Origin of the sequence: Mycobacterium sp. (assembly GCF_965229105.1) — a bacterium.
Classification (GTDB): Bacteria; Actinomycetota; Actinomycetes; order Mycobacteriales; family Mycobacteriaceae; genus Mycobacterium.
In genome coordinates, this window is the sequence record NZ_OZ245858.1 from 4,220,398 (window position 1) to 4,277,637 (window position 57,240).

The 57,240-nt window shown below is 64.7% G+C and carries 51 protein-coding genes and 1 tRNA gene (2 of these 52 cut by a window edge); 17 read left to right on the forward strand and 35 right to left on the reverse strand.

What is annotated here, in order from left to right; translation table 11 throughout:
• On the forward strand, positions 1-98 hold the final stretch of the coding sequence (locus tag ADBZ9O_RS19665) for a DUF167 domain-containing protein (RefSeq protein WP_526524618.1). Its footprint begins 130 nt before the window's first position; only the last 98 of its 228 coding nucleotides appear in the window; its start codon lies off the left edge, out of view; its stop codon occupies positions 96-98.
• Positions 99-178: 80 nt separating this feature from the next.
• Here the strand turns inward: ADBZ9O_RS19665 and ADBZ9O_RS19670 are convergent, their stop codons facing one another.
• From ADBZ9O_RS19670 to ADBZ9O_RS19695, 6 genes are all read right to left on the reverse strand, one after another.
• Positions 179-952 (reverse strand): ABC transporter ATP-binding protein, encoded by a 774-nt coding sequence (locus ADBZ9O_RS19670; protein WP_526524619.1) that lies wholly within the window; start codon positions 950-952, stop codon positions 179-181.
• Positions 936-1,808 carry an ABC transporter ATP-binding protein gene (locus ADBZ9O_RS19675; RefSeq protein WP_526524620.1) on the reverse strand — a complete coding sequence of 291 codons (873 nt, stop codon included), beginning with the start codon at positions 1,806-1,808 and terminating at the stop codon, positions 936-938. Before ADBZ9O_RS19675 ends, ADBZ9O_RS19670 begins: the two co-directional genes overlap by 17 nt.
• The gene (locus tag ADBZ9O_RS19680; RefSeq protein ID WP_526524621.1) at positions 1,805-3,001 is read right to left on the reverse strand and encodes a branched-chain amino acid ABC transporter permease; all 1,197 of its coding nucleotides are present in this window, start codon (positions 2,999-3,001) and stop codon (positions 1,805-1,807) included. The genes ADBZ9O_RS19675 and ADBZ9O_RS19680 overlap by 4 nt, the downstream gene beginning before the upstream one ends.
• Entirely contained in the window at positions 2,998-4,035 is a 1,038-nt protein-coding gene (locus ADBZ9O_RS19685) for a branched-chain amino acid ABC transporter permease (protein ID WP_526524622.1), read from the reverse strand. The genes ADBZ9O_RS19680 and ADBZ9O_RS19685 overlap by 4 nt, the downstream gene beginning before the upstream one ends.
• An 84-nt stretch (positions 4,036-4,119) precedes the next feature.
• On the reverse strand, positions 4,120-5,331 hold the full coding sequence (locus ADBZ9O_RS19690) for a branched-chain amino acid ABC transporter substrate-binding protein (protein ID WP_526524623.1): 1,212 nt from the start codon (positions 5,329-5,331) through the stop codon (positions 4,120-4,122).
• Positions 5,332-5,560: 229 nt separating this feature from the next.
• Positions 5,561-6,190 carry a two-component system response regulator PdtaR gene (locus ADBZ9O_RS19695; RefSeq protein ID WP_526524624.1) on the reverse strand — a complete coding sequence of 210 codons (630 nt, stop codon included), beginning with the start codon at positions 6,188-6,190 and terminating at the stop codon, positions 5,561-5,563.
• A gap of 111 nt (positions 6,191-6,301) precedes the next feature.
• Between ADBZ9O_RS19695 and ADBZ9O_RS19700 the strand changes: the two genes are divergently transcribed.
• Positions 6,302-6,378, forward strand: a tRNA-Leu gene (locus ADBZ9O_RS19700).
• Positions 6,379-6,389: 11 nt separating this feature from the next.
• Here the strand turns inward: ADBZ9O_RS19700 and ADBZ9O_RS19705 are convergent.
• Positions 6,390-7,598: a cytochrome P450 gene (locus tag ADBZ9O_RS19705; protein WP_526533302.1), complete on the reverse strand. Its 1,209-nt coding sequence runs from the start codon at positions 7,596-7,598 to the stop codon at positions 6,390-6,392.
• Between the two features lie 127 nt (positions 7,599-7,725).
• On the opposite strand from ADBZ9O_RS19705, the gene ADBZ9O_RS19710 reads away from it, so the two are divergent.
• A complete protein-coding gene (locus ADBZ9O_RS19710; protein ID WP_526524625.1) occupies positions 7,726-11,004 on the forward strand; it encodes a helix-turn-helix transcriptional regulator in 3,279 nt (1,092 codons plus the stop codon).
• A 14-nt stretch (positions 11,005-11,018) separates the two neighbouring features.
• Here the strand turns inward: ADBZ9O_RS19710 and ADBZ9O_RS19715 are convergent, their stop codons facing one another.
• The 5 genes from ADBZ9O_RS19715 to ADBZ9O_RS19735 all read right to left on the reverse strand — a co-directional run bounded on the left by ADBZ9O_RS19715 (position 11,019) and on the right by ADBZ9O_RS19735 (position 15,426).
• The gene (locus ADBZ9O_RS19715; RefSeq protein ID WP_526524626.1) at positions 11,019-11,378 is read right to left on the reverse strand and encodes a hemophore-related protein; all 360 of its coding nucleotides are present in this window, start codon (positions 11,376-11,378) and stop codon (positions 11,019-11,021) included.
• Between the two features lie 59 nt (positions 11,379-11,437).
• Positions 11,438-11,743 carry a hypothetical protein gene (locus ADBZ9O_RS19720; protein ID WP_526524627.1) on the reverse strand — a complete coding sequence of 102 codons (306 nt, stop codon included), beginning with the start codon at positions 11,741-11,743 and terminating at the stop codon, positions 11,438-11,440.
• A gap of 244 nt (positions 11,744-11,987) precedes the next feature.
• Positions 11,988-12,314, reverse strand: a complete 327-nt coding sequence (locus ADBZ9O_RS19725; RefSeq protein WP_526524628.1) for a DUF732 domain-containing protein — start codon at positions 12,312-12,314, stop codon at positions 11,988-11,990.
• A 167-nt stretch (positions 12,315-12,481) separates the two neighbouring features.
• A complete protein-coding gene (gene stpK7 / locus ADBZ9O_RS19730; protein WP_526524629.1) occupies positions 12,482-14,284 on the reverse strand; it encodes a serine/threonine protein kinase StpK7 in 1,803 nt (600 codons plus the stop codon).
• A 137-nt stretch (positions 14,285-14,421) separates the two neighbouring features.
• On the reverse strand, positions 14,422-15,426 hold the full coding sequence (locus ADBZ9O_RS19735) for an oxygenase MpaB family protein (protein ID WP_526524630.1): 1,005 nt from the start codon (positions 15,424-15,426) through the stop codon (positions 14,422-14,424).
• Positions 15,427-15,520: 94 nt separating this feature from the next.
• On the opposite strand from ADBZ9O_RS19735, the gene ADBZ9O_RS19740 reads away from it, so the two are divergent.
• Positions 15,521-16,123: a TetR/AcrR family transcriptional regulator gene (locus ADBZ9O_RS19740; protein ID WP_526524631.1), complete on the forward strand. Its 603-nt coding sequence runs from the start codon at positions 15,521-15,523 to the stop codon at positions 16,121-16,123.
• A 49-nt stretch (positions 16,124-16,172) separates the two neighbouring features.
• Entirely contained in the window at positions 16,173-17,498 is a 1,326-nt protein-coding gene (locus ADBZ9O_RS19745; protein ID WP_526524632.1) for an adenylate/guanylate cyclase domain-containing protein, read from the forward strand.
• On the opposite strand, the gene ADBZ9O_RS19750 is transcribed toward ADBZ9O_RS19745, so the two are convergent.
• Positions 17,445-18,242 carry a nitrilase-related carbon-nitrogen hydrolase gene (locus ADBZ9O_RS19750; protein ID WP_526524633.1) on the reverse strand — a complete coding sequence of 266 codons (798 nt, stop codon included), beginning with the start codon at positions 18,240-18,242 and terminating at the stop codon, positions 17,445-17,447. The two genes, ADBZ9O_RS19745 and ADBZ9O_RS19750, sit on opposite strands and share 54 nt — an antisense overlap.
• A 107-nt stretch (positions 18,243-18,349) precedes the next feature.
• On the opposite strand from ADBZ9O_RS19750, the gene speB reads away from it, so the two are divergent.
• Complete coding sequence (gene speB / locus ADBZ9O_RS19755) at positions 18,350-19,297, forward strand: agmatinase (RefSeq protein ID WP_526524634.1); 948 nt, start codon at positions 18,350-18,352, stop codon at positions 19,295-19,297.
• Positions 19,298-19,303: 6 nt separating this feature from the next.
• Here the strand turns inward: speB and ADBZ9O_RS19760 are convergent, their stop codons facing one another.
• The 5 genes from ADBZ9O_RS19760 to macS all read right to left on the reverse strand — a co-directional run bounded on the left by ADBZ9O_RS19760 (position 19,304) and on the right by macS (position 24,068).
• Positions 19,304-19,753, reverse strand: coding sequence for an RDD family protein (locus ADBZ9O_RS19760; RefSeq protein ID WP_526524635.1), 450 nt, complete (start codon positions 19,751-19,753; stop codon positions 19,304-19,306).
• Entirely contained in the window at positions 19,750-20,235 is a 486-nt protein-coding gene (locus tag ADBZ9O_RS19765; protein ID WP_526524636.1) for a hypothetical protein, read from the reverse strand. Before ADBZ9O_RS19765 ends, ADBZ9O_RS19760 begins: the two co-directional genes overlap by 4 nt.
• 69 nt (positions 20,236-20,304) lie before the next feature.
• Positions 20,305-22,101 (reverse strand): DUF2339 domain-containing protein, encoded by a 1,797-nt coding sequence (locus ADBZ9O_RS19770; RefSeq protein WP_526524637.1) that lies wholly within the window; start codon positions 22,099-22,101, stop codon positions 20,305-20,307.
• Positions 22,102-22,231: 130 nt separating this feature from the next.
• Complete coding sequence (locus tag ADBZ9O_RS19775) at positions 22,232-22,873, reverse strand: response regulator (protein WP_526533304.1); 642 nt, start codon at positions 22,871-22,873, stop codon at positions 22,232-22,234.
• Between the two features lie 37 nt (positions 22,874-22,910).
• Positions 22,911-24,068, reverse strand: a complete 1,158-nt coding sequence (macS, locus tag ADBZ9O_RS19780) for a MacS family sensor histidine kinase (protein ID WP_526524638.1) — start codon at positions 24,066-24,068, stop codon at positions 22,911-22,913.
• Between macS and ADBZ9O_RS19785 the strand changes: the two genes are divergently transcribed.
• Positions 24,056-25,351 (forward strand): alpha/beta hydrolase, encoded by a 1,296-nt coding sequence (locus tag ADBZ9O_RS19785; RefSeq protein ID WP_526524639.1) that lies wholly within the window; start codon positions 24,056-24,058, stop codon positions 25,349-25,351. The genes macS and ADBZ9O_RS19785 overlap by 13 nt on opposite strands.
• On the opposite strand, the gene ADBZ9O_RS19790 is transcribed toward ADBZ9O_RS19785, so the two are convergent.
• From ADBZ9O_RS19790 to ADBZ9O_RS19800, 3 genes are read right to left on the reverse strand one after another with little or no spacing between them, the layout of a single operon-like run.
• A complete protein-coding gene (locus ADBZ9O_RS19790) occupies positions 25,334-26,086 on the reverse strand; it encodes an amino acid ABC transporter ATP-binding protein (RefSeq protein WP_526533306.1) in 753 nt (250 codons plus the stop codon). The two genes, ADBZ9O_RS19785 and ADBZ9O_RS19790, sit on opposite strands and share 18 nt — an antisense overlap.
• A 29-nt stretch (positions 26,087-26,115) precedes the next feature.
• The gene (locus tag ADBZ9O_RS19795; RefSeq protein ID WP_526524640.1) at positions 26,116-27,051 is read right to left on the reverse strand and encodes an amino acid ABC transporter permease; all 936 of its coding nucleotides are present in this window, start codon (positions 27,049-27,051) and stop codon (positions 26,116-26,118) included.
• 15 nt (positions 27,052-27,066) lie between these two features.
• The gene (locus ADBZ9O_RS19800) at positions 27,067-27,990 is read right to left on the reverse strand and encodes an ABC transporter substrate-binding protein (protein WP_526524641.1); all 924 of its coding nucleotides are present in this window, start codon (positions 27,988-27,990) and stop codon (positions 27,067-27,069) included.
• Positions 27,991-28,202: 212 nt separating this feature from the next.
• Here ADBZ9O_RS19800 and ADBZ9O_RS19805 point away from each other — a divergent pair, with 212 nt between their 5' ends.
• From ADBZ9O_RS19805 to ADBZ9O_RS19835, 7 genes are all read left to right on the forward strand, one after another.
• Complete coding sequence (locus ADBZ9O_RS19805) at positions 28,203-28,820, forward strand: HdeD family acid-resistance protein (RefSeq protein ID WP_526524642.1); 618 nt, start codon at positions 28,203-28,205, stop codon at positions 28,818-28,820.
• A gap of 121 nt (positions 28,821-28,941) precedes the next feature.
• Complete coding sequence (locus tag ADBZ9O_RS19810; RefSeq protein ID WP_526524643.1) at positions 28,942-30,408, forward strand: cytochrome ubiquinol oxidase subunit I; 1,467 nt, start codon at positions 28,942-28,944, stop codon at positions 30,406-30,408.
• Positions 30,409-30,442: 34 nt separating this feature from the next.
• Positions 30,443-31,513: a cytochrome d ubiquinol oxidase subunit II gene (gene cydB / locus ADBZ9O_RS19815; RefSeq protein ID WP_526524644.1), complete on the forward strand. Its 1,071-nt coding sequence runs from the start codon at positions 30,443-30,445 to the stop codon at positions 31,511-31,513.
• A 66-nt stretch (positions 31,514-31,579) separates the two neighbouring features.
• Positions 31,580-33,199: a thiol reductant ABC exporter subunit CydD gene (gene cydD, locus ADBZ9O_RS19820; RefSeq protein WP_526533308.1), complete on the forward strand. Its 1,620-nt coding sequence runs from the start codon at positions 31,580-31,582 to the stop codon at positions 33,197-33,199.
• Positions 33,186-34,889 carry a thiol reductant ABC exporter subunit CydC gene (gene cydC / locus ADBZ9O_RS19825; protein WP_526524645.1) on the forward strand — a complete coding sequence of 568 codons (1,704 nt, stop codon included), beginning with the start codon at positions 33,186-33,188 and terminating at the stop codon, positions 34,887-34,889. Before cydD ends, cydC begins: the two co-directional genes overlap by 14 nt.
• The gene (locus tag ADBZ9O_RS19830) at positions 34,886-35,467 is read left to right on the forward strand and encodes a DUF4190 domain-containing protein (RefSeq protein WP_526524646.1); all 582 of its coding nucleotides are present in this window, start codon (positions 34,886-34,888) and stop codon (positions 35,465-35,467) included. The genes cydC and ADBZ9O_RS19830 overlap by 4 nt, the downstream gene beginning before the upstream one ends.
• 114 nt (positions 35,468-35,581) lie before the next feature.
• Complete coding sequence (locus tag ADBZ9O_RS19835; RefSeq protein ID WP_526524647.1) at positions 35,582-36,028, forward strand: DUF4190 domain-containing protein; 447 nt, start codon at positions 35,582-35,584, stop codon at positions 36,026-36,028.
• Here ADBZ9O_RS19835 and ADBZ9O_RS19840 read toward each other — a convergent pair.
• From ADBZ9O_RS19840 to ADBZ9O_RS19865, 6 genes are all read right to left on the reverse strand, one after another.
• Positions 36,025-36,897, reverse strand: a complete 873-nt coding sequence (locus ADBZ9O_RS19840; RefSeq protein ID WP_526524648.1) for an acyl-CoA thioesterase II — start codon at positions 36,895-36,897, stop codon at positions 36,025-36,027. The genes ADBZ9O_RS19835 and ADBZ9O_RS19840 overlap by 4 nt on opposite strands.
• A gap of 14 nt (positions 36,898-36,911) precedes the next feature.
• Positions 36,912-38,330 carry a pyruvate kinase gene (gene pyk / locus ADBZ9O_RS19845; protein ID WP_526524649.1) on the reverse strand — a complete coding sequence of 473 codons (1,419 nt, stop codon included), beginning with the start codon at positions 38,328-38,330 and terminating at the stop codon, positions 36,912-36,914.
• A gap of 67 nt (positions 38,331-38,397) precedes the next feature.
• A complete protein-coding gene (gene gltD / locus ADBZ9O_RS19850) occupies positions 38,398-39,900 on the reverse strand; it encodes a glutamate synthase small subunit (protein WP_526524650.1) in 1,503 nt (500 codons plus the stop codon).
• Positions 39,893-44,476, reverse strand: coding sequence for a glutamate synthase large subunit (gene gltB / locus ADBZ9O_RS19855; RefSeq protein WP_526524651.1), 4,584 nt, complete (start codon positions 44,474-44,476; stop codon positions 39,893-39,895). Before gltB ends, gltD begins: the two co-directional genes overlap by 8 nt.
• 186 nt (positions 44,477-44,662) lie before the next feature.
• The gene (locus ADBZ9O_RS19860; RefSeq protein ID WP_526533310.1) at positions 44,663-45,079 is read right to left on the reverse strand and encodes a DUF2752 domain-containing protein; all 417 of its coding nucleotides are present in this window, start codon (positions 45,077-45,079) and stop codon (positions 44,663-44,665) included.
• Entirely contained in the window at positions 45,069-45,509 is a 441-nt protein-coding gene (locus tag ADBZ9O_RS19865; protein ID WP_526524652.1) for a TM2 domain-containing protein, read from the reverse strand. The genes ADBZ9O_RS19860 and ADBZ9O_RS19865 overlap by 11 nt, the downstream gene beginning before the upstream one ends.
• An 85-nt stretch (positions 45,510-45,594) precedes the next feature.
• Between ADBZ9O_RS19865 and ADBZ9O_RS19870 the strand changes: the two genes are divergently transcribed.
• Positions 45,595-46,068 (forward strand): DUF427 domain-containing protein, encoded by a 474-nt coding sequence (locus ADBZ9O_RS19870; protein ID WP_526524653.1) that lies wholly within the window; start codon positions 45,595-45,597, stop codon positions 46,066-46,068.
• Between the two features lie 6 nt (positions 46,069-46,074).
• Here the strand turns inward: ADBZ9O_RS19870 and lgt are convergent, their stop codons facing one another.
• From lgt to ADBZ9O_RS19900, 6 genes are all read right to left on the reverse strand, one after another.
• Entirely contained in the window at positions 46,075-48,144 is a 2,070-nt protein-coding gene (gene lgt / locus ADBZ9O_RS19875; protein ID WP_526524654.1) for a prolipoprotein diacylglyceryl transferase, read from the reverse strand.
• Positions 48,141-48,959 carry a tryptophan synthase subunit alpha gene (gene trpA / locus ADBZ9O_RS19880; protein WP_526524655.1) on the reverse strand — a complete coding sequence of 273 codons (819 nt, stop codon included), beginning with the start codon at positions 48,957-48,959 and terminating at the stop codon, positions 48,141-48,143. The genes lgt and trpA overlap by 4 nt, the downstream gene beginning before the upstream one ends.
• On the reverse strand, positions 48,956-50,224 hold the full coding sequence (gene trpB / locus ADBZ9O_RS19885) for a tryptophan synthase subunit beta (protein ID WP_526524656.1): 1,269 nt from the start codon (positions 50,222-50,224) through the stop codon (positions 48,956-48,958). Before trpB ends, trpA begins: the two co-directional genes overlap by 4 nt.
• A gap of 27 nt (positions 50,225-50,251) precedes the next feature.
• Positions 50,252-51,070 carry an indole-3-glycerol phosphate synthase TrpC gene (gene trpC / locus ADBZ9O_RS19890; RefSeq protein WP_526524657.1) on the reverse strand — a complete coding sequence of 273 codons (819 nt, stop codon included), beginning with the start codon at positions 51,068-51,070 and terminating at the stop codon, positions 50,252-50,254.
• An 82-nt stretch (positions 51,071-51,152) separates the two neighbouring features.
• Entirely contained in the window at positions 51,153-51,830 is a 678-nt protein-coding gene (locus tag ADBZ9O_RS19895) for a TIGR02234 family membrane protein (protein ID WP_526524658.1), read from the reverse strand.
• Complete coding sequence (locus ADBZ9O_RS19900) at positions 51,823-53,379, reverse strand: anthranilate synthase component I (protein ID WP_526524659.1); 1,557 nt, start codon at positions 53,377-53,379, stop codon at positions 51,823-51,825. Before ADBZ9O_RS19900 ends, ADBZ9O_RS19895 begins: the two co-directional genes overlap by 8 nt.
• A 51-nt stretch (positions 53,380-53,430) precedes the next feature.
• Between ADBZ9O_RS19900 and ADBZ9O_RS19905 the strand changes: the two genes are divergently transcribed.
• Complete coding sequence (locus ADBZ9O_RS19905; RefSeq protein ID WP_526524660.1) at positions 53,431-53,886, forward strand: peroxiredoxin; 456 nt, start codon at positions 53,431-53,433, stop codon at positions 53,884-53,886.
• On the opposite strand, the gene ADBZ9O_RS19910 is transcribed toward ADBZ9O_RS19905, so the two are convergent.
• Entirely contained in the window at positions 53,834-55,552 is a 1,719-nt protein-coding gene (locus ADBZ9O_RS19910; RefSeq protein WP_526524661.1) for a 2-isopropylmalate synthase, read from the reverse strand. The two genes, ADBZ9O_RS19905 and ADBZ9O_RS19910, sit on opposite strands and share 53 nt — an antisense overlap.
• Before the next feature lie 159 nt (positions 55,553-55,711).
• On the opposite strand from ADBZ9O_RS19910, the gene ADBZ9O_RS19915 reads away from it, so the two are divergent.
• Positions 55,712-56,383: a FadR/GntR family transcriptional regulator gene (locus ADBZ9O_RS19915; protein WP_526524662.1), complete on the forward strand. Its 672-nt coding sequence runs from the start codon at positions 55,712-55,714 to the stop codon at positions 56,381-56,383.
• 11 nt (positions 56,384-56,394) lie between these two features.
• Here the strand turns inward: ADBZ9O_RS19915 and ADBZ9O_RS19920 are convergent, their stop codons facing one another.
• Positions 56,395-57,240 carry the 3' portion of a hypothetical protein gene (locus tag ADBZ9O_RS19920; protein WP_526524663.1) on the reverse strand. The gene runs 216 nt beyond the window's last position, so the window shows 846 of its 1,062 coding nt (coding positions 217-1,062); the start codon falls outside the window, past its right edge; it ends in the stop codon at positions 56,395-56,397.

Here is a 57,240-nt window from a genome sequence, read left to right on the forward strand (position 1 = left end):
TCATCCGGTTGTTGGCCGAGCACCTGAACGTACCGCGCAGCCGTGTGCAGCTGATCTCCGGAATGACGTCGCGGCACAAGCGCTTTCGCATCGACTGAAAAACGTTAACGAGCGCACGTCGTTGTCCAGGAAATGCGGCGTGTCGCCGGACAAACACGCTCGCTCGCGGGGATGGAAGCTACGCGACGCCGAGGTAGGCGGCGCGAATGCTGTCGTCTGCCAACAACTCCCGGGCCACACCCGTGCGGGTGACCGTGCCCGTTTCCAGAATGTAGGCCCGGTCAGACCGACTCAGTGCCTGTTGGGCGTTCTGCTCGACCAGCAGCACGGTGGTGCCCTGCTTGTTGATCTCGGAGATGATCTTGAAGATCTGGGAAATCACCATGGGCGCCAAACCCATCGACGGCTCGTCGAGCAGGAGCACGTCCGGTCGGGCCATCAACGCCCGCCCGATGGCCAGCATCTGCTGTTCGCCACCGGAGAGCGTGCCGCCCACCTGACTGCGCCGCTCGGCCAGGCGCGGGAACGTCTCGAAAACCCAGTCCAGCTTCTCGCGGTGCTCAGCTTTGGACGGGAACTTCCGTCCGTAGCAGCCCATCTCCAGGTTCTCGGTCACCGTCATACCGGGGAAAACTCCCCGCCCTTCCGGTGCCTGGATCAGCCCTTCCCCCACGCGCTTATGCGCCTTGACCCGGGTGATGTCTTGCCCCTGGAACCACACCGAACCCGATGTTGGCGGGCGCAGACCGGAGATGGCACGCATCAAGGTGGTCTTGCCTGCCCCGTTGGCACCCAGCAGGGTGACCAGCTCCCCCTGTCGCACAGTCAGCGAAACGCCGTGCAGTGCTTCGATTCTGCCGTAGTGCACGACCAGGTCACGCACCTCGAGCAGGACCGGCCTTTCGTCGGCTACGGCGGTTTCAGGTACAGCCTCGTCACTCGAGTTCGTCATCGGGCACTCCCAGGTAGGCGGCGATGACCTTCGGATCTTCGCGAATGTCTGCGGGCAGGCCGTCGGCGATCTTGCGACCGAACTCCAGCACGACGATGCGGTCGGTCACCCCCATCACCAGGCGCATATCGTGCTCAATCAGCAATACCGTGTAGCCGTCGTCGCGGATGGCTTTGATCAAGTCGATCAGCGCAGCCTTCTCGCTGGGGTTGAAGCCGGCGGCGGGTTCGTCCAGGCACAACAACTTCGGCTCGGTGGCCAGCGCGCGGGCGATCTCGAGGCGACGCTGATCCCCGTACGGCAGATTCTTGGCCTTCTCTTCACCACGATGGGCGATACCGACGAACTGCAGCAGCGCCGCAGCCTTTTCCACGGCGGACTGTTCCTCACGTCGGTGCCGTGGCGTTCGGAACACCGCACCCGGTACCGACGTCTTGTGCCGGGCATCAGTGCCGACCACGACGTTTTCCAGGGCGGTCATCTCACCCCAGAGTCGGATGTTCTGGAACGTGCGGGCAATACCGCGGCGAGTGATCTCGTGGCGTTTGATTCGACCCAACGGCGCATCGTCGAATGTGACCGACCCCGAACTCGGCCGGTACACACCGGTGATCGCGTTGAAGCAGGTGGTCTTCCCCGCGCCGTTGGGTCCGATCAGGCCGAGGATCTCGCCTCGCTTGATGTTGAAGCTGACCCCATCGAGCGCGGTCAAGCCACCGAACTTGACGGTGAGATCCTTGGTCTCCAACAGGATTTCGCCTTCGGCGGCGTGCACGTCACGCTGCAGTGCGGCCAGGCTCTCGTCGATCGGGGTGCTCGGGTCGTCCGGGGTGGGTCCGGCTGCGGGTTCGGTCATGCCGCCGCCTTCGAATCATCAGCGCTACGCAGCAGATAGCGGGCTTTCTTGCCGTAGGTCAGTAGCGCTTGACGTACCGGGAACAGGCCCTGTGGTCGGAAGATCATCAGCAGGACCAGCGCCAGACCGAAGAAGAGGTACTTCAGGTCACCGAGGTTGACACCGAACAGGTGCACGCCGAGCAGGCGGTTGGGCAGGTAGACGATGATGAACGCCCCGAAGATGACGCCGAGTTTGTTGCCTTGGCCGCCCAGCACCACCGCCGACAGGAACAGCATCGAGTTGATGATGTTGAAGTTGGTCGGCGCAACGAATTGCACCTGTCCCGCGTACAGCGCACCGGACAGTCCACCGATACCGGCGCCGATGGTGAACGCCCATAGCTTGAACCGGAAGGTGTTGACGCCCATCACTTCCGCGGCGTCCTCATCCTCCCGGATCGCCACCCACGCGCGGCCGACCCGGCTGCGTTCCAGGTTGCCGACCATCAGCAAGATGATGGCGACCAGGATCAACCCCAGCCAGTACCACCAGGTCCCGTTGTTGGCGTTGCCCATCGCGTTGGCGCCGGAGAAATAGCCGCCGGGGACCTTGTCCTCGCCCAGCCGCGGGAACGCGATCGAACCGAGTCCGCGTGAGCCGTTGGTGACGTCGTTGAGGTTGTCGGCCAGCAGTCGGATGATCTCGCCGAAGCCCAGGGTGACGATCGCCAGATAGTCACCGCGAAGCCGCAGCGTCGGGAATCCGAGGATGAGACCGGCCAGTGCGGTGAAGGCGATCGCCAGGGGTACGCACGACAGCCACGCCCAGTCACTGCTGAAAAAGCCCGTCGGGCCCATCATGTTCCACGGGCTCTGCGGGCTGGTGATCAGCGCAACGGTGTAGGCGCCGACGGCATAGAAGCCGACATATCCCAGATCGAGCAGACCGGCCTGGCCGACCACGACGTTGAGTCCGATCGCGACGATGGCGATCATCGCGAACTGCGCCATCACCCCGTCGAAGCTCACCCCAGGGGTGTCCAGGAATGACGGTGTGTAGATCGGCAGCAGCGCCATCAACGCGAACCCGATGACACCGAATCCCCACTTGGGCACGCGACCGAGGTTCGACCACCAATCGCGAACGATGTCTCCCGGCGCCCCAGCTGAGCGCTTCTTGGCGTGCCTGTGTGTGGTCTCCGGGGTCGTCATGCTCGTGCCTTCCCGAGGCTCTCACCGAGGATGCCGGTCGGCCGGATCAGCAACACCAGCACGAGCAACACGAACGCCACCACGTCGCGCCACTGGGTACCGAAGAGGACCTGGCCGTACATCTCCATCACCCCGAGGATCAGGCCACCGAGCAGAGCACCGCGCAGGTTGCCGATACCACCGAGGACCGCTGCGGAGAATGCTTTGATGCCCAGCAGGAAACCACCGGAGTAGATGATGCCCTGGGGCACTTTGAGGGTGTACAGCAGTGCCGCCGCACCGGCGAGCAGACCGCCGATCAGGAAGGTGGTCATGATGATTCGCTCCCGCGAGACGCCCATCAACGTCGCAGTGGTGGGGTCCTGGGCCACTGCCCGGATCCCACGACCGAACTTCGTCCGGTTGATCACCACATCGGTGGCCAGCGCGAGAACCAGCGCCGAGAGGATGATCACCACGGTGACGTTGCTGATGTTTGCACCGAAGATGGTGAACTGAGTCTTGGGCTGCACCAGCGTGATCGGCTGCTGGGCGTTGTTTCCGCCGTAGCCTTTGATGATCTGCGGCAGGATGAAGTGCACGAACTCCTGGATCACGAACGACATACCGATCGCGGTGATCAGGAAGGTCAGTGGCCTGGCGTTGCGTCTTCGCAGCGGCCGGTAGGCGATGAATTCCAGTCCTACCGCGGCTGATCCGGACACCAGCATCGCGAACAGCATGGCGATGCCCAGATACAACACGGTCAGCAGCACACCTTTGTTGTAGGCGTTACCGCTGGGCGTGAACCCCAGGATCATGTCGAGGCAGAAGTAGGCGCCGAACATGCCGAGCATGAAAATTTCGGAGTGGGCGAAGTTGATCAGCCGCAACACACCGAAGACCAGGGTGTAGCCGACGGCCACCAGCGCATAAATGGCGCCCCAGGAAAGGCCGTCGATTGTCAACTGCCAGAAGCTGTTTAACAGGCCATCGACGTTGAAACTGATATTGGCTGCGAGGCAGGTGTACTGGTCGAGGCAATCATGGATCATCCGGGGGCAGGCTCCTCGCGCAAACGATCTTCAGCGAGAACGCGTCCGGGCCGAGCGGGCCCGGACGCGTCTCACGGACGGTGCTTACTGAACCTTGTAGATCCAGATCAGGGTGCTGGTGAGCTCACCCGTATCGGTCCACTGGTACTTACGGGCCACACCCGGGCCCTGGTAGGTCTTCACCCACTCCAGCAGATCGGGGCGGGTGATCTTGCCGGCATCGATGCCCTTGAGCATGATCGTGCCGAGGTCGTAACCCTCTGTGCTGTAGGTACCGGGAGCCTGACCGAACTTCTCGGTGTACTGCTTGGCGAATTCACCGGTGGCCGGGCCGCAGGGGCACGCCAGGATGGCGTCCTTCGAGGATTCGCCTGCCTGCTTGACGAATTCGTTGTCCTTGGTGCCGTCGGCACTGGCGAAGATGCCGGTGTAACCACCGTCGCGCAGCTGCTGCACGAAAGGTGCGGCCTCTGCGTAGTACCCGCTGTAGAACACCGAATCCGGTGACGCGCCCTTGACCTGGTTGACCGCGGCGGAGAAGTCCTTGTCGCCCTTCTTCACCGAGATGTTGCAGGACGAATCGGCGACGGATCCAAGCGTTTCGCGGACCGCCGTTGCCAATCCCAGGCCGTAGTCGGTGCTGTCGTCGACGACGCAGACCTTCTTGTTGCCCAGATTGTTCTTCAGGTAGTTCGCCACGGACGGACCCTGCACACCGTCGTTGGCGAGACCGCGGAAGAAGGTCTTCCAGCCGTTCTCCGACAACGTCACGTTGGTGGCCGAGGCAGTGGCGGCGACGAGGCCGGCCTGGTCGAACACCTGGCCGGTGGCCTTGGTCTCGCCGGAGAAGGCGGGTCCGATGAGGCCGATGGTGAACGCGTCGTCAACGATCTGCGGGGCGACCTGCGTCGCCTTCTGCGGATCGCCCTCGGTGTCGAAGGTCTTCAACTGCACCTGGCACCCGGCGTTCGCCGCGTTGTGCTGGTCGATGGCCAACTGCACGCCATTTTTGATGTTGATGCCCAGTGCGGCGTCGGGGCCGGTCAGCGCACCTGCCATCGCCAAGGACAGCGGCGGGCAGTTGGCCTTGCCGTCACCGGCGGGATCCGCGGGCTTGACGTCCGCTTCGGGCTTGACCTCGGCGCCGTTCTGGTCGATCTGGACCTGCTCCACGATCTTCAGATCGCTGGAAGCGGCTCCCTCTTCGGGCTTGGACTGGTTGCAGCCGGCAATGCCCATGACTATCAGGGCTGCCGAACTCAGAGCGAATGCACTCCGTGTCGCGCGACCGCGCACGTTTCACCTCCGGGTCAAGTGATCATCTCGGCATCTTCTGGACGGGCCTGTCGGCTGGACCGTGGACGCTTCGGAAGAAACATAGCCAACGCATGGCCGAATCGCGTGGTGTTGACGAACGCTGGTCGCGCCGTTCACGGGGCGTTCCGGTAAACAACGCGGTCAGCGCAGTCGTCCCACAGAAAACAGCCAGCTGGGAAACGCAGTATTAACGCGCGTGGCGCGGGCGCTACTCCGGTGGGGTGGCGTCTTTGGGCGTGTCGAGGGTCTCCAGGACCACCTCGGCAACCCGTTTCATGGTGGTGCGCCGGTCCATCGCAGCACGCTGGATCCACTTGAATGCCTCGGGTTCGGTCATGCCCTGCTTGGCCTGCAGCAAACCCTTTGCGCGCTCGACGAGCTTGCGGGTCTCCAAACGCTCAGAGAGCGTGGCGACTTCGTGCTCCAACGCCGAGATCTCGCTGAATCGGCTGACCGCCAGCTCGATGGCCGGGATCAGATCGGTGATGGAGAAGGGTTTGACCAGGTAGGCCATGGCGCCGGCGTCGCGGGCCCGCTCGACGAGATCGCGCTGGCTGAAGGCGGTGAGCACGAGCACGGGCGCGATCCGTTTGGCGGCGATCTCCGAGGCGGCGTCGATCCCGTCGCGGCGCGGCATCTTGACGTCCATGATCACCAGATCAGGGAGCAGCTTCTCGGCGAGCTCGACAGCCTCCTGCCCGTCGCCGGCCTCGCCGACCACGTCATAGCCCTCTTCGCGAAGCATCTCGGCAAGGTCGAGCCGGATGAGTGCTTCATCCTCAGCGATCAATACGCGGTGCGCTTTGGTCGCTTCAGGGTCTGTCGTTGGCCCAGTCATGACGCCATTGTGTCGTGGCGAGCGGCAAAGAGCGACCTCGGGAGTCGGTGAGCCAGGGTGTGCGGGGCACCGCGACCGATCATCTAAGGTGGTTACTCGCGTCACCCGCCAGCCCTCGTATCCCAATTGGCAGAGGAAACGGATTCAAAACCCGTGCAGTGTGAGTTCGAGTCTCACCGAGGGCACCAGAAAGACCAGATCAGCCAAATTCGACCGGCAACCTGACCGGACCGGTGATGCCGGTCATCGGCTTCCACGGAGCAGGCCCGGCACGACGGACGTTCGGCATGCGGCGCGCCATGATCGTTAATGCCTCGGCAAGTTCGATTCTGGCTAGGTGCGCGCCCAGGCAGTAGTGGATGCCACCGCCGAAGGTCAGCATGGCTGGAGGGCTTTCGCGCGTGATGTCGAAGCGGTCAGGGTTGTCGTAGACGGCTGGATCACGGTTGGCCGAGGCGGTGTTGGCGATGACCAGCGTCCCCGCCGGAATGGTGACTCCGGACAGTTCGACGTCTTCTCGGGCGACACGCATCGTCGTGAGGATGACCGGTAAATAGCGCATCACCTCCTCGACCGCGTGCGGGGCAAGCTCGGGATGATCTGCCAGAAGCGCCCATTGGTCGGGGTGGTCGCAGAACACTTGCACCGCTGCGGCCAGCTGGTTGCGCGTGGTGTCGGTGCCCGCCATCAGGAGAGTGGCGGTCAACGTCAGCAGTTCGTCGTGCGTCAATCGATCACCATCGACCTCGGCGCGCATCATGTCGGAGAGGAGGTCATCGGTGGGCTCGCGACGGCGGAGGTCGACCATCTCATCGAGGTAGGTCTGGAGTTCGTTCCAGGCACGCAGGATGTCGGGGGCGTCGTTGGCGAGGTTCCAGTCGAAGAGCTTGAAGATGTCATCGGCCCAGTCGGAGAACAAGTGCCAGTCTTCGCGAGGCGTGCCGACCAGAGCGCAGATGATCGCAATCGGATATTGCCTGGCGATATCGGCGACCACGTCACACCGGCCGACGCCGGCATCGTGATTGGTGAGCTCAGTGATGACATCGGCACATGTAACCCGTAACCGCTCAGCCGCCTTGGGTGTGAAAGCCCTTGACACCAAACGTCTTTGCCGATGGTGTTCAGCACCGTCGAGACTCAGCAGACCTTTGACAGCAATGTCCCACAACTCGCCCGAAGAAATGCCCTGCGCGGTCAGAGCAAGTCCTTTTGGCATGACGAACCTGTCGTCGCGCAGAACGATGCGGACGACGTCATACGTCAAGACTTCCGGCCCGTGAGGCCCGATCGCGATTGGACCGTGCTGTCGTGCCTGCCGGATCAGTTCGTGTGCCACGTCTGGGGTCTGGGCCTGCTCGAAGGCAATGGTGGGAAGGTCTGCCGCCATAACTGCGTCTGTGCTCATCCATCGACTATCTGGTTTCGCCGTCCGGACAAGATCGGCCGAATATCGTATTTCTGCAGTGGGGGGTCGTACATTTACGCGCTTACGCTGATGTTTTGCGTTACGCCGTTGCTGCACCCTGACTAGCATGAGCGCAACCAAGTGGAGCGAGCTGGGCGTGAGCGGACTGCCGACGGGAACGGTGACGTTGCTGCTTGCCGACGTCGAGGGATCCACCCGCCTGTGGGAGACCCAGCCGGACGAGATGACGATCGCTGTTGCGCGACTCGACCTCACGCTGGGCGATGTCGTCGCTGCACATGACGGCGTGCGACCCGTTGAGCAAGGTGAGGGCGACAGCTTCGTCGTCGCATTCGCCCGCGTCAGTGATGCCGTGGCGTGCGCCTTGGACTTGCAGCGCGCCCCGCTGACGCCAATCCGCCTGCGCATTAGCGTGCATACCGGCGAGATCCAGCTGCGAGACGAAGGTAATTACATCGGCGCAACGATCAGCCGGGCGGCGCGACTGCGCGATCTCGCGCACGGCGGCCAGACGATCATGTCGGGGACGGCGCACGATCTTGTCGTCGACCGACTCCCTGCCGACGCATGGCTCAGCGAGCTCGGCACGCATCTGCTCCGGGACCTGCCGCGTCCGGAACGCGTTGTGCAACTGTGTCATCCGGACATTCACAACGATTTTCCGCCGCTGCGCACGGTGAGCAGCACTCCGATACATCATCTTCCAGCCCAGTTGACGAGTTTCATCGGGCGCGACGCGGAGATGACGCAGGTGCGACTTCTTCTGCAGGAGAACCGACTTGTCACTCTGACTGGCGCGGGTGGCTCAGGAAAAACGCGACTAGCGGCACAGGTCGCGGCTGGCGCAGCCCGCGAATTCAGCGACGGGATCGCCTACGTCGACCTGGCCCCGATTACCCATCCCGACCTCGTGCCGGTTGCCGCGGCACGTGCGCTCGGCCTACCCGATCAGCCGGGCCGCTCTGCAACCGAGTCGCTGGTTCGATACGTCGGCGACCGCCATCTGCTCGTGCTGTTGGACAACTGCGAACACCTGCTGGACGCCTGCGCCACACTCATCGACACGCTGCTGGCCGAATGCCCCGCGCTGGTTCTGTTGACCACCAGCCGTGAGTCGATCGGAGTGGCCGGCGAGTTGACCTGGCGGGTCCCGTCTCTGTCGCTGGACTGCGAGGCGATCGATCTGTTCACCGACCGCGCCCGTAAGGTTCGGCCCGACTTCAGGGTCACCGACTGCAATGCGTCCGCAGTGACTGAGATTTGTCGTCGGCTCGACGGCATGCCGCTCGCGATCGAACTTGCCGCAGCACGGATGCGGGCGCTGGCCGTGGAGGAGATTGTCGGCAGCTTGCATGATCGGTTCCGACTGCTCACCGGCGGGGCGCGCACCGCGGTGCGTCGTCAACAGACACTGCGGGCATCCGTGGATTGGTCGCATGCGCTGCTGACCGAGCCTGAACGCGTCCTGTTCCGTCGGCTCGCCACGTTCACCGGTGGCTTCGACCTCAGCGCAGCGCAAGCTGTCGGCGGTGGTGGTGGAAACGTCGAGCGGTACCAGGTTCTCGACGAACTGACACTGCTTGTCGACAAGTCGCTTGTCACCGCCGAAAATGCTTCGGGGTCAACGCGATATCGATTGTTAGAGACCGTGCGTCAGTACGCCCTGGAAAAGCTCGGAGAATCCGGTGAAGCGGACGCTGTCCGAACGCGGCACCGTGACTACTTCATGTCACTGGCGGTCGCGTTGGACAAGCCGGACCGCGCCAATCATGAACCGTGTCTGGATCGCGCCGAGCTGGAGATCGACAATCTCCGTGCCGCGTTCGCATGGAGTCGTGAGAACGCCGGCGCAGCCGAAGTGTTGACATTGGCGTCGTCGCTGCATCCGCTGTGGTTGGCCCGTGGCCACATCCGAGAAGGCCTGGCGTGGCTGGAGACAGCGCTTGTCGATGCCGACTGCGATGCCCCGCAGGCAATGCGAGCACGTGCGCTGGCCGACAAGGCCATGCTGGAGTCCTGGATGGCCACCGCAAACGCAGATCAGGCGGAAGAGGCGCTCACCGTTGCCCGCGAGGTCGGTGATCCAGCGCTACTGGCGCGAGCGCTTAGCGCCAACGGTTGTGCCCGCGGGCACAACGCCGAGGAGGCGCGTCCGTATTTTGCGGAGGCACTAGGGCTTGCGCGGTCGGTCGACGACGCGTGGTTGGTCAGCCAAATTCTTGGCTGGCAGGCCTACGGGGCAATGATGATGAGCGACCCCCGTGCGGCACTCGCGGCCGCCGAAGAAGGACGCGCCTTTGCCGACGCGATAGGCGACCGGTTTGTGTCCCGGCAGTGTCGTTGGTGTCTCGGACTGGCTCAGTTGTGGCGCGGCGACTTGGCCGCGTCTGTTGCTCTATTCGACGAAACGGCCGTCGAGGCCGAAGCCGCGCACGACCTGCTATGGGGTGGGTTGGTCCGGGCCAGCCAGGGCTGGCCGCTGGCATACCAGGGTCAGACATCTGCAGCGCAGACCGTCGTCACGATGGCGATCGAAGCCTCTGCCGAGATTCGCGGCATGCAATTGGGCTATGCCTACTGGGTCCTTGCGCTGGCCGCGCTAGCCGGAGGTGATGTTCAGGGGGCCAAACACGCAGGCGAACTGGCCTCACCGCTGATGAACCTCCAGCCTGACGCTGCGAAAACAGGTTGGTACTTGACCGCGGAAACGGCACTCGCCCGAGGAGATATCGACGAGGCAACACGATGGGCCGAGAAGGCGGTCGCAGCGACTACCGACCGGCCGGCCTATGCGGTGATGGCACTGACAGCACGCACACGCATCGCGATCGCAGACGGGCGGCCTGAACTGGCTGAAGATTTTGCCCATCGGGCGTTGAGCCAATGTGTCGCCGTGGAGTCGTACCTGGGCGTTCCCGACATTCTGGAGTGCCTGGCAGGCCTGGCCGGAACGGCTGGTAGTCACACGGAGGCGGTGCGATTGTTCGGGGCCGCCGATGCCGTGCGGCAGCGGTTCGGCATCATCAGGTTCAAGATCTACGACTCCGAGTGCAACGCCGCTATCTCAATGCTGCGTGAAGCTTTGGGCGAGAAGGCTTTTGAGACCGCCTGGACCGAGGGCGCCTCGTTGTCGAGGGACGAAGCGATCGCGTATGCCCAGCGTGGCCGCGGTCAGCGCAAGCGTCCATCGAGCGGATGGGCGTCGCTCACGCCAACCGAACTCGATGTGGTCCGGCTGCTCAGCGAAGGTCTGGCCAACAAGGAGATTGCTGATCGGCTGTTCATCTCAGCCCGGACCGTGCAGACGCACCTGACGCACGTATACGCCAAGCTCGGTCTGACATCTCGGGTCCAACTCGCGCAGCAAGCGACGCGACACGACTGAGTCGGCGGAGCCGCCTACTGGCAGCGAGCTTTCATATCGTGCAGCGGCGCACGGATCCCGGCCAGGTCAGACTTGGCTTGCGGATTGCCGGCCAGATAGGTGTCGATCTCACCTTTGACCACGTCCTTGGGCTGACCCTTGAGCGTGGAGAAGAACGCGTTCACGTCGGGGTGGGTATAGAAGTAGACCGACGTCGCCGCCGCCACCTGAGCGGTGACCTGCTCGAAATCACCCGCGGAACACCCGGGCACCGGATCTGGGTACGGATCGGCCAGTGCCGACGGTGCGGCGCCGACAAGTACTGCACCGGCTAACGCGCCGGCACCGATGACGCCGACGACCCCGCGGCGCGCGTTACGGAAGGACAGCAACATGGATCTATCTCCTAAAGTTTCTGGCACTCAACGAAAAAGCGTGGGAGGGGTTCGGACCGCTAACGATGTCCGCCACCGCCGCCACCGCCGCCTCCGCCACCGCCTGATGGATGCACCGGCTGCAGCGCGGTGCCGCCACCGGCAGAGTTGAAGAACCAGTCGCCGTCGAACGGATAATCTTCTTCAGGAGCCACCACGGGTGGCGCGTAATCCGGTGAGCCGGTTGCGGTTTGAACGTCACCGCCCTGGCAGACGGTGACTGCGGGGTCACAGGTGTCCGCAGCGGCGGTCGGCGCAGCCAACAATCCTGCCGCCATCGCCGCTCCCGCGGCGAGCGCCGCCAACCCGGGTTTACTTCCTCGCATAACAATCCCCTTCCGCGGCGCAGTCTCGGCCCGTGCTCCGACAGGAACCTATTCTCTCCGACCCGCGGCAATTGGGCGCGGTTTACCAGAAGTCACAGCTACTGCGCAGCTAACGATCGGGCGCGGTCACGCGACGTACCACCGCGGTCGGCTGCCCAGAAACAGATGAACCGCCGATTCGGACAGCACAAGCGTTAACTGTCCGTGATCGGCGGTGGCACCCGCGATACATTGTTGCGGAGAGTTAGCCCCCGGACTCATCGTATTCGGGACAGAAGGCGGCAGTCGCAGCGCCGACGACGAATCCGGCGTCATCCTGGCTGAGGTGATCGGACGAGGCGACAGCCCCGACCATGTCCATCTGACTGATTCCCTTCGCCATGGTGCCGCAGATGGCGTGGCCGTTGATGAGCGCCTGATCAGCGGAGAGGGCGGTGGGGACGATCCCTTTGGTGGTGAGGACCTGGACAAAATTGGCGTCAGCGTCGGGGTCAGCGACGGCGGGAGCTGCCAATGCCAGCGAGGCGGATAGCGCGACGGGCAGCACTATCAAAAACTTAATGTTTTTCATATCGGTAAATTAATGCACCGGGGGCACTTCGGCGGCTGGTCCCATGCGCCACTTCACCCACTCTTTGACACCGCAAAGAGGCCAAACCGTTATTGGTGTTAGCGCAGGCCGATAAACAGCCAGTATTGCCCGTGGCAACAAGAAAAGCGGCGACGACACGCGCAAAATCAGTCGTAGGCGCCGTTGATCACGGGGGCGGTGATCATGCCGGCTTCGACGCCCCACTTGTCCATGATGGTGCGGTACTCCCCGGTCGTGATGAGGTACATGACGGCTTGCCGTAGGGATTCCGCCAACGGAGACCCCTTCTCCACCGGCAGTCCGTAGGGTGCCGCATCGAAGATCTCCCCCGCCGCTTCCAATGCGCCGTTGCTTTGGTTGATGGCGTAACCGGTGACAGGCGAATCGGACGAGATGGCATCAACCTCCCCGGCGACCAGCGCGTTGACCACATCGTCCTGGCTGAAATAGTCGATGGTGTCGATCGGCTGGGCGCCGATAGCCAGGCACGCCTTGTTTTTGGTCGGCAGTTCCTCGGTGTCCTGAATCGTCCGGGACTTGACCCCGACCTTGCGCCCGCAGGCATTGTTCGGGTTGATCGGCACCCCCGGTCGCTGGGCCCATTGGGTGCCGGCCTGGAAGTAGGTCACGAAGTCGACCATCGCTTCCCGCTCCTTGGTGTCGGTGAACGAGGAGAGCCCGACGTCATAGGCCTTGGCCTGGACCGACGGCAGGATGCTCTCGAAAGCTGTCTCCCGATACTCGATCTGGAGATCCAGGACTTTGGCGATCGCGTTCATCAGATCGATGTCGAACCCGACCAAGGTTCCGCTGGAATCCATGAACTCGGCGGGCGCATAAGGCTGGTTGACACCGACCACGAGTTTCCCCGCCGAGCGGATCGCCGCGGGGACGGTGGCTGCGATTGCCGCAGGATCGCTGAGGAACGGCGGTGGCGTGGACGTCGGTACCGCCGTGGTGGACGAACCAGCCGTCGGCCCAGCAGCTGTCGGCTCCCCCGTGTTGTCACGCACAGCCACGACCACGAATCCCGCGACGAGCACCAGCGCGATCCCGGCGCCCGCGATCGCCAGGGTGCGCAGCCGCCGAGGTTGGCGGGCATGGCGCGGCCGCCGCTTCGCCACCGAGCTGCTACCCCCCAGCACAGCCCTAGCTGCTTCGGCGAGCTCGAGCGCCGACTGGTACCGGTCGCCGGGCTTCTTCGACATGCCCTTGGCGATAACGGCATCGAAACCCCTTGGCAGGGCCGGGTTTATCGCAGAAGGCAGGGGTGGGGGTGTCATCAGATGCCCAGCGAGCTGCTGTTCGAGGCTCTCACCTTGATACGGCCGCCGGCCCGTCAGGCACTCGTGCAAAACGCATGTCAATGCGTAGATATCGGAGCGAGGGTCGCTTTTTCCGGTCTTGAAACGCTCCGGCGCCATGTAGGCCATGGTGCCCAACGTGCTACCCGCACTGGTCAATCCGGTCTGACTGGTGGTTCTGGCGATACCGAAGTCAATCAGGTAAACGAAATCCCTGGCGGCCAGGAAGATATTGGACGGTTTCACATCCCGGTGCACCAGCCCGACCGAGTGCGCCGACTCAAGAGCGGACGCCACCTGCTCGATGATCCTCACCGCACGCTCAGGAGTGAACGGTCCTCCCGTTTCGGTGAGCACCGAACCGAGGTCTTCACCGTCGATGAGACGCATATCGAGGTACAGCTGGCCGTCGATCTCGCCATAGCCGTGGATCGGCACCACATGCGGGTCACTCAGACCCGCCGCCGCGTGCGCTTCCCGACGGAAGCGTTCCTGGAACACTGGGTCACCCGCAACGTGGGCAGGCAGAACCTTCAGCGCGACGACCCTGTCGGTGACAGTGTCATGCGCCCGGAATACCTGACCCATTCCGCCCCGACCCAGCAGCTCCAGCAATTCGTAGTGCCCGAACCGCGTGACTTCCAACGGCTACTCCTCGGCGCCATCGAACCTGTTATTGACGTCGAATGCTAAAGCAGCATGAGCATAAGTGCGCCGATACTGCGCGTGGACCTTTGCCGAAATTGTCTGACGGTGATCAGCCGACAGACCGTAATTGCAGCTCAAGCCATCTGTTCGGCGCTATCTCGGCTGCGCACCGGATCGCTGCCCAATGTGTATTCCGGTGCGCTCGGGGTCCCGATTATCCGACCGGAAACTCGTTTCTGGGCCTGTCGGAACTCTGGCAGCGGTCCCATTGCCGTGTGGATTCCGTTGATCACCGCCCATACCGATGCCTGGCGAATTGTCCGTTCGATCGGATTGGGCGGGCGGTGCATCACCATCGCCGCGGCCCAGCTTGGTAGCAGATCCCGGATGGCCCAGTCGATGAAGTCTCCGCCGGGCAGACCGGACTCGGCAGCGCTCAAGTTGGACCCGGTCATCATCGCGGCACCGTGAGTGAGCGCGAGTCGGGGCAGATAGGAATGCAGACACTCCATCGTCTCGGCTTTCGTCTGCGGCAGGTCGGTACCTCCGAGGGCATGGCCGACTTTCACGAACTCGCCGTAATACCGGTCGATCTTCTTACCGCGCAGTGGATTTGGATGGTAGTACTCGTGTGCGGTGGCAATACCCCAGACCACTGTCGCGTAGTTCCAGCGCAGCCAGTCGGCGTCGTCTGCGTCGTAACCGAGCCCGTCGGGCCGCACCCCTTTGATGGTGTGGTGCATCGCGCGCACGGTTGCGGCGACCCGCTCGGCATCGGCTGTGGACCCGTACGCGGTTGCGGTGAAGAAGGACACCGAATGCCCGAGCCGGACCGCCAAGCCCTTCATGTCCATCGCTCCGGTCGGCACATTTTCCTCGGAGCGGGCGACCAATCGGGAGTGGTCGACGCCCATCCAGAAGATGCTGGGGTCGAATCGCTCGATATAGGCCGCGGCCTGCAGGCCGAAGATCAGCGCAGGGGTATGCGAGTGGACGTGCCACACCGCACTACCGGGACCGAACCAGCCTGGGTCGCCTTCTGGTCCGGCGAAATCCAGCCCACGGAAATAGCGTCTCCGCACCTCTTTGTCATAAAACCGGGTCAGTCGCTGGTGGAGAAGCTGGTGCGGCAATTGCATGGGAACTCTCCTGGGGACGATTGCGGCGAGCTCCCGTCAGCATACATTTGTGGCTACACCTGTTACCAGAACGGCGCGAAGATAGGCTGTACCGATGTCGAGTCCGACCAGGTGGGCGGGAGTACCGCTGACAGACCGCAGGATCGAACGCCGCGGACTGCTCATCGACGCCGCTTTTGCCCTGTTCGGCGACGGCGGAGAGAGCGCAGTATCGGTCCGATCGGCGTGTCGGGAATGTGCCCTGAACACGCGCTACTTCTACGAGAGCTTCGCCGATACCGGCGAACTACTCGGCGCCGTCTACGACATGGTGGCTGCTCGACTGTCCGCCGACGTGGAGACCGCGATCAACGCCGCTGACGATACCGACCTGGATCGGGCTCGCTCCGGGATCAGGGCCGTGCTCGCATTCTGTTCCGATGATCCGCGCCGCGGCCGGATCCTGTTCACCGAGGCACGGGCCAATCCCGTGCTGACCGCACGACGCAGGGTGGCACAGGAGGCGCTTCGCCAGATGGTGCTCACCGGACGCGAGCAGACCCATCCCTCCGAGTACCCGGTGGCGACCCATGTTGCGGCGGCCTTGTACACCGGTGCGATGACCGAGCTTGCGCAGCAATGGGTTTCGGGCAACCTCGGCGACGACGTCGACGCGGTCGTCGGCCATGCGGTCCGAATGCTCGGCCTGCAGAGCTAGCCTCCCGAAACGTCCAACGCCGCACTGCCCACAGGCTAGGCTTCCAGCTGTGGCGATAAGGCGTGCAGCCGCGGCGTCCGCGATGGCCGAGGGCCGGTTCCGGCGGGCACAGCCGTGTGTCCCCGTCCGCAACGAGCACTACGCCGACAGTCTGGCCCGCCAGCACCGCGTCCTGAAGATCACCACCTGGATTGCCGCCTTGGTCAGCGGCAGCTTCGGCCTCTGGCAGCTGCTCGGTAACTACGGTGCCTGGCAGATCAGTCTCATCAATGTCGGCACGGCGGTGATTTTCCTGCTGATTCCGCGGCTGACCACGTTCGGTGAACTTGCCGGACCGCTTGGATTCATCTGTACCGCATATGGATCGGTGTTCTTCATCTGCTGGCAGATCGGCACCGGCTCCGGTCTGCAGTTTTACCTCCTGGTTTCGGCGACGATCCTGGTGCTCGTGTTGGGTGTCGAACGTATCGTGCTGGCCGGACTTCTGGCCGCCGTCGGCGCGGTCCTGGCGATCGTGCTCGAAATCATGGTCCCCAATGACACTGGGCTGCAACCTGCCTGGACGATCACGGTCGGCTTCGTCACCTCGGTCATCAGTTCCAGTGTGATGGCCTTCGCCACCGTCTGGTTCGCATTACGCGAGACCGCCAGGGCCGAGGTCGCGATGGAGATGGAGTATCAACGCTCGGAGACGTTGCTGAGCAATATGCTGCCCAGCAGCATCGCCAGCCGGCTCAAGGATCCGACGCGCGACAAGATGATCGCCGACCGCTACGACGACGCCTCGATCCTGTTCGCCGATATCGCGGGCTTCACCGAACGGGCCAGTGACACCGCGCCATGCGATCTGGTCGCCTTCCTCGATGAGCTCTACACCGAGTTCGATCTGCTGGTCGACCGCCACGGCCTGGAAAAGGTCAAGACCAGCGGCGACTCCTACATGGTGGTCAGCGGGGTGCCGGACGCACGCCCAGATCACCTGCAGGCGCTGGCCGCGCTCGCCCTTGACCTATCGACCGCGGTCGCCAAAATGCGCGATCCCACCGGTCGCCCAGTGCCGATGCGGATCGGGATCGCCGCGGGGCCGGTGGTGGCCGGGGTGGTCGGTTCTCGTCGTTTCTTCTACGACGTCTGGGGTGACGCGGTCAACGTCGCCTCCCGGATGGAGTCGACGGATCAGGAGGGCCGTATCCAGGTGCCCGACGCTGTCTATCAGCGACTCAAGGGTGAGTTTCTCCTGGAAGACCGCGGCGAAATCGATGTCAAAGGTAAAGGCATGATGCACACCTGGTATCTCGTCGGCCCCCGCGACGGAGCCAGTTCAGTACAGGTCGAGGCGCCGGTCCGCCAGCAGGTCGACGTGGTCGGTCAATGACTTGTCGTGGGTGAGCGCCAGGTCGATATCGGCGATCGCCATCCCCGCGTCCGGGCCTGCGGTGGCCACCACCCACCCGTCCGGATCAACGATGGCGCTGCCCGCGGTCCACGGCTGCCCCCGCTCGACACCACACCGGTCGCAGGCGGCAACCGCGATCTTGTTTACCCGCGCAGTGGACATCGCGGTGGTCACCTCACCAGGGCGCTCACCCTCGGGCCGCGGAAACAGCGGCCAGTTCACCGGCGCGACAATGAGTTCCGCGCCTTGGACGGCCGCCAGCCGGGTCAGCTCGGGAAACTCAAGGTCGTAGCAGACCATCACGGCGATGACACCGTGGCGGGTCTTGATGACCGGCGGCAAGGTGTCACCGGGGGTGAAGAGCAGCTTTTCCTGATCCCAGAGGTGCGTTTTGCGGTAGGTGGCGATCACACCGCTTGCGTCGACAACGGCCGCGCTGTTGTAGAACAGTCCGTCGTCACCGAGTTCACAGAACCCGCCGATCACCACGGAATCTCCGGCAGCGTCAGCCCATTTCGCGAATTCGGGACTTGCCGGGGTCAGCGCAACAGATCGTGCCTCGTCCGCGTCGGCAAGCATGTAGCCCGACGTCACCAGTTCGGGTAGCACGATGATATCGGCGCCGGCCGCAACCGCTGCGGTGATCTGAGCCTCGATCAGGGCGGAATTGCCTGCCAGGTCGGCAATGGCGGGGTCAATCTGACAGCACGCGATCCGGGTCATCTCCGAAGATTAACGCTATTGCGGCCATGCGGCGCGGGCACTGATCTGCACCCAGAGCCGTCGCCCGGGATAACCTTCCTCCGGGCCACGCCGTGATGAGGAGAGCGATGACAGATAACGAGATTCTCGGGCCACCCGATGCCACTCGCTACCCCCGATACACCGAACCGGCGACGTTCGCCCGCCTGCCCCGCATCGACCAGGTCACCTCGGCAGATGTCAGTGTGGTCGGGATCCCCTTCGACAGCGGGGTGTCCTATCGGCCCGGGGCGCGGTTCGGCCCATCGCACGTGCGTGCCGCCTCGAAGTTGTTGCGCCCCTTCAACCCTGCCCTGAACGTCGCACCGTTCGCGGCGCAGCAGGTGGCCGACTGCGGCGATATCGCGGTCAACCCGTTCGATATCGAAGAGGCCATCACCACGATCGACTCGTCGATCACCGACCTGCGCAAGGACGGTTCGACCGTCCTCACGATCGGTGGCGATCACACCATCGCGCTGCCCATCTTGCGTTCCCTGGCCCGTGACCTCGGTCCCATCGCGGTCCTGCATTTTGATGCGCACCTGGACACCTGGGACACCTACTTCGGCGCGCCGTTCACGCACGGGACGCCGTTTCGACGGGCCAGCGAGGAAGGCCTGATCGATATGGAGCGATCACTGCACATGGGCATCCGCGGTCCGCTCTACAGCAAGCAGGATCTGGAGGATGACGGAGTGCTCGGCTTCCAGGTGATCCGGTCCGACGATTTCGAATTCGACGGGGTGGCAAGCATTGTCGAGAGGATGCGCAAGCGACTCGACGGCGGCCCGGTGTACGTCTCGGTCGATATCGACGTGCTCGACCCGGCCCATGCCCCCGGCACCGGCACACCCGAGGCCGGCGGAATAACCTCCCGAGAGCTGCTCAACACCCTGCGGGGTCTTGTCGGTCTCAACGTGGTCGGCGCCGATATCGTCGAGGTCGCCCCGGCTTATGACCATGCCGAGATCACCGGGATCGCCGCCGCGCACGTCGGCTATGAACTGCTCTCGGTCCTGGCGGCCAATCGCTGAGACCGGTCAGGTCGAGCGGTTATAGACCACACGACTGCCGAAAACGATGTCCTGCAACGACCTTCGCTGACCGTCGATGGCCACCCAGGCCAAGCCGATGGGGAACAGTACACAGCCGAGCGCCCTGGCCAGACAGATGGTGGCGGGCAATCGTGGCGATTTACGGCCGACCACCCGCAGCCCCATCACCACCGCCCCCGCGGTGCAGCCCGACACCGCCCAACAGCCGGCGAGGTAGAGCACCGCAACCGCTCCCAGTCCGAACGCCGAGAAGATCAACGACGGCGCGGGAAAACTGAACGCCCTCGGCGAGAAGGCCAGCGTGGCCAGAATCAGCCCCAGATACAACATCCCCATGAACGTCAACACCACCAGCAGGTCGATCACGGCTGCCACTGTCCTGCTGACGATTCCCGCGGTGCGGGTGTCGTGCGCAACCGGCGTGGCCTCGCTCACAGGCCCTCCCTGGTGCGGCCGAACATCCGGTCGACGATGCCGGTTACGAGGTCATCGGCGCGCTCACCCTGGCTGCGCACATCAGTCATCACCTCGGCGGTGACCGAGGTGGTGGATTGGCGGATGATGCTCGGCAGGTCGACACCGTCGATGACAACATCGGCCAGCCCGATGAGGTCGATGCGCGCGATGATCGCGTCGATATCGACGTCCCTGGCGATCGCATTGACGTCCACGTTCTCCCGCACCAGGGCGGTGAGGTCGAGTTCGGTCAGCACCTGCGCGACGATGTCGACGACGATGGTGGTGATCACGGCCCGCAGCGGGTCGACGCCGGCATTGATGACGGCGTCGCCACGACGCGAGAGCGCGGCGACGCCGCGGTTGAGCTGGTCACCGACGAACGGCAGCCGGGTGGCGGTCCGATAGACCGCTGTCGCACCTTCTGCTGCGACAGCACCGACGCCCGCTGCGGCGGTCACGATGGGATGCCGCAAAAGTCTGCTCGGCGATGGCACCACCGCATCGTAGCGACAGAATCCGTTCGGCCACTACGAGCTGGAACTGAGGCTGCGGGCATAACCGGAGCCCATTCCCAGCAAGGCCAGACCGACGACGATGAAGGCCACCACACGGAAGATGCCATCGAGAGTGCCCAAGTCGAAGAGAAAGAGCTTGGCGGTGGCGGCCGCGGTCAACGCCAGCCCGCCGGCGATCGGGGCCGTACGGGCGTCACGGTTCTGCACGCGCAGGGCGTAGACGAACAAACCGGCCGCAATCGCGATCCAACAGATTGTCGCCGCCATGTGCCCGGCGAGGAAACCGCCATCCTGGCCCGCCACGAGCACCCCGGCGGTGACCGTGAAGGTCGTCACGCAGTAGGCAGTTACCGCGACGACACCCGCCCACAGCAGCCGAATAGCTCCTGGTGCAGCGTCTTTGGCAGGCGCCCATGACCATGCGATGGTGCTGGCCACCGCCACCGCCAATACACTCGCGGCCAACGTGGAGATGGCAACGGATGCGGACTGCACGGTCGGATGCAGCAGGAACACCGGCGGGGCCTGGCCGAGGAAGAACCCAGCCCCGACGACCCCGAAGCCGACGGCCGCCCAGCGTGCCGTCCTATCGGATCGGCCCGCGATGGTGACCACCACTGCCATTGCCAACAGCACCGGGCCGGCGATCAGCCCGTCGAAGGCGACCGTCACCGCGATGAGCGCCGATACCGCGGATAACGCCGACCAGATCTGACGCACCACCCCGGTGACCCCGGGAACCCGGCCGGTCACGACGATCGCCAGCATGGCGGCCGCGACCGAGGCGGCCAGCAGCGCGGACAGCAGCCTGCCCGCAGCCATCCCAATCGCCAACGCGGGCAACACACCAGCCACGGTCAGCAAGGCCATCGCGACCCGCTGCGTGATCGAGGGCAGCAGAATCAGCGCGCCGACAATCGCGAGCGCAGCCGCGACGGCGCACGCACCGCCGAGCAGCGACGGATCATCGCCGGTCACGACGCGATTGATCAGCAGGGCCAGCAACAGCGGTGCAGTCACCGAAACAGTGCGCGCGGCGTGCAACCAGACCCAATCCTTCCCGAGTTGCACGGGCAGTGCGGCCACCGACAGCGCGAGCATGTACGCGATGAGCGTGAGCGTGATCCCGTCGGTGACGATCGGCGCCAGGACGATCAGCGGAACGAATACCAACAGACCGAGATGCTGGGAGTCCCACCGGCGGGCCAGCACCAAACCACCGCCGCCGATCGCCGAAGCGATGATCAGACTGAGCGCCGGAGCGATCCAGCCGTAAATGGTGGTGACGGCGATGACGTCGATGTACGCGGCGGCGATTCCGGTGGCGGCCAACGCGATGGCACCGATGCGCCCGCCGGGCCTGCGGTTCAGCCAGGCGGCGACCCCCACCAGCCCGGCGGATAGCAGCGCGCCCGCGCCGACCCGGATCTCGGGACGCAGAATCCCAGCCTGCGCCGCCAGTACCACCAACAGGACCACACCGATGAGGGTGACAGCCACCCCGGCGACGGCCAGCAGCTTGCTGATCAGCCCCCGTTCGGCGGCACCGCTGATGCGCGCGGCGAGTGAGGGCGTGGGCGGTTTGGGCGGCTTGGGCGGTTTGGGTGGGAGCGGCGGGGGCGGATATTGCGGGTAGTAGGCAGCGGGCGGTGGTGCGTAGTAGGTAGCGGCAGGCGGCTGCGCAGGATGCGCTGTCGGCAGTGTCCGTTCCAGCTCGTTGAGTTGTGTTGCCACCCGGGCCAACTGGTGTGACATCGCGGTGAACTCCTCGGAGAGCCGAAGAAGGGCAGCCTGATGTGGGTCGGTCATAACTGCCATCGTGTCGCGATCGACGCCCGCAGGGATGAGTAGGACTACCCGACTCTGGCCCCGAGAGTGAACGTCACGACGGAAACCAGGCCGGCGGCGTCGTGAGATTCACGCTCGACGAGATGGCTCGCTACGGCTCTTTGTCGAGGCCGTGCTCGATGGCGTAGCGCGCCAGTTCCACCCGGTTGGCCACCTGCAGCTTGCGAAACGTCGCCTGCACATGGTTCTCGACAGTGCGGTGACTGACTGAGAGCTTGGTGGCGATCTGCTTGGCCGTGAGCCCCTTGGCCACGTGACGCAGCACCTCGGTCTCACGGTCGGTCAGGGTGGGGATCGGTGCCGAGGTCTGAGTCTCGGGGTGCTGCGCAATGCGGCGGTACTCCCCCAACACCAGGCCGGCCAGGCCAGGAGTGAACACCGCCCGGCCTGCTGCGGTCGCGCGAACGGCCTCGGCGAGTTCGGTGCGCGACGCACTTTTGACCAGATAGCCGGTGGCGCCTGCCTTGACCGCCTGGAGAACATCGTCGCGTTCACCGGAGGCCGATAGCACCAGAACCCGGCTGGCAGGCGATACCTCCAGGACGTCGGCGGTGGCCTGGGCGCCGTCACCGTCGACCAGGTGCATATCCATCAGCACGACATCGGGCGCCACCACCGCCGCCCGTCGACGCGCCGACGCCACGCCATCGGCCGTCGCCACCACCGTGAAACCGTCATCGGCAAGATCACGGGCGACCGCATCGCGCCAGATCGGGTGGTCATCGACCACCATCACGGTCAGCTTGTGGTCGGCCAGCGTCGGCTCGGCATCACCCACGGCTCCTCCTCTTGGCTCTGGGCACGGTCAGTTCCCATTCGGTACCGCCGTCGGGCTCGGTGGTGAGTTCCGCCGTCCCGGACACTGCGTGCAGGCGGCCGATGATCGACTTCGAGATTCCGACCCGTCCCTCACCCGATGCCTGCTCAAGGCGCCCCGGTGCGATACCCACCCCGTCATCACGGATGCTGACGGTCACGGTGTCCCCGAGGTCTTCGACCAGGACGTACGCCGTCGCCGTGGGCCCGGCGTGGGCCCGGACGTTGGCCAAGGCGTTGACGGCGGCTGACTCCAATTCCGTTGCCACCGCGAAGTCCAACAGCACCGGAGTGGCGGGCACGCTGACCACCACCCGCTCGCCCGCCTGCCTGCTGAGCCCGACGCGGATGTCCACCAACGCCGGGTGATCGTCGTGGCGGACGTCCTCCGCGCTGACCAGGCGACGTAGCGCGCTCTCCTGCTGGCTCGCCAGATCAGCCAGTTCTGTTGTCGGCCCGCCGATTTCCCTACCACGCTTGGAAACCAGGGCGAGCACCTGGATGACACCGTCGTGCACCTGACGGGCCAGGCGCTCTCGCTCTGCCACCGACGCCGATAACAAGGCCGCTCGTTGCAGTTCGGCATGGGCCCGACGGGCGGTCTGGGCCGCCATTCCGATGGCCAGCCCCACGGCGAGTTCGATGACAATGGTGGCGTTGCGGGCCAGATCGATGCTGACGTAACCCTTCACCGTCGCAGATGCCGCAATCACCACGACCCCGGCGAGCATGCCCGCAATCGGTCCGCGCAGGATCGCCGCCGAGATCGTGGCGTTGGTGGCCCACAACGTCGTCGGCAACGACTGGTTGTCAGCCAACCACTGATCGGATGCCACGAATGTGGTGCACAACATCAGCCCGGCGACCACGATCACCTCCGCGATCACCCAGCCGGGCCTGCGGCCAAAACCCTGCAGATAGGCGACAGCGCACGTCAGCGTCCACACCGACAGCACGCCGAACAGCAGCCAGCCGAGCATGGGGCGCGTCAACTCGTCACTGCTGACGATCTGGAATCCGAGAGCGTAGACAAAGCTGAGCAGACGAAAGACCTGCGCTGCGCGCCACAACGGCTCGCTTGGATCCGAGGCCGCATCGGATGGCGCCGGCATCTGCTCAGCATAGGGTGATTTGTGTGAAGCGTTTGAAGCAAATCGCCGCCGTACTCATCGCCGTCGTCAGCGCCGCATTGGCCGCGAACGGATTCCGGCCGTTGACCAAGCGTGGATATCCCTCGTTGTACGCCTTCACCTACGGGGTGTTCGCCTCCGAGTTGCCGCTGCAGATGCTGGCCGGTGAAGCCGCCGCACTGGCCGCGGTATCACCGGGGCTGGACCGTCGAACGGGCCGCGCCGCGTGGCTGCTGTCGGGGCTGTCCTGGTTGGGTCTGCTCGGGCTCTACCGCGCCGGGCGACGCGCCGACAAGCCGCTGACGCAGGCGCTGGACGCCGGGTTGGGCGCCGACCGTCGCACCGAAACTGGTGATATCTGGAAGAGCCCAGCACCAATGGGTGCCACCGCCAAACGACCCGGCGTGGTCCGGATGTTGCGGATCTACCGGGATTACGCCCACGACAGCGACGTGCCCTACGGCGAATTCGGCAGGAAGAATCTGCTCGACATCTGGCGTCGGCCCGATCTGGACCGAGATGGTCGCGCACCAGTCCTTCTCGAAGTTCCCGGCGGCGCCTGGATGCTGGGAAGTAAACGCGGACAAGCGCATCCGCTGATGAGTCATCTCGCCGAGCTGGGCTGGGTGTGCGTCTCGATCAACTACCGACTCAGTCCGCGGGCCACCTGGCCCGACCACATCGTCGACGTCAAACGCGCGATCGCCTGGATCAAGGAACATATCGCCGAATACGGCGGTGACCCGGACTGGATCGCGATCACCGGCGGTTCGGCCGGTGGACACCTGTCATCGCTTGCCGCTTTGACCCCGAATCTGCCGGAATTCCAACCAGGTTTCACCGATGTCGATACCAGCGTGCAGGCGGCGGTGCCGTTCTACGGCGTCTACGACTTCACCAGACGGGACACCTCACTGCACCCGCTGATGGTGCCGATGCTGGCCAAGTATGTGCTCAAACAGCGGCGCCGCGATTCTCCGGACGCCTACCAATCGGCGTCGCCGATCAATTACGTCAATCCCGGCGCCCCACCGTTTTTCATCCTGCACGGAACCAACGACTCGCTGATCCCCGTCGAACAGGGGCGCAGTTTCGCCCAACGGTTACGGGAGGTCAGTACCCAGCCGGTGGTGTACGCCGAATTGCCCTATGCCCAACACGCTTTCGACATCTTCGGCTCACCCAGGGCGGCGCACTCAGCGGTCGCAGTGGAGAAGTTCCTGGCCGAGGTGTACGCGAAATCCCGGTTACATCACCTTCGATAGGAACAGTTTGGTGCGTTCTTCCTGCGGGTTGCTGAGCACCTCGCGCGGCTTTCCGCTCTCGACGATCACACCGCCGTCCATGAAGACCAACTGGTCGGCGACCTCACGGGCGAAGCCCATCTCGTGAGTGACCACCACCATCGTCATACCCTCGCTGGCCAGCTTTTTCATCACCCCGAGCACCTCACCGACCAGCTCGGGGTCCAGTGCTGAGGTGGGCTCGTCGAACAACATCAGCTTGGGGCTCATCGCCAACGCCCGCGCGATGGCGACTCGCTGCTGCTGACCACCGGAGAGCTGGGCTGGATAGGCAGTTGCCTTGTCCGACAACCCGACCTGGTCCAGCAGGTCCTTCGCCCGCTCGATCGCCGCGGCTTTCTTGACGCCCTTGACCTGAATGGGCGCCTCGACGATGTTGGCCAGCGCAGTGCGGTGCGGGAACAGGTTGAAATGCTGGAACACCATGCCGATCTCGCGACGCTGCTTGGCCGCCACGCGGGGTGCCATTTCGTGCAGCTTGCCGGCACGTTCGGTGTACCCGATCAGTTCGCCGTCGACATAGAGACGGCCCGCATTGACCTGTTCGAGGTGGTTGATGCACCGCAGGAACGTCGACTTACCGGAGCCCGACGGGCCGACCAGGACCAGCACCTGACCCTTGCCGATCTCCAGCGTCACACCCTTGAGCACCCGCAGGGCGCCGAAGTTCTTGCATACGCTCTCGGCTTTCACCATCGGCGTGTTCGCCGCCTCCGAAGCCGCGGTCATATGTTGCCCGTCCTCAACTGCGCCTTGGCCAGCGCCTCAAGTTGTTTATCGGTCAGCTTGCGGGAGACCCCGCGAGAGAAGTACCGCTCCAGATAGAACTGGCCGACCATCAGAATGCTGGTGATCAGCAGGTACCAGGCGGCGGCGACCAGCAGCATGGGTACCGGCTGGAAGATCACCGCGGAGATGTTGCGTTGCTGCCCATACAAATCGATCGTCAGGGGCACCGCTGTCACCAGCGATGTGGTCTTGAGCTGGCTGATGAACTCGTTACCGGTCGGCGGGATGATCACCCGCATCGCCTGCGGTAACACGGTGCGCCGCATGGTCAGCAACCAGGACATGCCCAGCGCGGTGGACGCCTCGCTCTGGCCTTCCGGCACCGAGCTGATACCGGCGCGGATGATCTCCGCCAGATACGCCGCCTCGTTGAACCCCAGACCCAGCACTGCCAGCAGGAAGTACATCGACAGGTTCTGGATGTTCAACTCGAAGAACGTCGGGCCGAACGGGATGCCCAGTTGGAGGTTCTTGTAGATCACCGGGAGCAGGCCCCAGAAGACCAACTGCACGTACACCGGTGTGCCGCGGAAGACCCACAGGTAGACCCAGGACACCGACCGGAACACCGGGTTGGGCGATAACCGCATGACCGCGAGGATCACCGCCATGACGACGGCCAAGATCATGGAGAAGACGGTCAACTGGATGGTGATCCAGACACCCTTGACGATGCGTTCGTCGGTGATGTACTTGCCGAACGTGCTCCAGCCGTATGCCTCGTTGGTGGCCGCGCCGTAAATGAACAGCCCGGCCAGGATGAGGATGACGATCGCCGCCACCCACCGCCAAGGGTGCCTTAGCGGCACCGCGTCGATAGCGGCGGGAGCTTCGGCGGGGCTAGTGGATGGCGGCGAAACATCAACGCTCATAAGTCAATCCGGCTATCAGCTGGTTGCGCCGTTGATGACCGGCTTGTCGATCATGCCGGCCTCGACGCCCCAGTTGGTCGCGATGGTCTTGTAGTCACCGGTCTCGATCAGATGCTCGAGGGCTTTCTGCAGCGACGCCGCCAGTGCGGATCCCTTCTTCACCGGCCAACCGTAGGGCGCCGAATCGAAGGTCTCACCCGACTGCTCGAGCTTGCCGTTGGACTGCTTGATCGCATAGAGGGTGACCGGGGAATCCGCCGACATCGCATCGGCCTGGCCCAGGACGACCGCGTTGGTGGCCTGATCCTGCCCGTCGAACTTCAGGATCTCGATCGCGGGCTTACCGGCATCGGTGCAGGTCTTGCTCCGTGCAGGCAGTTCGTCGGTCTCCTGGGTGGTGGTGGACTGGACCGCGACCTTCTTGCCGCAGGCGGTGTCCGGTGTGATGTCAGAGCCCGCAGGCTTGGCCCACAGCGACCCGGCCGAGAAGTAGGTGACGAAGTCGACGGTCTGCTCGCGTTCCTTGGTGTCGGTGAACGAGGACATCCCGACGTTGAACGCATCACCCTGGATGGACGGGATGATCTTGTCGAAATCCGCCTCCCGGTAGTCGGCGGTCAGGCCGAGGGTGCTGGCGATCGCGTTCATCAGGTCGACGTCGAAGCCGACGATCTTGCCGCTGGGGTCCTTGAACTCGTTCGGCGTGTAGGGCACGTTCACCCCGACGATCAACTTGCCGGAGCTCTTGATGTCCTCGGGCACAGTGTTGGCGATGTCGTCGACCTTGGCGGCCGTCGCTGCGGTGGTCTCCTTCACGGGACCGGAGCTGTCCTCGTTCTTGGTACACCCCGACAGCGCAAGTGCGCCGGATACGGCAAGTACCAGGGCACCGCGCCACAGGTGTGATCTCGCTCGACGGTTCTGACTTCCAGCTACCACGTTGTGTTCTTCTTTCTGCTTCGGGCCGTCTTCCGTCTGTTCAGGCGCTGACGTTAACGACCATGGGCCCAGCGCGCATTGCCGGTAACGAGACATTAACGACACCGCCGACGCGCCACAGGACATTCTCAGTTCTTTGGCACGTCGGCACGTCACCGCGGCGGTGCTGCCAAATGTCCCAATGGCCAAGGGCGGTGTGTCACACTGCGCGCATGGAAACCACTGCTACTCCAAGCATGTTGCCGCACTTATGGAAGTCGGCACTGGCCTCGGGATTGCTGGCCGTCCTTCTGGGCGCCGCCGTCCTCGCGTGGCCCGGCAAGACGCTTCTGATCGCCGCCATCTTCTTTGGCGCCCACCTGCTCATCACCGGAATCACACAGGTCATTTTCGCGTTCAGCCTGCACGTCTCTGCCGGTGGTCGGGTGTTGCTGTTCATCAGCGGTGCTGCGTCGCTGGTGCTGGCGATCCTGTGCTTCCGCAGCCTGGCGGAGTCGATTCTGCTGCTGGCGATCTGGATCGGCATCGGCTTCATCTTCCGCGGCGTCGCAACGGCGGTATCGGCGATCAGCGACCCGACGCTGCCCGGCCGCGCCTGGGAGATCTTCATCGGCCTGATCAGCCTGGCCGCGGGCATCGTGATGCTGTCGTCGCCGTTCGAATCGATCACCACACTGGCGATCGTCGTCGGTGCTTGGCTGATCGTGATCGGCATCTTCGAGGTCGTCGCAGCCTTCGGCATCCGGAAAGCCTCCAAGGACATCAGCGAGGCGCTCAATCCCCCGCCGGCAGCAGCTCCGGCGACTGCGGAGACAACCGCAGCGGAGTAGCGACACAAAGTCACCCGGGCCGGGGCACAAAGTCCCTAGTGACGACCCACAGCATTACTACTACACTCTGTCGTAGTGGAGTCCTCACGACTCGACCCGCAGCCCCGGGAGATGACGCACGATGAATGCGCTCGATGTGTCGCGCTGGCAGTTCGGTATCACCACCGTTTACCACTTCATCTTCGTTCCACTCACGATCGGCCTCGCCCCGCTGATCGCGATCATGCAGACGGTGTGGGTGGCCACCGGGAACCCCGCCTGGTATCGGCTGACGAAGTTCTTCGGGAAGCTCTTCTTGATCAACTTCGCCATCGGCGTCGCCACCGGCATCGTGCAGGAGTTCCAATTCGGGATGAACTGGAGTGAGTACTCCCGGTTTGTCGGCGATATCTTCGGCGCCCCGCTGGCAATGGAAGGTCTGGTCGCCTTCTTCTTCGAGTCCACCTTCATCGGATTGTGGATCTTCGGCTGGACCCGGTTACCGCGACTGCTGCACCTGGCCTGCATCTGGATCGTCGCGATCGCGGTGAACGCCTCCGCGTTCTTCATCATCAGTGCGAACTCGTTCATGCAGCACCCGGTCGGCGCGGTATACAACCCGAAGACCGGCCGGGCCGAGCTGACCAGCATCATGGCGCTGTTTACCAACAACACTGGCATTTCGGCCTTCTCGCATGCGGTGGCCGGCGCCTTCCTGACCGCGGGTGCTTTCGTCGCCGCCGTCTCCGCGTGGTGGATGGTGCGCTCTCGCAACGCGGGCACTGAGGCCGCCGAGGGTGACGCGCGCGCCTTGTATCGGCCGGCAACGATTCTCGGCTGCTGGGTGGCGCTGATCGCGGCGGGCGGCCTGTTCCTCACCGGCGATGCCCAGGGCAAGCTGATGTTCCAGCAGCAGCCGATGAAAATGGCCTCGGCGGAGTCGTTGTGCCACACCGAACTTGATCCGAAATTCTCGATCCTGACCGTCGGCACCCACAACAACTGCGATAGCGTCACCCACCTCATCGAGGTGCCCTATGTGCTGCCCTTCCTGGCCGAGGGCAAGTTCTCCGGCGTCACGTTGCAAGGCGTCAAGGATCTGCAAGCGCAAGCCGAACAGAAGTTCGGCCCCGGTGACTACCGGCCCAACCTGTTCGTGACCTACTGGGCCTTCCGCGCGATGATCGGCTTGCTGCTCATCCCGGTGCTGTTCGCGATGGTCGCGTTGTGGCTGACCCGCCGCGGCCGGCTGCCAGACCAGAAATGGTTCGCCTGGTTCGCGCTGCTGACCATCCCGACTCCGTTCCTGGCCAACAGCGCCGGTTGGGTTTTCACCGAGATGGGCCGACAACCGTGGGTCGTGGTCCCCAACCCGACCGGTGACCAGGCGATCCGACTCACCGTGCAGGACGGCGTTTCCCATAATTCCGCGGGCCTGGTGCTGTTTTCCCTGATCACGTTCACGCTGACCTATGCGGCACTGGCGGTCATCTGGTTCTACCTGATGAGGCGTTACGTCGTCGAAGGCCCGTTGGAACACGATTCCGAACCCGCACCGCCGGCACCACCCGGCGAAGACGACGTCAAACCACTCTCGTTTGCTTATTAGGGCCGAACTAGCCACGTGAAAGGAGCTGATCGCGATGGGGCTTCAAGAGTTCTGGTTCATCCTCGTGGCAGTGCTGTTCCTCGGCTTTTTCATCCTCGAAGGTTTCGATTTCGGGGTGGGCATGTTGATGGAACCGATCGGACGCCTGGGCCGCAGCGGCGGAGAAGAGAATGTCGAGCGGCGCAGGCGGGCGGTGTTGAACACCATCGGCCCGGTCTGGGACGGTAACGAGGTCTGGTTGATCACCGCAGGTGGCGCCATGTTCGCGGCATTCCCCGACTGGTATGCGACCGTCTTCTCCACGCTGTACCTACCGCTGCTGGTGATCCTGTTCGCGATGATCGTGCGCATCGTCGCGATCGAATGGCGCGGCAAGATCAACGATCCGAAGTGGCGGTCCTGGGCCGATACCGGGATCGCAATCGGGTCCTGGCTACCCGCCATTCTGTGGGGCGTGGCCTTCGCGACCCTGGTCCGCGGCCTGCCCGTCGACGCCGATAAGCAGGTCGATCTGGCCTTCACCGATCTGATCAACCCGTACACCCTGTTGGGCGGGCTGGCCACGGGTGGGCTGTTCATGTTGCACGGCGCCGCGTTCCTCGCGCTGAAATCATCGGGCGAGGTCCGCGACGACGCGCTGCGGATCGCGACCTGGTTGTCACTGCCGGTGACCACCCTGGTTGCCGTCTTCGGTATCTGGACGCAACTGGCCTACGGCAAACCGTGGACGTGGGCTGTGCTCGGCCTGGCGGTCGTCGCGCAGCTGGCAGCGGTGGCACTGCTGCGGGGCGGTACCCGAGACGGCTGGGCGTTCGTGGCCACGACGGCGGTGGTGGTCGCCGTCATCACACTGTTGTTCGGTGACCTGTATCCGAATCTGGTGCCCTCCACGCTGAACCCGGAGTGGAGCCTGACGATCCACAACGCGTCGTCGAGCCCGTACACGCTCAAGATCATGACCTGGGCCGCCGTCATCTTCGCTCCGCTGGTGATCATCTACCAGGCGTGGACGTACTGGGTGTTCCGCCAGCGCATCTCGGCAGATCGGATCCCGGATTCCATCGGCCTGTCCCCGGCGGCGACGACAGTGAGGCACGAGCGATGAGGAGGAGCGGCGACGACAGGTGAGGCACGTGCCGTGAGTACCAGCCGCGCGCCGCTCGATCCCCGCCTGTGGCGGGCATCAGCCGCGGTCCGGCGCTTCCTCATTGCCTCCGTCTGCTGCGGTGTCGTCATCTCCGGTGCCGCGATCGCATCGGCGGTGGTGCTGGCGCACATCGTTGCCGGAGTCATCACCGATCCGGCCACCCGAACGCTGGCGCACTGGACCTCGTGGCTGCTGATCCTGTTCGGGTTGTGGGCGATTCGCGTCGCCGCGCAATTTGTTCAGGTCCGGCTCAGCCAGCGCGGTGCCAGCGCGACGATCGCCGACCTCGGCGGTCAGGTGCTCCGGTCGGTGACATCGGCAGAGCCCCGGCAGCTCGCTCAGCAACGCGATGACGCCGCGTTTGTGGTGCTGCGCGGGCTCGACGGGCTGCGGCCGTACTTCACTGCCTATCTGCCCGCGCTGTTTCTCGCTGCGATCCTGACTCCCGCCGCCGTAGTGGTGATCGCGCTTTACGACCTGCAGGCCGCCATCACGGTGGTGATCGCACTGCCGCTCATCCCGGTGTTCATGGTGCTGATCGGGCTGGCCACCGCAGAGCGCTCTGCGGCAGCACTGGCCGCGATGACGACACTGCAGGCCCGGCTACTGGACCTCATCGCGGGCATCCCCACCCTGCGAGCCCTCGGTAGGGCCGAAGGGCCGGGTGACCGCATTGCTGATCTCAGTGCGGCGCATCGTCGTTCGGCGATGGCGACGCTGCGCGTGGCGTTCCTGTCCACCCTCGTCCTCGAACTGGTGGCGACGCTCGGTGTCGCACTGGTGGCCGTCAGCGTCGGGCTTCGGCTGGTCTATGGCGAGATCTCCCTGGAAAGCGGGTTGACCGCGCTGCTGCTGGCCCCTGAGGTGTTCTGGCCGCTGCGCCGGGTCGGCGTCGAATTCCACGCCGCCCAGGACGGTAAGTCGGCCGCGGACAAGGCCTTCACCTTGATCGACACCGCGGCCACCCCGACGCAGGGCACCGCGACTGTCTCCGCAACGGGTAAGACGATCCTGATCGAGCACCTCAGCGTCGACGGTCGCGACGGGCCGGCCCCCCACCACCTGACCGCCGAGTGTCCGCCCGGCGCCGTCACCGTCCTCACCGGCGCCAACGGGGCAGGCAAGTCCACCACGTTGCAGGTTATTGCCGGGTTGACGGCACCCACCGCAGGCCGGGTCACCATCGGTGACGTCGCTATCACCGACCTGGAACCGCAGGCGTGGTGGCGTCAGGTGTCGTGGTTGGCGCAGCGGCCGGTACTCATCCCAGGAACGGTTGCCGAGAACCTGTCCCTGTTCGGCGAACTGGATGATCTCGAATCTGCCTGTGCTGCATCGGGTTTCGATGAGGTACTGAGCAGTTTGCCGAATGGGCTGCGAACCGAGCTGGGTCGCGGCGGCGTCGGCCTGTCGTTGGGGCAGCGCCAGCGACTTGGTCTGGCCAGGGCGCTGGGCTCCCCCGCGCCGGTGCTGCTCCTCGATGAGCCGACCGCCCATCTGGATGCCCAGACCGAGGCAGGTGCCCTTGCGGCGATAGCGCTGCGGGCGCGACGGGGTGCGACCGTCATCATCGTCGGGCACCGCGCGCCGGTCCTCGCCATCGGTGACCAGATCGTCGAGGTGACGAGCCATGCGTCGGTCTGAGGACCCGCTGCTGCGGGCGTTGCCACTGCTGCGACCGCGACTGCCCCGACTGCTGCTTGCCATCGGGTTCGGCGTGCTGTCATTGGCCAGTGCATTGGCCCTGGCCGGTGTTTCGGCGTGGCTGATCACCAGGGCCTGGCAGATGCCGCCGATTCTGGACCTGTCGGTGGCCGTGGTCGCCGTCCGTGCGTTCGGCATCTCTCGCGGCGTGCTGCACTACTGCGAACGTCTCGCCTCCCATGACACCGCGTTGCGGGCCGCAGGCTCGGCTCGAACCGGCATCTACCACCAACTCGCCCGTGGCCCCGTCGATGTCACCGCCCGACTGCACGCCGGTGAGCTGGTCGGCCGGGTTGGATCCGATGTCGACGAACTCGCCGATGCGCTGGTGCGCGCGGTCCTACCGATCGCGGTGGCCGCCGTGCTTGCGGCGGCCGCGGTCGGTGTGATCGCGGTGATCTCACTGCCTGCCGCCGCGGTGCTGGCCGCCTGCCTGTTGATCGCGGGGGTAGTGGCACCGTGGCTGGCGGCCCGCGGGGCCACCGCGCAGGAGGAACTCGCACGGACCCACCACAGCGACCGGGATATCGCCGCCATGCTGGCATTAGAACACGCTCCCGAATTGCGCGTCAGTGGTCGACTGCCCGCGATCATCGCCGAATCGGCTCAGCGCCAAGAAGACTGGGCCAAGGCGGTCGACACAGCTGCGATACCCGGCGCCTACGGGGCGGCGGTGCCGACCGCGGCAATCGGTGCCAGCGTGCTCGGCGCGGTCGTCATCGGGATCGGTATCTCGGGGTCGGTCGCCGCGACCACGCTGGCCATCCTGATGCTGTTACCGCTGTCCTCCTTCGAGGCGACGGGCCCCCTTCCCGCGGCTGCGATCCAGCTGACCCGGTCACGGATCGCTGCCCGCCGACTACTCGGCCTCACCGGCCCAACCACCGACCCGACACCTGTGGTGCCGGCTGCGGTGCCAGCGGATTGCCGCGTACGCAGCACCGAGTTGCGGTCCGGTCACTCCGGCGCGAACGCAGGCGTCGCGGTCAGCCTCGCCCTGAATCCGGGTGCCCGGCTGGCAATTACCGGCCCGAGCGGGTCCGGCAAAACGACCCTGCTGATGACGTTGGCCGGTCTGTTGCCGCCGATATCGGGTGCGCTCACCGTCGGCGGGGTGCCGATCGGATCGGTCTCGGAGCGCGAATTACGTTCCCGGATAGCTTATTTCGCCGAAGACGCACATATCTTCGCCACGACGGTCCGCGATAACTTGCTAGTGGTTCGCGGTGACTGCACCGATGTCGAACTAACCGAAGCGCTGGCCCGCGTCGGCCTCGGCGACTGGTTGAGTGCATTACCGGAGAATCTGTCCACCGTGCTGGTCGGCGGTGCGTCGGCACTCTCGGCCGGACAGCGGCGCAGGCTGCTACTGGCGCGGGTGTTGTTATGTCGCGCACCGGTACTGCTGCTCGACGAACCGACGGAACACCTGTCCGCGACCGATGCCGATGCACTCCTGCGCGAGTTACTCACCACAGATGGTGGACTGCTCGCCACGGACCGAACCGTGGTCGTGGCAACACATCATCTGGCTGACGACATCGGATGTCCTCGACTGGAAATGGCGGTAGCCAGGTACTCTGGCAGCGGGTCTCGTCCACCGCAACCTGATCTGGAGCGCACGCCATGACTGAAACGCCTGAATCCTCCAGCCAGCCCGGAACACCCGCGGGGCCACCGCAGAATCCGCCACCGCCCTATCCTGGTGCGCCCGGCGGCTATCCCCAGGGTCAGCCCCCGCAGTACCCGCCGCCTTATCCACCTCAGGCCGGGTATTACCCACCGCCGCCGCCCCAGCCCTATGCCGGATACACGCCACCGCCGGCCGCCCCCAAGAACGGTTTGGGTATCGCCGCACTGATCACCGCGATCCTGTCGCTGCCAGCAGCGCTGACGGTGTTCGGCGGTTTTCTGCTCGGCATCGCCGCGGTTGTCCTCGGCTTCGTCGGCTACCGTCGCGCCAAGAGCGGTGAAGCGACCAACGGTGGCATCGCGATCGCCGGCGTCGTCCTCGGCGTCCTTGGCATCATCCTCAGCGCATGCGTCATCGCGTTCGGAGTGTGGGGCTTCTTCAAGATCGGCGGTCGCGATTACGTCGACTGCATGCAGTCCGCCGGTAACGACACCTCAGCGCAGGCCCAGTGCGAAGACGAATTCCGCGGAAATCTGGAGAACCAGTTCAGCATCACGCTGACGCCCACCCCGTAGTCGCAGCCGTAGCGCGAGTCAACCCAAACATTGTCCATTCCCATCTGTGACGCACGCTCGCGAAATAGCATGTCGGCGAATTAACACTGCTACGTATCTGTCGGGGGTACAGCAATGACGCAATCGCCAGGGCCTGTCGGCCAGCCGTATCCGCCGCAACCCAGTCAGTACCCGCCTTCGCAGCCGCCTGCGCGAAACGGGATGGGCACCTGGGCCGCGGTGTGCGGAGCTTTCTCGGTACTGACCATCTTCACGACGTGGGGTGCCCTACCGTTCGGCATCATCGCGATCATTCTCGGCGTAAAAGGCCGACGGCTCTTCAAACGCGGTGAAGCGACCAATGGCGGGGCGGCTCGAACGGGCATCTGGTTCGGGATGCTCGGCATCGCCTTGACTCTGATCATCATCGGCGTCGCCCTGTGGGGCATGTTCAAACCCGACGGTCTGATGCCGTGCCTGACCTCCGCCGGTGACGACACCGCTGCGACGGACCAGTGCCAGCAGCAGTTCCACGACGATATGCCGTTCTTTGTGAATGTCCCGGTGCCTGCGGGCGGCTAGTTTTTCTCCAGGCCGGGGAAGTGCTTGACGATGCCTTCCTGCACAACCGTGGCGACCAACTGGCCCGCCGCGTCGAAGAAGTGCCCGGTGCCCAAACCTCGGGATTCCGCGGCCACCGGGGACGTCGTCGAGTAGAGCACCCACTCGTCGAACCGGAATGGCCGGTGGAACCACACCGAGTGGTTGATCGACACCGCAAAGATCCGGTCCCACCCCCATGACAAGCCGTGGGTGGTGATGATCGAGTCCAACACCGTGGTGTCCGAGGAATACACCAGAGCCGCCTGGTGCAGAACCGGGTCGGCGGGCATCGGTCCCAGCGTCTTCATCCACACCCGGTTGTGCGCCAGCTGCTCACCCTTGTCACGCATCACCCAGGCCGGATCGTTGGTGTAGCGCCACTCGATGGGCCGCAACGCCTCGGCGAAATGCGGCACCTTGTCCTCGTAGCCCGCCAACAGGTCACCGATTGTCGGCAGGACCTCCGGGCGGGGCACGTCGGGCGCGTCGATCCCGTGCTCGAGCCCCTTGCCCGCGGACACATACGAGATCAGCGCCGACCCGAGTAGCGCGCCGCCCTGGGTGATGTCGACGCGCCGGTTGGCGAAGCGGCGCTCATCCCGCAGCCGCACCACGGTGAATTCGAGATCCTGGCTCGGATCACCACCGGCGATGAAATGCATGGACAGCGCACTGGGCGGCAGGCCCTGGCTGACCGTTCGGCCGGCCGCGACGAAGGCCTGCGCCGTCATCTGGCCACCGAACGTCCGGACCGGATTCTTGCTCGGATGGCTGCCGACGAACGTGTCGTCACCGGTCGTGCGGAGATCCAGAACTGCCAGTAGCTGGTCGAAGTCGCTGACTGGCAAAAAGGCTCCTGAGGTTAGTGGTCGTCCTCGCCGATCCGGTGTACGTGGATCAGGTTGGTCGACCCTACTGTGCCAGGCGGGGCGCCGGCGACGATGACCACCAGGTCACCACGCTTGTATCGGCCCAGGTCGAGCAGGGACTGATCGACCTGGCGGATCATCCCGTCGGTGGTCTCGATGTGGGGGACGATGAACGTCTCGGTCCCCCAGGTCAGCGCCAGCTGGCTGCGGACTTCGGGACGCGCGGTGAATGCCAGGAGCGGCAGTGGGGTGTGCAACCGGGCCAGGCGTTTGACGGTGTCACCGGACTGGGTGAACGCCACCAGCGCCTTGGCATCAAGACGTTCGCCGATATCGCGGGCCGCATACGAGATGACGCCGCGCTTGGTGCGGGGCACATGGGTCAAGGGGGGTGCGGCCGTCGAGTTCTCTTCGACGGCGGACACGATGCGGGCCATCGTCCGCACCGCCTCCAGGGCGTATTTGCCCACCGAGGTCTCACCGGAGAGCATCACCGCATCGGCCCCGTCGAGCACGGCGTTGGCCACGTCGGAGGCCTCCGCCCGGGTGGGCCGGGAGTTCTCGATCATCGACTCCAGCATCTGCGTGGCGACGATGACCGGTTTGGCGTTCTCCCGAGCGATCTGAATGGCGCGCTTCTGTACCAGCGGCACCTCTTCGAGCGGCAGCTCGACACCGAGATCACCGCGGGCCACCATGATCGCGTCGAACGCCAGCACGATCGCCTCGAGGTTGTCGATGGCTTCCGGTTTTTCCAGCTTGGCGATCACCGGCACCCGACGACCGACGCGGTCCATCACCTCGTGGACCAGCTCGATATCGGCCGGCGACCTCACGAATGACAACGCCACCAGATCGACACCGAGTCGCAGCGCGAATTCCAGGTCTTCGATGTCCTTTTCGGACAGCGGCGGGGCGGACACATTCATCCCCGGCAGCGACATACCCTTGTTATTGCTGACCTTGCCGCCTTCGGTGACGGTGCAGACCACGTCGTCACCGTCGATATGTTCGACTACCAGACCGACGTTGCCGTCATCGACGAGGACCCGGTCACCGGGTGCCGCATCCTGCGATAACCGCTTGTAGGTGGTGGAGACCCGGTCGTGGTTGCCGAGGAAGTCCTCCACGGTGATCCGGATGGTTTCGCCGTTGGCCCAGACCGTCGGTCCGTCCGCGAACCGGCCCAGCCGGATCTTGGGTCCCTGCAAGTCCGCCATGATGCCGACAGCGCGGCCCGTCACGTCGGAGGCAGCCCGAACCCGCTTATAGGCGGCCTCATGGTCGGCATAGTCGCCGTGGCTGAAATTCAGGCGGGCCACATCGCATCCGGCTTCGACAAGTGCCCTGACGGACTCATCGGTTCCCGTGGCCGGTCCGAGCGTACAAACGATCTTCCCGCGTCTACTCACGACGAGTCAGCATAGTCGCGCTTACTGTGCTTCTCGACCGATACAGATGAGTTGGCAATCCCGTCACCTAAACAACAGCTAGCGGCAATGCGGAGGGTCGAACCGGCTCCGGCAGGTCGGACTCCCCCATCAGGAAAGTGTCGACCCCATGGGCGGCGGCACGGCCCTCGGCGATGGCCCAGACCACCAACGAGGCGCCCCGATGGGCGTCACCGCAGACGAAAACCCCAGGTGAGGCGGTCTGCCAATCCGACCCGCACGCCAGGGCGCCGCGGCCGTTGAGCGTCAGCCCGAGCCCGTCGAGCAACGCCATCTGCTCCACGCCTTCGAAGCCGATGGCGAGCAGCGCCAGGTCGCACGGCACCTCAAGGGACTGCCCGACGGGCTCGATGGAGCGCCGCCCGTCCGCGTCCCGACTGACCCGGACTTCGGCGATTTCCATTGCTGTGAGGTTGCCGTCGTCATCGCCGATAAAACGCTGTACGGCGACCTCGTAGCGGCGCATTCCGCCCTCTGCGTGGGCCGGGGACATGCGCAGCACCAACGGCCACGTCGGCCACGGTGAGCGGTCCGCATCGCGCTGTTCGGGTGGTTCCGGGTTGTAGTCCAGCTGCGTCACCGATGCCGCACCCTGACGATGCGCCGTGCCCAGGCAGTCCGCCCCGGTGTCACCGCCGCCGATGATCACCACATGTTTGCCCGCGGCGGAGATCGGCGAGGGCCCGTCGCCCTCACATTCTTTGTTTGCTGGAACCAGATGCTCCATGGCCAGGTGCACCCCATTGAGGTGACGACCTTCCACGTCGTTGTCCCGGCCGCGCAGCGCGCCGACGGCCAGGACGACCGCGTCGAAACGGCTGCGCAGTTCTTCAACGGACAGGTCGACGCCGACTTCACAGTCGGTGACGAAACGTGTGCCCTCCGCGCGCATCTGGGTCAACCGCTGATTCAGCGTGGCCTTTTCCAGCTTGTATTCCGGGATACCGTAGCGCAGCAGACCCCCCAACCGGTCGTCACGCTCGTACACGGTCACATGGTGGCCCGCGCGGGTGAGTTGTTGTGCCGCAGCGAGTCCGGCCGGCCCCGATCCGACGATCGCGACGCCCTTACCCGTCGAGATGGCCGCGGGTTGAGGTTCGATGCTGCCATCCAGCCAGGCCCGGTCGACGATCTCCTGCTCGATACGCTTGATCGTCACACTGCCGCCGGTCTGCTCTTCTCCGATCGACAACACACAGGCGGCCTCACACGGTGCCGGGCAGAGCCGGCCGGTGAACTCCGGAAAGTTGTTGGTGGCGTGCAGTCGATCGCTTGCGGCATCCCAACGGCCCCGACGGACCAGGTCGTTCCACTCCGGGATCAGATTTCCCAGCGGGCACCCTGCGGTTCCCGAGTGACAGAACGGAATCCCGCAATCCATGCAGCGACGAGCCTGCTGGCTGACCTCGCCGGCCCGCTGATGGGGATCCTGGCTCTCGTAGACCTCACGCCAGTCGCCGACACGTTCGTCGACCGGACGCTTGACCGCCTCGACCCTCGCGACCTGCAGAAATCCCTGGGGGTCAGCCACGAGTCGCCTCCATAATCGCCGTTTCCACATCGCGCCCTTCGGCCCTGGCCATCCGGGTGGCTTGCAGCACCCGCTGATAGTCGGTGGGCATGATTTTGGTGAATTGTGCACTGCGCCTTGGCCAATCGGCCAATACCGAGGACGCGACCGTGCTCCCGGTGTATTGCGCATGCCTGGCTATCACCTCACGCAACCAGGCCAGATCCTCGGGTTCGAGGTGCTGCAACTCCACCATCGCTGGGTTCACCTTCGCTGGGTCGAGCCCCAGCACGTAGGCGATACCGCCGGACATCCCGGCCGCCATGTTGCGGCCGGTCTCGCCGAGCACCACCACGCGCCCGCCCGTCATGTACTCACACGCGTGATCACCGACGCCCTCGGTCACGGCGAGCGCACCGGAGTTGCGGGCGCAGAACCGCTCCCCCACCCGGCCGCGCAGGAACACCTCACCGGAGGTGGCACCGTACATCAACGTGTTGCCGGCGATCACGTTGTCCTCCGGCAGGAACAACACGTCATCGGGTGGCCGCACGATGATCCGACCACCGGAAAGTCCCTTGCCGACATAGTCATTGGCGTCACCGAGCAGATCGAGGGTGATACCTGGTGGCAGGAACGCGCCGAGCGACTGTCCCGCCGAGCCGGTCAGCTTGACGGTGATGGTGTCCGACGGCAGCCCCGCAGCACCGTAGCGGCGGGTCACCTCCGAACCCAACAGGGTGCCGACAGTGCGGTTGACGTTGCGCACCGGCAGCTCCAGGACCACCTTGTGCGCGTCTTCCAGCGCACCCTCGGCCAGCGCGATGAGCGTGTTGTCGAGCGCGAATTCCAGCCCGTGGTTCTGGTCGCGGACCCGGCGACGTTGGGTCAACGTGGCGCCGTGCGCGTCGGTCGGCGCCCGGAAGATCGGGCTCAGGTCCAGCCCCTTGCTCTTCCAGTGCGCGACCCCAGCTGCGGTGTCGAGGGTCTCGGCATGGCCGACTGCTTCGTCGATACTGCGGAAACCCAACTCCGCCAGATACTTCCGGACGTCTTCGGCGATAAACCGGAAGAAGTTCTCCACGAACTCCGGTTTTCCGTTGAACCTTGCCCGCAGCTCGGGATTCTGGGTGGCCACGCCAACCGGGCAGGTATCGAGATGGCAGACGCGCATCATGATGCAGCCCGACACGATCAGGGGCGCGGTGGCGAAACCGAACTCCTCAGCACCGAGCAGTGCGGCCACGATCACATCCCTGGCAGTGCGCATCCCGCCATCGCACTGCACGGTGATCCGATCACGTAAACCGTTGAGTACCAATGTCTGTTGGGTATCGGCCAGACCGATTTCCCAAGGCGCACCCGCATGCTTGAGTGACGTCAGCGGCGCTGCGCCGGTACCGCCGTCGTAGCCACTGATCAGCACGACGTCGGCATGGGCTTTCGACACCCCGGCCGCGACCGTCCCGACGCCCACCGAACTGACCAGTTTGACGTGGATCCGGGCGGCGGCGTTGGCGTTCTTCAGATCGTGGATCAGCTGAGCCAGATCCTCGATCGAGTAGATATCGTGGTGCGGCGGTGGAGAGATCAGTCCCACGCCTGGCGTCGAATGCCGCGTCTTGGCGATATTCGGATACACCTTGTAGCCGGGCAACTGGCCGCCCTCACCCGGTTTGGCCCCCTGGGCCATCTTGATCTGGATATCAGACGCGTTCACCAGGTAGTCGCTGGTCACCCCGAACCGGCCCGAGGCCACCTGCTTGACGGCGCTGCGGCGGCGCGGATCGTAGAGTCGGTCCACATCTTCGCCGCCCTCACCGGAATTCGAGCGACCGCCGAGATTGTTCATCGCGATCGCCATCGTCTCGTGGGCTTCGGCAGAGATCGACCCGTAGCTCATCGCGCCGGTGTTGAACCGGGCGCAGATCGATTCGACGGACTCGACATCCTCCAACGGCACCGGCGGACGCAGCCCGGTCTTGAACGAGAACAATCCGCGCAACGCACCGCCCTCGCGAGCGAGGCGGTCGACCTCCTCGGAGTACTTGGCGAATACCTCGTGGCGTCCGGTTCGGGTCGAATGCTGAAGTAGGAAGACCGTTTCCGGTGTGAACAGGTGCAGCTCACCTTCCCGCCGGAACTGGTATTCGCCGCCCACCTCGAGCCGTCGGTGCACCCGCTCGGTCGGGTTCTCCGGATAGGCCCGACGGTGCCGCAGTTTGACTTCCTCGGCGATCACGTCGAGACCCACCCCGCCGAGCTGGCTGACAGTTCCGGTCAGGTATTCGTCCACCACGGCCTTGTCCAGACCGATGGCCTCGAACGCCTGCGCGGCGGTGTAAGAGCCGACGGTGGAAATACCCATCTTGCTCATCACCTTCATCACACCCTTGCCGAGTGCCTTGAGGTAATTGCGCACGGCCGTGGCGGTTTCGATGCCGGTGAGTTCACCCTCGCGGATCAGATCCTCGATCGACTCGAACGCCAGATACGGGTTGACCGCGGCCGCACCGTAGCCGATGAGCAGCGCGATGTGATGGACCTCGCGGGCATCGCCGCTCTCGACGACCAACGCCACCGTGGTGCGTTCCTTGGTGCGGACCAGATGGTGGTGTACCGCGGAAACGGCCAGCAGGGACGGGATCGGTGCCCTGGTGTGATCGGAATCGCGGTCCGAGATCACCAGCGTACGAGCACCTTTCGCGATGGCCTCCGATGCCCGCATCCGCAGTTCGTCGATCGCATCGGCCAGGCCCTCACCGCCACGTTCGACGTCATAGAGCGCCCGTAGCACCGTGGACCTCAGACCCGGATGCTCGCTGTCATCGTTGATGTGGACGATCTTGTTCAGCTCGTCGTTATCGAGCACCGGCCAGGGCAGCATGATCTGGCGACACGACGCCGCCGTCGGCGCCAGCAGGTTCTGCTCGGGTCCCATCACCCGGGCCATCGAGGTGACGATCTCCTCGCGAATGGCGTCCAGAGGTGGATTGGTCACTTGGGCAAAGAGTTCCACGAAGTAGTCGTAGAAAAGGCGGGACCGCTGCGAGAGCACCGCGGTGGGTGTGTCGGTGCCCATGGAACCGAGCGGCTCACCACCTGAGGCGGCCATCGGCGTCAGCATGATGCGCAGATCTTCTTCGGTGTAGCCGAACGAGATCTGGCGGCGCACCACCGATTCGTGGTTGGGCTGAACCCGGCTACGGTCGGCCAAGGTGGTGAGATCGACCAGACCGGCGTGCAGCCACTCGGCATACGGATGGGCCGCTGCCAGTTCGTCTTTGACCTCGTCGTCGGACACGATCCGCCCTGCCGCGGTATCGATAAGGAACATTCTGCCTGGCTCGAGGCGGCCCTTGGCGACGACCTCGGCGGACGGCACGTCGAGCACACCGCTCTCGCTGGCGAGGATGATCCGGTCGTCGATGGTGCGCCACCACCGACCGGGACGCAGCCCGTTGCGGTCCAGCACCGCCCCCACCACGGTCCCGTCGGTGAAGGTCACACACGCCGGGCCGTCCCAGGGTTCCATGATCGAGGCGTGGAACTGGCAGAACGCCCGCCGGGCCGGACTCAGGGTGGCGTTGTTCTCCCACGCTTCCGGGATCATCATCATCACCGCATGCGGCAGGCTGCGGCCGCCCAGGTGCAGCAATTCCAGGGTCTGATCAAACGATGCCGAGTCCGACGCGTCGGGCGTGCAGATGGGCGACAGACGGGACAGGTCACCACCGATGACGGCGCTTTCCAGCATGGCCTCGCGGGCGTGCATCCGATTTCGGTTGCCGCGCACCGTGTTGATCTCCCCGTTGTGGGCGACGAATCGGAACGGGTGTGCCAGCGGCCACGACGGGAACGTATTGGTGGAGAACCGGCTGTGCACGATGGCGATCGCACTCATGCACCGCTCGTCGCGCAGGTCCTCGAAATACCTGGGGAGCTGCAACGTCGTCAGCATGCCCTTGTAGGTGATGGTTCGCGACGACAGGGACGCAAAGTAGATCCCGGTACCTGCGGCCAGGCTTTCGGGGGTGGCATGGCCGGCCCGTTTGCGCAGCGGATACACCTTGCGGTCCAGGTCGATGCCGGCGAGCCGACTACCCTTGCGTTCCGGAGCGGCGACAAACAACTGCGCCATATAGGGCATGCAGCCCAGTGCCGTGGCGCCAATATCGGCACCCTGCGGGTCGACAGGCACCTGCCGCCAGCCCAGCACCTCGATACCTTCGTCGGCGGCGATGTCCTCGATCCGCGATTGCGCACTCGCACGCGCGGCCGGATCCTGCGGCAAAAAGCAGATACCTGCGGCGAAAGCGTTGCTGCCATCGGCGGCCGGTGCGGGCAATTCGAAGTCCACCACGTCGCGCAGCAGTTCAACGGGCAGCTGCAGCAGAATGCCTGCGCCGTCACCGCTATTGGGTTCGGCACCGGCGGCGCCGCGATGTTCGAGGTGCTCGAGTGCGATCAATCCATCCGAGACAATGGAATGCGAGCGACGGCCCTTGATGTCGGTGACCATTGCCACGCCGCAGGAATCATGTTCCTGAGCCGGGTCATAGAGACCCTGAGCCTCTGGCACCGCCGAAAACAGCATGTTCAACGCACCTCCGCAGCCTGTCCTGCGGTGCCAGAAATATGTGTGCGCGAGAGGCGCTCAGATCCCTAATCGGCCGCAGTCCTACGTGTGAATTCCGGGACTGCACCGGCCCGACGATGGCAATGCGCACTCGATCAATTGTGCGCACCACCGATGGTCGAGTGTAACAGCGAGGCCGCGGGACTACCCGCCGAGAAGCGTCGGGACCAGCGGAAAGCCCGGCAGATTGCGGACCACGGTCCAGGTGATCGCAAGCACGGCGAGCACCGCCATGGCGGGCGTGGTCATCACCCGTTTCCCTTGACGCAGGCGCACCAGCACCCACACCAGCAGTGCGGGCAGACCGACGAGCAAAAAGACGTTGTCGACGACGGCCGCTGCGAGGTCACCGTGCAGCAGGTCATGGGTCATCCGCAGCCCGCCGCACCCGGGGCAGTTCCAGCCGGTGAGCAATTTGAACGGGCACGGCGGGAACAACGATCCTTCCCGGTGCGGGTCGACCAGACCGATGTAGGTCAGTGCCCCCGCGAAGAAGACTCCGGTTCCCAGCGCGGCACGGCGCGCAAACCGGGTCGACGTCGGTGCCGCGCTAGGTTCCATCACGCAGCGGACGGCCCTGCGGATCGCGGACCTTGTCGGTCAGCATCATGACGGCGTCGATGATGCCCCAGATGACCGCGCCGATACCGCATGTGACCAGGCCGACAAGTAGCTGAGCGACACCAAGACCGGTGTATCCGAGGTAGATCCGGCCGATGCCGACGAGCCCGAACAAGCCCATCAACTGCAGCAAGCCCGCGATGACTTTGGACTTGTCCGACAGCGGTTCACCGGTGACGGGGTGGCGACCGAACGGCGCGCTCGGGTCGTAGTACGCACCGGGCGGCGGCGGGTACTGCCCTGGCGGAGGGTACTGGCCGCCGGGCGGCGGATACTGCGCATCGGGCGGCGGCGGATAGTCGGCGCCGTAGGGCGGCGGCGGAGGCAGGTAGCCTTCGTTGCTGTTCGAGCCGGACTGCGGGTCGGTCATAGGCACAGCATGCCAGAATTTGCTCCCGTTCAGCTGAGGCTCGGGCATGAAATTGACGCACGTGTGAAGTTCGTACGCTGGAGGCATGACACTGCCAACCGAATCGGTCTGGGACTATCCGCGACCGCCGCGCCTCGAGGTTTTTACGGGGTCGATCACAGTGGAACTGGGCGGGGAGGTCGTCGCATCCACCCGGCGGGGTTTTCGTGTCCTCGAGACCAGCCACCCTCCGACCTATTACCTGCCAGCGGACGCGTTCGCCGAGGGCGTACTGCGACCGGCGTCGGGGTCATCGTGGTGTGAGTGGAAGGGCACGGCCAGCTACTTCGATGTGGTGTCGGCGAAGCGGACCGCCCCACGGGCGGCGTGGACCTACCTCAATCCGACGCCCGGTTTTACCGATCTCGCCGGCGCCGTTGCGGTGATGACGGCAGCGGTCGATCGCTGCACAGTCAACGGCGAGACGGTCGTCCCGCAACCCGGCGGTTTCTACGGCGGGTGGATCACGAGCTGGGTGGTCGGCCCATTCAAGGGCATACCCGGCTCCGCCGGTTGGTGACGCTGGTCAGCGCCGCCGGAGGCGGGACCACACCGAGCGCTTGGTCGCTGGTGCTGGCGCAGGAGCGGTAACCGCAGGGGTCACCGGTTGCTTGGGCTCTTCGTCGACAGTGTCGGATTCGGATTCGGCTTCGTCGGTGTCGGATTCGGCTTCGTCATCCAGTTCGGCTTCTTGCTCGGAGACCGGGGCGCCCTCGGCAGGTACAGCCGCAGTTTCTTCGAGGTCCTCGTCGTCGACCGGGTCGTGATCCTCGTCTATCAGATCTTCGTCTTCGGCGACCGCTGCCGTTTCGATCGCCACATCCGGTGCGGCCACCTCAGCCTCAACAATGGCCTCGTCCTCGGGACTGGCCTCTTCGTCATCCTCTTCTACGGCGTCATCAATTGATGACGCCTTCGGAACGACGGTCCCGACCGCAACCGCCTCGGCTTCCGCCGCCTCGCCGTCTTCCGCCTCGTCGTCCCCGTCGAGCTCTTCTTCTTGCTCGGAGACCGGGGCACCAGACGCGGCGACGTCAGCGGTCAGACCTTCGAGGTCCTCGTCGCTGACCGGGTCATGATCCTCATCGATCAGATCCTCGTCCTCAGCGACCACTGCCGTTTCGATCGCCACATCCGGTGCGGCCACCTCAGCCTCAACAATGGCCTCGTCCTCGGGACTGGCCTCTTCGTCATCCTCTTCTACGGCGTCATCAATTGATGACGCCTCCGGAACGACGGTCCCGACCGCAACCGCCTCGACTTCCGCCGCCTCGCCGTCTTCCGCGTCGTCGCCCCCGTCGAGCTCTTCTTCTTGCTCGGAGACCGGGGCACCAGACGCGGCGACGTCAGCGGTCAGACCTTCGAGGTCCTCGTCGCTGACCGGGTCGTGATCCTCGTCGATCAGATCTTCGTCCTCGGCGACCGCTGCCGTTTCGATCGCCACATCCGGTGCGGCCACCTCAGCCTCAACAATGGCCTCGTCCTCGGCTTCCGCCACCTCATCGGCTTCTGATTCGTCGTCCCCGTCGAGATCTTCTTCGTCGGTAGCAGGCTCTTCGGTCGCCACCACTTCGACAAGTTCGGTCTTGTCTTCGGGCTCGTCATCGCCAGGTTCGGGATCAGGTTCGTCCTCCCGCCCGGCAACAGTCGCCGCGGCAACGACGCCGGTGGTCGCGGCCACTGCGGCGAGTTCCTTGGACAGCTCCTCGACAACCGACTCCTCGTCGGCGTTGCCCTTGAGCGTCGCCGGATCTTCGCGGCCCTTCGGCGCCAGGATGAAGTACACGACAGCACCGATGAACACAAAGGTCGAGGTGAAGGAGTTCACCCGGATCCCGGCGATCTGAGTGGCGACATCGTCGCGCATCAGCTCAACCCAGAACCTGCCCACGCAGTAGCCGGCCACGTACAGCGCGAACAACCGGCCGTGCCCGATCTTGAAGCGCCGGTCGACGTAGATCAGAAGGGCAAAAATCAGGAGGTTCCACAGCAACTCGTACAGGAATGTCGGGTGCACGATGCCCGCGACCTTGCCTGTCGACACCCCGGCAAGGGAATGCACGTCGAGAATTCCCGACGGATCCTGCCGGTAGAAGATCTCCATCCCCCAGGGCAGATCGGTCTCGCGACCGTACAGCTCCTGGTTGAAGTAGTTGCCCAGCCGACCGATGGCCTGCGCCAAGATAATTCCAGGCGCGATCGCATCACCGAATGCGGGCAACGGTATGCCGCGACTCCTGCAGCCGATCCATGCACCGACAGCACCGAGGGCCACCGCGCCCCAGATACCCAGGCCGCCGTCCCAAATCTTCAGCGCCGCAAAAGCACCCGCACCCTCAGGGCCGAAGTACGTCTTCCAGTCGGTCATCACGTGATAGAGCCGGCCGCCGATAAGTCCGAAAGGCACGGCCCACAGCGCGATGTCGTAAATCACGCCGCGCTCGCCGCCGCGAGCTTCCCAGCGGCGGTCGCCGATCACCAGCGCGGCGATGATGCCGCTGATGATGAACAGCGCATATGCCCGGATCGGGATCGGTCCCAGATGCCAGACACCCTGTGCCGGACTGGGAAAGGAAGCCAGCGTCGTCGATATCAACCGGAAACCCCAGAGACTCTCTGCCGGACTCCGGCTGCCAGTTCTTCGGTCAATGCCCGGACTGCAGGCAGACCGTCGGTCAGTGCTGAGACGAGCGCCGAGCCGACGATGACACCGTCTGCGTAGGAGGCAATTTCGGCGGCCTGCGCCCGCGAGCGCACGCCAAGCCCAACTCCGACGGGAATATCGGAGAGCGCTCTGACGCGGGCGACCAACTCGGGTGCGCTGTTGGAGACCGCGTCGCGGGCACCGGTGACACCCATGGTCGATGCCGCATAGACGAAGCCTCGGGCGGCGGCGGTGGTGCTGGCCAGCCGTTCCGGAGTCGATGACGGCGCCACCAGGAAGATGCGGTCGAGTCCGTGTGCATCGGAGGCGGCGATCCAGTCGTCGGCCTCTTCGGGGATCAGATCCGGAGTGATCAGTCCCAATCCACCCGCTGCGGCCAGATCACGCGAGAAGGCGTCGACACCGTACTTCAGTACCGGATTCCAGTAAGTCATCACCACGGCCTGACCACCGGCGTTGCTGATGGCCTCCACTGCCCGAAATGCATCCCGCACCCGCACACCCCCGCGCAGCGCCGCCTCGGTGGCCGCGGCGATGGTCGGCCCATCCATTCCGGGGTCGGAGTAAGCAACCCCGACCTCCACGATGTCGCAGCCGGATTCGACAAGAGTGGTCATCGCTTCGATCGACGACGACACTTCGGGGTAGCCGGTGGGCAGATAGCCGATCAACGCGGCCCGGTTTTCGCGTCGGCAGCGTTCGAAAGTGGTAGCCAGTCCGCGGATTTCGTTCTGCTGAACGGTCATGATCCCGCGACTCCCCCGTCCATCAGGCCAAACCACTTCGCGGCCGTCTCGACGTCTTTGTCACCGCGGCCGGATAGGTTGACCAGGATGATCGAGGCCGGGCCCAACTCGACACCGAGTTTCAGCGCGCCGGCTATCGCGTGTGCCGATTCGATGGCCGGGATGATGCCCTCGGTCCGGCACAGCAGACGGAACGCGTCCATCGCCTCGCTATCGGTGATCGGACGATAATCGGCGCGGCCGCGATCCTTGAGATAGGCATGCTCGGGTCCGACTCCCGGATAGTCAAGGCCGGCGGAAATGGAATGCGATTCGACGGTTTGCCCGTCCTCGTCCTGCAGCAGATAGGAGAATGAACCCTGGAAGGCGCCCAGTGTTCCTCCAGCGAAAGTGGCTGCATGCCTGCCGGTTTCGACGCCGTCACCGGCCGCTTCGTATCCGACGAGCTTGACGTCGGGATCGTCGATGAAGGCATGGAAGATGCCGATGGCGTTCGATCCGCCACCGATACAGGCCGTGACCGCGTCCGGCAGTCGCCCGGCCTGCGCCTGGATCTGCACCCGCGCTTCCAGACCGATGACACGCTGGAAATCGCGCACCATCGTCGGGAACGGATGCGGCCCGGCCGCGGTGCCGAATGCGTAATAGGTGTTGTCGGCGTCGGCCACCCAGTCCCGGAACGTTTCGTTGATGGCGTCCTTGAGCGTCTTCGAACCGGACTCCACCGAGACCACCTCGGCGCCGAGCAGACGCATCCGCGCCACGTTGAGCCCTTGCCGCGCGGTGTCGACAGCGCCCATATAGATGACGCACTCCAGACCAAGGAGCGCACATGCAGTAGCGGTCGCGACCCCGTGCTGGCCTGCGCCGGTCTCGGCGATGACCCGCGTCTTACCCATCTGCTTTGCCAGCAGCGCCTGGCCCAGCACGTTGTTGATCTTGTGAGATCCGGTGTGGTTGAGGTCTTCCCGCTTCAAGAACAGTCGGGCGCCGCCGGCATGTTCGGACAGTCGGGTCGCCTCGTACAGCGGGGAGGGACGCCCGGTGTAATGCGTCTGCAATCGGTCCAACTCGTCGAGGAAGGTCTGGTCGGACCGCGCCTTCTCATAGGCCGCAGTCACCTCTTCGATGACGGCCATCAACGCCTCGGGAACCAGTCGGCCACCGTAGACACCCCAGTGACCGCGCGCATCGGGGTCGTGCACCGTGGGTTCGGCAATAGCCGCGCTCGAGCGCGGAAGAACAGGAGAAGAAAAATCAGACATCGTTCACGCCTAACGGCCAATCAGAGTTCAGCGGGACGGCTTCGGGCAGGAGGGATGGGTCCCCGCCGTCACCAGGTCGGCTACCGCGCTTCGCGGATCACCACTGGTCACCAAACCTTCGCCGACGAGCACCGCATCAGCGCCAGCACCGGCATAGGCGAGCAGGTCCGCGGTGCCCCGGACACCCGATTCGGCGATCCTGATGATGTCACTGGGCAAACCGGGTGCGATCCGGGCGAAGCAGTCACGGTCGACCTCGAGGGTTTTCAGATCGCGCGCGTTGACCCCGATCACCCGGGCACCTGCCGCCAAGGCGCGGTCCGCCTCCTGCTCGGTGTGGACCTCGACCAATGCGGTCATCCCCAGCGACTCGGTGCGGTCGAGCATCGAGGCCAGCGCGGGCTGCTCCAAGGCAGCGACGATGAGCAGCAGCATATCGGCACCGTGCGCTCGTGCCTCGTGGATCTGGTACGGCCGGACCACAAAGTCCTTGCGCAGCACCGGAATCGACACGGCTGCGCGCACTGCATCAAGGTCGTCGAGCGAACCGTGGAAACGACGCTCCTCGGTCAGCACGCTGATGATCCGTGCGCCACCACTTTCGTAGGCGCGCGCCAGGTGTGCCGGATCGGTGATGGTGGCCAGCTGACCGCGGGAGGGGCTCGCGCGCTTGACTTCCGCGATCACTCCGATACCGGGCTCGCGCAGCGCCGCCATCACATTTAACGGCGGCCGAGCGGCGTTCGCGGCGGCCTTGATTTCGGCCATGCTCACGACGGCTTCGCGGGCGGCAACGTCAGCGCGGACTCCCTCGAGAATGGAGTCGAGCACTGTTGCCGAGCTCATGCTGTCATTCCCTTCCCAAAGGCTGTCCCGATGACGCTATGAAGGGTAACCGCCACGGAGGCATCAGCGATAACCGGCCCTGTCAGACAGAACCAGTGCCGGACCCCGGCTGTCGGTCCGTCGGGTCGCGGCCCTCGTCAAGTGCATCCCAGATCATTCGCTCCGACATCGTGGGCTTCTCGGAGGACGCACCGGCAGGTGTCGCGCCGTCGTCGACAATCTCCGAACGACTCGCTTCACGGCGTGCTGCGGGGGCGACGTACTTGGCCGTGGCCGCCCGGCCCGTCGCGGCCGACCGCATCAGCAAAACAGCCGCGACCAGAGTGCACACCGCGCCGGCCAGTGTGAGGGCGGCGCCGATATAGCGTCGTTCGGTTCCGACCAGCGCTGCCACCTGAACCTGGGCGAGATCAGCAGCGCGAATCGCGAGGTCGGGAATGACCCACTGGCTGATCGCCAGATACGCGGTCGCGGCGCTGACAAGCGCCACCAGCACAGCGAGCAGACGCAGTGGCCAGCCTCGGACGGCCAGGGCGGCCACCGTCGCAGCCAACAGCAGCAGCGCCAGAGGCAGCAGCGCCGTCGACCAGGAGGCACCTGAGAGCGAGACCGACTTGGGTTGCCCGAGGCCGTCGAACGAACTGACCACCACCCACGTCAGCCGCGATCCGACCCACAGCAGCAGGCTGGCCACCACCAGCAGCAGCTGGGCAACGCGAATGGTCCGCTTGCCCCGCCGCTCGCGATCGTCGTCAGCCATCGCCGGTAGACCGCGCCGCAGGAGCGAGGGTCTCCGCGGCCGCGATCGCGTTGAGGACCGCCTTGGCCTTGTTGGCCGCTTCGTTGTACTCGTAGATCCCGTTGGAATCGGCCACCACGCCGCCACCGGCCTGCACATAGGCCGTGCCGTTTTTCATCAGCGCGGTACGGATGGCGATCGCGAAGTCGGCGTTACCGGCGAAGTCGAGGTAGCCGAGCACACCGCCGTACAGACCGCGACGCGTCTTCTCGACCTCCTCGATGAGTTGCATTGCTCGCACCTTCGGCGCACCGGACAGCGTTCCCGCGGGGAAGCAGGCGGTGATGGCGTCCAGCGCGGTCCGGCCGTCGGCGAGCTGACCGGTCACGGTGGATACCAGGTGCATGACGTGGCTGTATCGCTCGATATGGCTGTAATCCTCCACGCGCACCGTGCCGGGCACGCAGACCCGACCGAGATCGTTGCGGCCGAGGTCGACCAGCATCAAGTGCTCGGCGCGCTCCTTCTCGTCTTCCAAAAGCTCTTTGGCCAGGAGCTGGTCTTCCTCATCGGTATCGCCGCGCCAGCGGGTGCCGGCGATCGGGTGCGTCGTGGCCCAGCCGTCCTGGACGGTCACCAGCGCTTCCGGACTGGAGCCGACGATCGAAAATGCCGTTCCCCCAACATCATCGGGAACATGGAGCAGATACATGTACGGGCTGGGGTTCGACACCCGCAACATCCGATAGACGTCGATCGGATCGACGGCGGTGTCCATCTCGAAGCGCTGCGACGGCACCACCTGGAAGGCCTCGCCGGCTTCGATGTCACCGACGAGCTTCTCGACGATCGCCTCGTATTCGGCGACAGTGCGCTGCCCGCGGTGCCGCGGTTCGGGACGTTCGAAGGTGGCCACCGTCGACGACAGCGGCTGACCCAGCGCCTCGGTCATCACGTCCAGCCGTGCCACGGCATCGTCGTAGGCATCCTCGACCCGATCGTCGGTCCCGTTCCAGTTGACCGCGTTGGCAATCAACGTGATGGTGCCTTCGTGGTGGTCCACGGCAGCGATATCGGTGGCCAACAGCATCAGCATGTCGGGGAGTTGAAGATCGTCGACTGCCAATTCGGGTAGCCGCTCCAAGCGGCGCACCAGGTCGTAGGCGAAGAAGCCGACCAGGCCACTCGACAGGGGCGGTAGCCCCGGCATCGACGCCGTGGAAAGCAACTCCAGCGTCGCGCTGAGGGCACGCAGCGGATCTCCACCGCGGGGAGCGTCCTGCGGGATGGCGCCGAGCCACACCGCTTCACCGTCGCGCACCGTCAGCGCCGAAGGGGCACCCGCGCCGATGAACGACCACCGCGACCACGACCGCCCGTTCTCCGCCGATTCCAGCAGGAAGGTCCCCGGCCGGTTGGCGGCCAGTTTCCGGTACGCGGAGAGTGGCGTTTCGCTGTCGGCGAGGACCTTACGGGTCACCGGGACGACGCGGTGCTCGGCTGCGAGTGCGCGGAAGTCCTCACGCGCGGTGGTGACGGCTATCCGAGCGGCCGAAGCGTTGGCTTGCACCGCCCCATCCTCCCAGACCGGCCGTCACCCACCGGCGTAGCGTGGGCCTCCATGAAAACTGGGGATGTCGTCAAGGACTTTGCACTACCCGACCAGACCGGCACCGAACGGAAGTTCAGCGACTTCTTGGCACAGGGACCGGTGGTGCTGTTTTTCTACCCGGCGGCCATGACACCCGGTTGCACCAAGGAAGCCTGCCACTTCCGGGACCTGGCGTCGGAGTTCACCGCCGTCGGCGCCCAACGCGTCGGCATCAGCACCGACAGCGTCGACAAGCAGGCGCAGTTCGCCGATAAGCAGAAGTTCGACTACCCGCTGCTCTCCGATGTCGACGGCGCGGTCGCCACCAGCTTCGGCGTCAAGCGAGGTCTGCTCGGCAAACTGATGCCCGTCAAGCGCACCACGTTCGTGATCGACACCGACGGCAAGGTCCTCCAGGTGATCGCCAGCGAGGTCAGCATGGACACCCACGCTGACAAGGCACTCGAGGCGCTGCGGGCGCGTTGACGGCCACCAGCACCGCGGCCATCGAGGCGGCCAGCACCGAATCGCTGCGGCCACATGCCCACCCGGCCGCGTCGCCGCACCGGTACTCCAGGTAGGTGACGGCGGTGTCGCCGATCGACTGCTGCGTCAGACTCAAGATCTCGACCGGACGGCCGACCCGGTCCAGCGCACGGGTCAGGGCCTCTACCGGGCCGATGCTGTGGTGCACGCTGGTCTCAGGGCGACCCTCGACGACGAGGGTGATTTCCGTCGATTCGTCACTGCCTGTGCGCCACTCTTTGAGTTCCACCGGACCCCGTCGGTCAAGGTAGACAGACTCAAACAGGTCGTACAACTCGGCGGCGGTCACCTCGGCTCCGGTCTCGTCGGTGTGGCCCTGCACGTGCCGCGCGAAGTCGATTTGCAGGCGCCGCGGCAGATCCAGCCCGTATTCGGTGAGCAGAAGGTACGCGATGCCACCTTTACCGGATTGCGAGTTGACCCGGATGACTGCATCGTAGGTGCGGCCGATATCCGCCGGGTCGATCGGCAGATACGGTACCCGCCAATCAATTTCGCTCTCTGGACGGCCTGTGGCCTCGGCGCGGGCGCGGTGCTCGGCGAACCCCTTCTTGATGGCGTCCTGGTGGGTGCCTGAAAACGCGGTGTGCACCAGGTCGCCGACATAGGGGTGCCGTTCGTGGATGGGCATCCGCGTGCAGTGCGCGACAGTGCGGGCGATCTCGTCGATATCGGAGAAGTCGATCATCGGATCGACGCCCTGGGCGAACAGATTGAGCGCCAGAGTGGCAATGTCGACATTGCCAGTACGTTCCCCGTTGCCGAACACGCATCCCTCGACGCGCTGCGCGCCGGCCAGCACCGCCAGTTCCGCGCAAGCGATGCCGGTGCCCCGGTCGTTGTGCGGATGCACCGACAGGATCACACTGTCGCGGCGCGCGAGGTTGCGGTGCATGTACTCAATCTGGTCGGCATACACATTCGGAGTGGCCACCTCCACTGTCGCAGGCAGATTCAGGATAACTGGGCGTTCCGGCTCGGCCTCCCACAGTCGCGTCATCTCGTCACAGATCTCCAGCACATAATCCGGCTCCGTGAGGTTGAACACCTCAGGGGAGAATTCGAAGCGGGTGTTGGGCCGGTCGCCAGCGAACTCCAACACATCTCGACCGCCGGCCAAAATCAGCTCGCGGAGCTCGTCACGGCTCTTGTCCAGGACGGTGTTTCGCCAGGCCGGGGCGGTCGCGGTGTACATGTGGATGACCACATCGTTGCGAATCCCGCGGATGGATTCGGCCGTGCGCTCGATCAGATCGCGCCGGGCAGGAGTGAAAACCACGATGGTGACATCAGTCGGTGCGATATTGGATTCGGCGAGAAGCCGCACGAAGTCGAAGTCAGTCTGCGACGCAGACGGATAACCGACTTCGATCTCCTTGTAGCCCATGTCAACCAGCAGTTCGAAGAACTGCCGCTTGCGGGCCGGGTCCATTGGTTCGGCCAGCGCCTGGTTGCCGTCACGCAGGTCGACGGGCACCCACAGGGGCGCAGCGCTAATCTTGGCGGTAGGCCAATTCCGTTGTACCAGTGGAACTTCCACACGGTCATAGATGTTGCCGTAGCGGTGCCAAGGCATCCGAGAGGGCGTTTGATGGTTCCAGATCATGAATGTTCCTATTCGACGGACGGGAGATCCGACCGGCACCACACCACCCCACGGCAGGGGGCCAGTCGATTCAGGCCCTGCCGTGGCGGTTAAGCAGAAGAAGGCACATCATGATGGCTAGACTATACACAACTCCTCAGACAAGTAGAGAGGTACGCGATGATCTCTCAAGTTCAGCGTCAACCGCTGGCTGCCCAGACCGCCGAGTTGCTCTTGACGCGAATCCGCGGCGGCGAATGGCCACTCGGGCATCGCCTGCCGGGCGAGACCACTCTCGCGGCGCAACTCGGCGTCGGCCGCTCCACTCTGCGCGAGGCGATCCGCGAACTGGCGGGGAAGGGCGTGCTCGACAGTCGCCAGGGCGCCGGGGTGTTTGTCACCGCACTCGATGCGACCGAAGACTGGGACAGCGTGCTGCGCCGCGCGACAGTTGCTTCCGTCATCGAAGCGCGACTCGCGATCGAAACCGAGGCTGCCGCGCTGGCCGCCGCCCGACGTACCCCCGCCGATCTGCGCATCCTGCGTCGCACCCTGGCTGCCCGCGGCCTCGGAGTCCAGTCGATATCCGACCATGTCGACGCCGATATGGCGTTCCACCGTGCGGTGATCGTGGCTGCGCACAACGACGTGCTGACGCAGTTGTTCGACACGTTCCTGCCGCGGCTGCGACCGGCCATGATCGATATGCTCAAGATCCGGCCGGTACCGAGTGAATCCGCCGATCACAACGCGCACCAGCAACTCGTCGACGCCATCACTGGCCGTGATCCGGTGGCCGCCGCGGCGGCAAGCAGAACCCACCTAAGTGCCCTGAAGGAGTCCTTCACGTAGCACCGGCGTGGCTATCCGGGAGATTTCACCCGTGCCCGCGCTTCCCGATGCCGCGCCACCGGGGTGACATCGAGAACGCGCCGGACCATCGTGGCCAGAAAGACCGACGGCGCAAGTGCTTCGGGCACCTCGGCGTGCCGGATGGTCACCGCGGGCAGTAGGGCCAACGCCTCGTCGACGCCGGCGAAATCGAGGCTGCCCTGCTCGGAGTCCACCGGGGCCGGGGTGATACCCGCCGCAACCAGAGGGTCATCGCCGTCGTCATCATCACCCGAATCATCTGCACTACTGACGATGTCAACGTCATAGTCGATCATCACCAGTGCGACGCCGTGGTAGGCGTCGTCCTCGTTGCCCAGCTTCTGCAGCAGGTCGATCAACCATTCTGCTTTGTTGGGCTCGGTTTCCAGGATGGTCGACCGCAACCCGTAGACGAAGCCGAGTGCAGCCAGCGGATGTCGCAGCCGCAGATTCTTGACGTCGCCATAGCTTTCCTCGACCCGGTTGGCGGCGTTCTTACCGAAGCTCGAATCCATCCGTTTGGTGCTGATCAGCAGTTCGGGACCGGTGTCCCAGTCCGACATGACGACGTCGACCTGCTTGACGTAGTTCTTGCCGAGGATATTGGCGCTCGAGCCCACCACGCCCTTCATGGCAGTCTTTCCGAAAAGTCGGCGCTGCAGGGGTTCTCGTTCATGCCGAGGTAGTTCGGCGAGCAGGCTGGCGATGGAACGGGGCATGATCCGCGGGTTGCTGGAACGCGGCCAGACGGCGTCCGGTTCGAAGCCCGCGCGTCGGAGTTCGTAGGACAGCCAGACATCCAGCGCAAGCGCGGGCACACCGGTGTTGGTATCGGC

Coding starts and splice junctions, on each gene's coding strand:
- ADBZ9O_RS19670 (WP_526524619.1), bottom strand. CDS start 952: ATGACGAACTCGAGTGACGAGGCTGTACCTGAAACCGCCGTAGCCGAC.
- ADBZ9O_RS19675 (WP_526524620.1), bottom strand. CDS start 1,808: ATGACCGAACCCGCAGCCGGACCCACCCCGGACGACCCGAGCACCCCG.
- ADBZ9O_RS19680 (WP_526524621.1), bottom strand. CDS start 3,001: ATGACGACCCCGGAGACCACACACAGGCACGCCAAGAAGCGCTCAGCT.
- ADBZ9O_RS19685 (WP_526524622.1), bottom strand. CDS start 4,035: ATGATCCATGATTGCCTCGACCAGTACACCTGCCTCGCAGCCAATATC.
- ADBZ9O_RS19695 (WP_526524624.1), bottom strand. CDS start 6,190: ATGACTGGGCCAACGACAGACCCTGAAGCGACCAAAGCGCACCGCGTA.
- ADBZ9O_RS19705 (WP_526533302.1), bottom strand. CDS start 7,598: ATGAGCACAGACGCAGTTATGGCGGCAGACCTTCCCACCATTGCCTTC.
- ADBZ9O_RS19710 (WP_526524625.1), top strand. CDS start 7,726: ATGAGCGCAACCAAGTGGAGCGAGCTGGGCGTGAGCGGACTGCCGACG.
- ADBZ9O_RS19715 (WP_526524626.1), bottom strand. CDS start 11,378: ATGTTGCTGTCCTTCCGTAACGCGCGCCGCGGGGTCGTCGGCGTCATC.
- ADBZ9O_RS19720 (WP_526524627.1), bottom strand. CDS start 11,743: ATGCGAGGAAGTAAACCCGGGTTGGCGGCGCTCGCCGCGGGAGCGGCG.
- ADBZ9O_RS19725 (WP_526524628.1), bottom strand. CDS start 12,314: ATGAAAAACATTAAGTTTTTGATAGTGCTGCCCGTCGCGCTATCCGCC.
- ADBZ9O_RS19735 (WP_526524630.1), bottom strand. CDS start 15,426: ATGCAATTGCCGCACCAGCTTCTCCACCAGCGACTGACCCGGTTTTAT.
- ADBZ9O_RS19740 (WP_526524631.1), top strand. CDS start 15,521: ATGTCGAGTCCGACCAGGTGGGCGGGAGTACCGCTGACAGACCGCAGG.
- ADBZ9O_RS19750 (WP_526524633.1), bottom strand. CDS start 18,242: ATGACCCGGATCGCGTGCTGTCAGATTGACCCCGCCATTGCCGACCTG.
- speB (WP_526524634.1), top strand. CDS start 18,350: ATGACAGATAACGAGATTCTCGGGCCACCCGATGCCACTCGCTACCCC.
- ADBZ9O_RS19770 (WP_526524637.1), bottom strand. CDS start 22,101: ATGACCGACCCACATCAGGCTGCCCTTCTTCGGCTCTCCGAGGAGTTC.
- ADBZ9O_RS19775 (WP_526533304.1), bottom strand. CDS start 22,873: ATGGTGGTCGATGACCACCCGATCTGGCGCGATGCGGTCGCCCGTGAT.
- ADBZ9O_RS19785 (WP_526524639.1), top strand. CDS start 24,056: ATGGCGCCGGCATCTGCTCAGCATAGGGTGATTTGTGTGAAGCGTTTG.
- macS (WP_526524638.1), bottom strand. CDS start 24,068: ATGCCGGCGCCATCCGATGCGGCCTCGGATCCAAGCGAGCCGTTGTGG.
- ADBZ9O_RS19790 (WP_526533306.1), bottom strand. CDS start 26,086: ATGGTGAAAGCCGAGAGCGTATGCAAGAACTTCGGCGCCCTGCGGGTG.
- ADBZ9O_RS19795 (WP_526524640.1), bottom strand. CDS start 27,051: ATGAGCGTTGATGTTTCGCCGCCATCCACTAGCCCCGCCGAAGCTCCC.
- ADBZ9O_RS19805 (WP_526524642.1), top strand. CDS start 28,203: ATGGAAACCACTGCTACTCCAAGCATGTTGCCGCACTTATGGAAGTCG.
- ADBZ9O_RS19810 (WP_526524643.1), top strand. CDS start 28,942: ATGAATGCGCTCGATGTGTCGCGCTGGCAGTTCGGTATCACCACCGTT.
- cydB (WP_526524644.1), top strand. CDS start 30,443: ATGGGGCTTCAAGAGTTCTGGTTCATCCTCGTGGCAGTGCTGTTCCTC.
- cydC (WP_526524645.1), top strand. CDS start 33,186: ATGCGTCGGTCTGAGGACCCGCTGCTGCGGGCGTTGCCACTGCTGCGA.
- ADBZ9O_RS19830 (WP_526524646.1), top strand. CDS start 34,886: ATGACTGAAACGCCTGAATCCTCCAGCCAGCCCGGAACACCCGCGGGG.
- ADBZ9O_RS19835 (WP_526524647.1), top strand. CDS start 35,582: ATGACGCAATCGCCAGGGCCTGTCGGCCAGCCGTATCCGCCGCAACCC.
- gltB (WP_526524651.1), bottom strand. CDS start 44,476: ATGCTGTTTTCGGCGGTGCCAGAGGCTCAGGGTCTCTATGACCCGGCT.
- ADBZ9O_RS19860 (WP_526533310.1), bottom strand. CDS start 45,079: ATGGAACCTAGCGCGGCACCGACGTCGACCCGGTTTGCGCGCCGTGCC.
- ADBZ9O_RS19865 (WP_526524652.1), bottom strand. CDS start 45,509: ATGACCGACCCGCAGTCCGGCTCGAACAGCAACGAAGGCTACCTGCCT.
- ADBZ9O_RS19870 (WP_526524653.1), top strand. CDS start 45,595: ATGACACTGCCAACCGAATCGGTCTGGGACTATCCGCGACCGCCGCGC.
- trpA (WP_526524655.1), bottom strand. CDS start 48,959: ATGACCGTTCAGCAGAACGAAATCCGCGGACTGGCTACCACTTTCGAA.
- trpB (WP_526524656.1), bottom strand. CDS start 50,224: ATGTCTGATTTTTCTTCTCCTGTTCTTCCGCGCTCGAGCGCGGCTATT.
- trpC (WP_526524657.1), bottom strand. CDS start 51,070: ATGAGCTCGGCAACAGTGCTCGACTCCATTCTCGAGGGAGTCCGCGCT.
- ADBZ9O_RS19895 (WP_526524658.1), bottom strand. CDS start 51,830: ATGGCTGACGACGATCGCGAGCGGCGGGGCAAGCGGACCATTCGCGTT.
- ADBZ9O_RS19905 (WP_526524660.1), top strand. CDS start 53,431: ATGAAAACTGGGGATGTCGTCAAGGACTTTGCACTACCCGACCAGACC.
- ADBZ9O_RS19910 (WP_526524661.1), bottom strand. CDS start 55,552: ATGATCTGGAACCATCAAACGCCCTCTCGGATGCCTTGGCACCGCTAC.
- ADBZ9O_RS19915 (WP_526524662.1), top strand. CDS start 55,712: ATGATCTCTCAAGTTCAGCGTCAACCGCTGGCTGCCCAGACCGCCGAG.